This window comes from Sulfurimonas sp., from assembly GCF_034005705.1.
Lineage (GTDB): Bacteria > Campylobacterota > Campylobacteria > Campylobacterales > Sulfurimonadaceae > Sulfurimonas.
In genome coordinates, this window is the sequence record NZ_JAVEUF010000002.1 from 111,734 (window position 1) to 169,404 (window position 57,671).

A 57,671-nucleotide genomic window follows, 5' to 3' on the forward strand; every position below is an offset into this window, starting at 1 on the left:
TGGGTGGTTTTGGGTGATTGGTCGGCTGGATTATTTCAAAATAGTATTGATTGTTTTAGTGGTTAAATCTAAAAAATTTGCTATTTCAGTTTTAGTATAACCGTATTCAAAAGCTTTTTTAATATTTTCATTTCTGTTAATATCACGATCTTGTTCAAAAAAAGTTTCTAATCTTTTTTTTAAAACTTTTAATTTACCCTCTTTTGTTGTTATAAGATTTGGGGATTTATAGACTATATCTATAGCTTCTATATCCATGTCACTACTTATATAATCAGCATACTCATTATAGGTCATCTCAAATATCATAGAATCATTTAGAAGCTCAAAATAGTTATGTTTATATTTCCATTGAAAAAAAGATTGGTATTTGTATAATGCTACATCTTCTACCATGTTTGCTTTTATGGGGTTTATTTCTATATACTTTGCTACTATCCAAAAGTGTGCATCATCAAACAGAGGATATGATTTATACCTGCCCTGCCATAGATGACCTGAACGGGTATACTTTTTGTTGAAATATTTTGAGTATTTATCATTTATAAACTGCATAGCTTTTGAAAGATTTGTTTGTTTAGTCTCAAGTAGAATATGGTAGTGATTTGTCATGAGACAGTATGTGTGAATAATAAGATCATAATCTTTAGAGGCTTTAAGTAATAAATCTAAAAAAAACTCATAATCTTCTGGTTCAAGATATATAGCTCTTCTTTCTACTCCACGATTAATAATATGATAATGTCCTGCTTCTTGATATCGTTCTTTTCTTGCCATTTGATATTGTATTAAAATTTAACTTAAATTAAGTTTTTGCACTAAATAGTGCCTGACACCTTTTTTACTAACTTAAATTAAGTTTTTACACTAAATAGTGCCTGACACCTTTTTTCAGTGGATGGGTAGAATGGTAGCAAAAAGAGAGAAAGAAGAAGAAAGGAAAAATTAAGTTTTTGCATAAAAGAGTGCCTGACACCCTTTTTTTTTGGTAAGCTTGAGTAATAAATCTAAAAAAAACTCATAATCTTTGGGTTCAAGGTATATAGACCTTCTTTCTACTCCACGATTAATAATATGATAACATCCAGCTTCTTGGTATCGTTCTTTTCTTGGCATTTGATATTGTATTAAAATTTAACTTAAATTAAGTTTTTGCACTAAATAGTGCCTGACACCTTTTTCCAGAAAAGTTTCAAAATGGTGGCTGACACCCTTTTTTTAGATAGAGATTAACGAAAAAAGCCCCACTCCGAAGAGTGAGGCTGAAAGCTTTTGGGCTTTTGAGAAACGCTTGTCCTTTGTGGGGATTATGCCAATTCTAATGTATCGCTTGTTGCATTGAAAGATGCTGTTGAAAGGTCATAAGTACCAGTCAACATAATAACAAAGTCAGTACCATCTACAAATGAGTTAGCACTATCTCCGCCAACATCAGCAGTAACGAATGTGTTACCATTGTATTGGAACCAACCAACTGCACCATTAGCAAGTGTAGTCATAGCTTGATCTAAGTATGCTTGAGTAGACTCTGTAGCACCTTGAGCAAGTGTAATTTGAGTTGCATTAAAAGCAGTTAGGTTAGTTGTTGCACCAGCGTTACCATCAACACCAGCAAGATTTATAATATCACCACTAGCAGCATCTTGAATTACAGCGTAGTTACTTTTATTTGAAGATGCGCCATTGATATCAAATGTATCAGTACCAGCACCACCATTAAGTTTAACTAAGTCCATATTGTCTGCAACAACTAGTGTATCATTACCAGCACCACCATTGATAGTAACACCATTAGTATTAGCAGTAATTACGTCCGCAGCAGAACCACCAGTAACAGTCATGTTCGCAGCAGTAGTAGTATACGTTAATATACCAGTCATAGTGCTAGCATCAACTGTTGTAAGGTTGCTTGTAGCTACATTTGTTGCAGTAGTAAGAGTTAAATCTCCAGCACCGGTTACGTTTACAGTTGAATAACTGCTTGTAGTTGTAGCAGAATCAGTTACAGTTAAACTAAATACAGCATTTGTATCATCAACACCGTCTCCTATAGCAGCACCAAACTCATCTAAAGCACCAGTAACATCAACGAAAGTATCATCTACAGAGATGTTGATAGTTTCTACACCATTTTGGTTAACAGCAGCAGCAGCAGCTGATACAGCTACAATTCCTGCAGCAACACCAGCAGCAGTTAATGAATCATCAAGAACAATGTTAAATACATCTGCAGTTGTAGATGTTGAGTCTGCCATGAAAACATCCATACCTACACCAGCAGTAGTTAATTCTAATGTACCATTGTTTGCCATATTTGAAAGACCTGCAGCAGCAGCTGTACTATTTGCACTGATTACATATGAAATTCCATCAATGTTAGCTAAATCAACAGTCTCAGCACCAGCTGCAGAGTGAGTTAATGAAACCTTCTCGAAACCATCAATTTTAGCATTGAATGCAGTTGAAGCTGAAAGAGCAACATTGTCTGCACTAGCAATAGTTAAAGCAAGTGTATCAGTACCTTCGCCACCTTGTAAAGCAGTTGTTGTAGCAATATTTGCAGCTGCAGTCAGAGCAAGCATAGTTAATGTATCATTACCAGCACCCATATCAACATCATCACCAACTAGAACGCCATCGATTGCAATAGTTAATGCGTCATTACCAGTACCACCAGTAAATTTAACATCGTTCGTTGCACCTAGAACTACAGTTACACCACCAGTGTTACCTGAAGCGTCAATAGTTTGAAGCGTTGTAGCATTAGCGATAGCACCTGTTAGGTTAACTGCAGCTGAACCATTTACATCGATTAAAGTTGCTGCTGTATATGCAGAAGCACCTGATAATGCAGCTTCAGCATTGATTGTTACAGTAGTAGCTGCAGCAGCAGCGATAGCACCAGTTGAAGCTGTACCTGAAGTGTTAACAGTTAGGTTTGTAATTGAAGCACCACCAGCATCAAGATTCACAGCCGCATCAACATCATCAAGGTTAAGAGTCATTGCGCCAGTAGAAGTAGTAGTTACTGCCATAGTACCTGTAGCACCTGAATTTTTAAGTGTTAAGTTAGTCAATGCATTAGCGTTAATTGTTGAAGCAGCATATCCATCTACTGTAATATCAGTAATTGAAGCATTTCCACCATCAGCAATAGTAACAGCACCATTCGCAACACCTGCTCTACCAGTTATAGCAGCAACAGCAGCTACACCAGTCACACCAGCAGCAACAGTTGGATTAGTACCAGTACCACCAACAGTTAACGCAGCAGTATTACCAGCTTGAGTTGTAGCAGTATAAGTTACTGTAGCACCAACTGCATCACCTGATGAATAATCTAGAGTAGTATTTGATCCAGTATAAATACCGTTTGCAGTTGGGCCATTTGCAGATTGAAGATCATCAAATGTAGTTGTATCTGTTAAATTACTAAATGCAGCAGCAACTTCTTCAGCAGTTAAGTTCTTAGCAGCAGTAAAAGTTAAACCATTTACAACAGCAGTTTGACCAGCAGTTAAAGCAGAAAAAGTAACAATTTGTGTTTGATTAACACCAGTCGTTGCAGCACCTGCAGCTACAGCAGCTACTTGATCATCTTGAGTTACAGTTACAGAAGTTGTTGCGCTTGTACCAGTAACGCTTACAGCACCTTGAGTTACAATATTGGCACCAACAGCAGCAGTAGCTATGTTATTGATAGCAGTTACATCTTGATTAACAGTAATTGTTGTACCACCAGTTACAGCGATAGTATCTAATGTACCACCAGCAGCTACACCTGCAACAACATTACCATTACCAGAAGCTTGAACAGTTACAGTACCAGCATTTGCAGTTGCAGTACCTAAAGCGATACCACCATCCTCTGCTAATTAGTTAGTAGTAGTTACAGATACAGCTCCAGCAGCACCATTAACACTAATTGCACCCTCAGCTGTACCATTTACACCAGCGTGTGTTACTGATACATCTTTACCGTTAGTAGTAGCTAAAGTACCAGCACCTAAAACTGCACCAGAAACATTAATATCTGTAGTTGCAGCTGCAGTAGCAGCAACAGCACCACCAGATTGAGTAACATTTAGAGTTTCAACACCAGTCCAGTTAGTTGTATTAGCAGTAACAGCTGCAGCACCTTGGATAATTACAGTTTCAACATTTGATACATTTGAACCAGCTACATTAATAGCATTGTTTTGGTCAAGAATTTTAAGTGTATCCGCACCAGCACCACCATCGATACTATCTAGCGCACCAAATGATTGAATGTTAGCACCGTTAAGTTGTAAATCTTCACCAATGATTATGTCATTGCCAGCTGTACCAGTTATAGTGTCAACATTTGTAGTTAACATGAAAGTTTGACCAGCATTAACATCTGAAGCAGCAACAGCATCAGCAACTGCCGTATCAACCGTTGCAAGTGCTGCAGTTAAAGTAGCAGAATCATCAGTAACAGTAGCCAGCCATGCTTTTGCTTCTGCTGCAGCGTCTGCACCTGAATAACCAATAATCTCATCCGTTGTGTCCATAGCATCCGTGAAAGCTTGCGCCGCAGTTGCCTTGTTGCCAAGTGCTAAAACATCTTCGTTTTGAGCACCAACCATGATAGCCCATGCAACATTACCTACCGAGAAAGTTCCATCGTTAAGCTTAGCAGTCCAGTATAAAAGACCGTCAACTTCTGCATCTCTACCGAAAAGGTTGTTGTAAAGGCTGTTAACGATGAACTCGTTTGATTTGCCTGCATAATTATCCGCATACTCTGCTGAAGCTGAGAAAGCATTAATAACTGCCTCCGAACTATTTGCAAGTGTAACCTGATTTGTCCAGTAAGCTAGACCAGATACATCAGCAGCTCTGCCGAAGTACGCTATATACATTTTTTGAATATCCGTGTTTGTAGCCATTTAAGACTCCCTATTGTATTGATTTTTTAATATCCTTGCAAGATATCATACTAAAAGCTTTTAGTGCTAATCTTCTGCACTTCTGAATTGTAGCATATGTTTAGATTATATGTCAATATTTTTAACTTTTACGTCAGAAAAATGTTATTATCAAAGCGTGCGTTTGTTAAAATGTTACACTTAGTTTAAAAAATCGGAATAAATAAATATGATAAATAAAATAAAATCCTATATGGTGCATAGAATAATGCTATATCTTAGCTCGCACGGCAGAATTAAAGCTTTTGTAAAGAGAGTTATTTACAGCAGTGAGGCATTGCAGAAGATAGCTTTTAAAGCTGTTCATGCAGATAGTCACAAATCTCACAAAAATGAGCTTTGCAACAGAAGAGCTCAGAGAACTTATGAAGCGTTAAAAGAAGGAATCGCTCATTGAAGGCGGTTATTGATACGCAAGGTATTTGCGGGCTTAATAGAGAGAGAGGTATCGGGAGGTTTGGCAGAGCTCTTTTAGAGGCGATGTTAGAGAAGTTCGATGCGGAAGATAAAGCTGTTTTACTTGCACATGATGGGTTGGCTCATGCAGATTTTAGAGCAGATACGAAAAGTGTGTTTTTGCCTCTTCATACACAATATAGAGCTCAAAGCAGCAGGTTTAAATACAGGACTGCGGAAAAAATAGTTAAAAACGCCGTAGACGCTATGGATGCGGACCTCTTTTTGGTCATCAGTTTGTTTGAGGGGTTTGCGGATGATTGCGTTTGCGTGTTTAGCGAGAATAGTATCAATGCCGTTGTTTTATATGACCTTATACCGCTTGTGATGCAGGATGTTTATCTTAATAACACTGTGATGAGAGAGTGGTACTTTGAAAAGCTTGAGGTTTTAAAAAAAGCGGATTTGATACTTTGTATATCTGAATATACTAAAGAGGATGCTATAAGAGAGCTTGGGATAGATGCTAAAAAGATAGTTACTATCGGGTGTGATGTCGATGCCTTCTTTGTTAAAAGAGATATTTGCAAAGAGAGTGAGCTTGCGCTGAAGAGTAAGTATGGGATAAAAGAGGGGTTTATACTATATACGGGCGGAATGGATAAAAGAAAAAATATAGAGGGGCTTATAGATGCTTACTCGCTTTTAGAGAAAAAGAGTAAAGAGAGATATCAACTTGTCATAGTTTGCTCTATAAGTGAGGAGCAAAAGAGAGAGATAGAGCAGTATGTACAAAGATTGGGCATAGAGAATGATAGAGTAGTTATGAGCGGGCATGTTAGTGACGATGAACTTGCACAGTTGTACAGCCTTTGCGATTTGTTTGTGTTTGCCTCTTTGTATGAGGGGTTTGGTATGCCGATACTTGAAGCTATGCGATGCGGCGCACCTGTCATAGGTTCTAACAACAGCAGCATACGAGAGATAATAGAGATAAGCGATGCAATGTTCGACCCAAGAGAGCCTTTGGAAATGAGCAAAAAAATTGAAGAAGCTTTGTATGATGAAAAGCTTAGAGCGAAGCTGATAGAAAATTCAGCTCTACAGGGTCAAAAGTACAGTATAAAAAAGAGTGCGGCAAAGTGTATAGAAGCATGCAGAGAGGCTGTTGCTACGCGTAAAAAAAATGCAAAGAGCGTAAAAAAAAGTATGGGGGTAAGAGAGAAGCTTGCGTATGTCTCACCTTTGCCTCCTGAGAAAACTGGAATAGCGGACTATAGTGCAGAGCTGCTGTTTGAGATGGTGAAGCACTATGATGTAACAGTTATAACAAATCAGAGTGATTTTGAAACGCAGCGGCTTCCTGAGGGGCTTGAGATACAAAACAGTGCGTGGTTTTTGAAAAACAGCAAGAGTTTTTCAAAGGTAGTTTATCACTTTGGCAATTCGCATTTTCATGCATATATGTTTGCTCTGCTTGAGAGATGCCCCGGAGTTGTTGTGTCGCATGACTTTTTTATGAGTGGGGCTTTAGGGTGGATGGACAGGTTTGGCGGTGTGCATGGAGCGTACCCCGCTTCACTCTACTACTCTCATGGATACAGTGCATTGCTAAAGCAGAAAACAGATGCGAAAGAGTGCGGCTGGAAATATCCATGCAATAAGGAGATACTTGATATGAGTGTTGGCGTGATAGTTCATTCGGAGTATCAAAAAAGATTGGCGGATGATTTTTACGGGGCGGGGTATTCTCGCGCATGGAAAACAATACCTCTTCTACGAAAACTAAGAGGAAACAGCGACAAAGAGTCGGCACGGAAAAACCTCGGTATAGAGAGCGATGCGTTTGTTATCTGCTCGTTTGGGTTTATGGGCGTACATAAGCTCAATGAAAAAGCATTGGATGCATTTTTAAAATCGAGTTTGGCGACTAAGCCGCACTGCAAACTGATATTTGTCGGGGCTGAGAGTGGGGATGCATACTGCGCGAATATCATAAAGAGTATAGAGCGTAACAAAATAGGGGATAGAGTCTCTATAACTGGGTTTGTGGATAATACCGTTTATGAAGAGTATCTGGCTGCTATGGATATAGCCGTGCAACTTCGTACTAAATCAAGAGGCGAAACCTCTGCCGCAGTTCTTGATGTAATGGCAAGTAAAAAAGCCGTGGTTATCAATGCTCACGGAACTATGGATGATTATGCTGAAGATGTGTGTGTTAAGCTTAAAGATACGTTTGATGAGGATGAGTTGAGCCGTGCGCTGGAGAGGCTGTATGAGGATAAAACATATAGAGATGCAACGGCACTGCGTGGGTATGAATATATGGAGCGATACCATACTCCTGCGCTTGTGGGTAAAATGTATAAAGAGGCGATAGAGGAAATATATGAAAATAGCCGCTCACCGAAGTATAGCAAACTGATGGATGAAGTTGTGCAACTTGGCAGAGAGTATAAAGCAGAGGATGAGAATCTTAAAGAGTGTGCCGTGGCTATCGCCAAAAACTTTTGTCCGCAACAGCAAACTCAGATATTTTTGGATGTGTCTGAACTTGTAAAACAAGATGTCAAGACGGGAATACAGAGGGTGGTTCGCTCACTGACGAGTGAGCTTATCAAAAATGAGTCTAATCGCTATAGAGTAGAGCCTGTTTACTATCAAAACGGGACGTATGTGTATGCACGAGCGTTTACGAGCACTTTGCTTGGAGTGGCGCGCACACAAGAGGATGATTGTGAGATAGAGTATGCTAAGGGGGATCTGTTTGTCGGGCTTGATTTATCTTTGCAAGAGAGCGTGTGGGCAAAAGATAGGCTTTTGAAGATGCGCTTGGCAGGAGTTGCGATAAACTTTGTGGTGTATGATATATTGCCAGTACTGCATAGAGAGTGGTGGCCTGAGGGAGCATTTGGACTTTTTAGCGGTTGGCTTAAAAATATTATAGAGATTTCAGATAGATTGGTGTGCATCTCAAAATCTACCAAAAAAGATGTACAGAGGTATATAGAGCAAAACAGTGTCGGCAATACTATACCGATAGTGGATTATTTTCATTTGGGAGCAGATGTTGAGAACAGCATCGGCAGCAGCGGAATAACAAAAGAGCAAAAAAGAGTGTTAAGTTCTTTGGATTTTGAAGATACATTTTTGATGGTTGGGACGATTGAACCGAGAAAAGGACATGCGGAGGTTCTCGAAGCATTTGAGATGCTGTGGGAAAATGGCGAGAATACAAAACTCATCATCATAGGAAAACAGGGCTGGATGGTTGAGAAATTTATAGATAGTATGAAGTCGAGTAAAGAACTTCATAAAAAGCTTTTTTGGTTTAATGATGCAAGTGATGAGTTTTTGGAAGAACTTTATGGGCGATGCAGTGTTCTTGTGCTGGCTTCTTACGGAGAGGGATTTGGACTGCCTATAATAGAGGCTGCAAAGCATAATATGCCGATTTTGGCAAGAGATATAGAAGTGTTTCGAGAAGTGGCGCAAGAGGGCGCAAGCTATTTTAAGGGCGACAATGCAAAGGAACTCTGCGATACTATACAAGAGTGGCGCTTGAAACGTAGAGAGGGAGAGGTGATTTCTCCCTACGGGATAAAGTATTTGAGCTGGGAGCAAAGCGCTAAGTGGCTGGAGCGGTTGGTGCTTGAGTGATGTTATCTAAACAGCTGAAACAGCTTGCGAAGCCAAGCGGTGTATCTCCATGATTTACTGTTTAGGAGAGCTTCAAATTTGGCATTGAGTTCTTGAAGTTTGGCGTTATGTTCTTGAAGTTTAGCGTTATGTTCTTGAAGTTTAGCGTTATGTTCTTGAAGTTTGGCGTCTTGCTTAGTATCATAGTTTTGTGCCAGCAGGTTTAGCGTTGTTCCGTACTCTTTTGAAAATGGTTCTTTAAAAAGTTCTTGCAAAACAGCAGAGCTCTTTTTTTGGGCAATCACTGCATAATTTGGGCTTACTCCACCTAAAACATCAATCAAAGTGACTTTGCTTGGCGTTTCAATCAATGATTGTGAACCGTGAAGACGCAAAATCTTATATGTTTCAAAACCGCAAAACATTACCAAAAACTCTAAAAGCATTGGCGGTATTGGTCTTGAATGCGTCGGGTCTATGTAAAAATCAACTGTTGAGACTATAATATTTTCCGGATTTGGAGTTTCAAGAATGAGCAAGCCACCATCTTTGAGCACTCTTGTGGATGCAAGTACAAGCTCTTTTAACTGAGAAAAGCTAATATGCTCTATGAGATGAAAAGCGGATAGAACAGAAACTGAGTTGTCAGGTAAATTATTTAGCGTGGTAATTGCATCTGCACATTCAACATCAAAGGAGTGTTTTTTGCACTCTGCGAGCATATTTTCATCTAAGTCAATTCCTTTGGCTTTGAAACCGTGGTTTGTAACTAGTTCCAGCCATTCGCCTCGCCCACATCCTAAATCTACAGATAAAGGATCTTCATGTATTTCTTTGAGGGGAGTGATAAATGGAAGATATATTTCTAGCCTTTTACCGATAGAGTCTCTTGAGCCTCTATGTAAATCTTCAAAACTTTTGTAAAAGTTATCGTTCATTATACGCCTTTGTATTTGGTTATATTTTTGTATGTATTTGTCTAAAGTCAATGGTTGGCTCAAGTCTGCAAAGTCCAACAAAAGCCTCTCCTTCTACTCCAGCTACTTCAAAATCGCACGCATAATCCAGCCAATGAGAGCAGTTTGAGAGATGTGTGTCTTGCGAGTGAAGAGCTGCCGTTATGCTGTATTTACCTACTCCTATATTTAAAGGCATATGAAAACTGCAGATGTAACTGCTATCTTTGTGAAAATCAATAGTTTTTTTGTGATGGAATGTATTTGTCCCAAAGATGTCTTGACCAAATCTGTCTCTTATTGCTATGCCTACCGTCATGTTAGGGAGATCTTTTTGTGAGACTATCTTTACATCAACGATAATTTTTTCACCTGAAGAGATAATATTTGATTTTGATTTTTCGCCTTTTATGGTTACTTCCATTATCTCAACATCAAATGTGCCAAAAGAGCTATTTTGTGCCTCTTTTATAGTTATGGTTTCTTCTTTATCATTTAGTTTTGAGATAAGAAAGTTATAGGTGTTGATAACTGCTTCGGGGCTGCCCTCTTCCACCATCGTTCCGTGGTTAAGTAAAATAACTCTATCACAAAGGAGTTTTAAAGAGTTTAAGTCGTGAGATACATAGATTATGGACATATTTTGCTCTTTCTTTGCCCTTAATGCCGCTGTACATTTCGCAGCAAAGTGAGCATCGCCTACTGAGAGTGCTTCATCGACTATGAGAATTTGCGGTTCGGAGTAGATGGCGATGGAAAATGCCAGACGCATTTTCATACCGGATGAGTAGGTTTTTATGCTCTCTTGTATGTAGTCGCCAAGTTCACTAAAAGCGATAATCTCTTTTGCCTTTTCTTCGCACTCTTTAGGTGTCATACCGATAAGCGTGCCGTTTAAAAATATGTTTTCATAGCCGCTTAGCTCATCGTTAAAACCGGTGCCGAGCTCAAGAAGTGCCGTCACTCTACCGTGCCTTATAACCTCTCCGCTTGTAGGGTTTGTGACTCCTGCTATGATTTTGAGTATAGTTGATTTACCTGCACCGTTTACTCCGATGATGCCGAGCGTTTCACCCTCGTAAAGGTCAAATGAGATAGAGTTGTTTGAGATAAACTCTTTATGGTAGGGTTTGTTTAAAAAAATCTCTTTTAGTCTGTCGATGTTGTTTTTGTACATCTTATAGATTTTTGTAATATTTTTAACTTCTAAGATTTTTTTCATAAATGGTTGCTTTTTTTAAAATTTTATAATTATACTATAGTTTTAGACGAGGTTAAAACCTCAAGATGGAAGCAAGGATTTATCCTTGCCTATGATGAACGAGGTTGAAACCTCGTTTCCGAAAGCAAGAGCACTGACGAGGTTAAAACCTCAAGATGGAAGCAAGGATTTATCCTTGCCTATGATGAACGAGGTTAAAACCTCGTTTCCAAAAGCAAGAGCACTGACGAAGTTAAAACCTCAAGATGGAAGCAAGGATTTATCCTTGCCTATGATGAACGAGGTTAAAACCTCGTTTCCAAAAGCAAGAGCATTGACGAGGTTAAAACCTCGTCTCCGAAAACAAGAGCTTAGAAATGGAAGCGATGCTTTAGCTTCGCTCATATATGGAGTAAAATCTATCTTCATTCAGTCCTGCTTTTTGTGCATTGTTTTGAATATAGTTATATACTTTTGTAAAATGTTCTTCATCTCTAATAACTTTATCATAATAGCCACTTGCCCAAAACTTACCTGATTTTTTTAGTAAAACATTTATATCTTTTGCGCTTTTTGCTTTTAACACTTTTATGGTTTTAGCCATAGGCTGCATCTGCTTAAAGAGTATATGTACATGATTTGGCATAACTACAAAAGAGATAATTTCATATAAAACGTTGTTTTGCATCTTTATAAAATCAAACATATATTCTAGAACAATATCGTTTAAATATGCTCCGTTTTGCGAATTGTCTAAATACTCATCTACTTTATACTGTTTATGAGAATTTTTTAAATCATTGTTATCTAAAAGTTTGAATACATAAGCATCTACGCTATCGTTTGTCCTAAATGTAAGAAACTGATAGTATCCAAACGCATCTATATGAGGAAGTTTTATATGTTTTTGCATGGTGCATTTTGACTTATTTTTGTTAAATTGTTTCTTAGACGAGGTTATATCCTTGCCTTTGATGGTAATGGACGAGGTTAAAACCTCGTTTCCAAGGGCAAGAGCATTAACGAGGATAAATCCTCGTTTCCGAAAGAAAAGAAAGAGCATTGAGGGGGTTAAAACCTCAAGATGGAAGCAATGATTTATCCTTGCCTATGATGAACGAGGTTAAAACCTCGTTTCCAATAGAGATTCTATGACTTTTAAGTGTTCTTGTGCGGCTTTATCCCACGAAAAAAGTGCGGCTTGAGCTTTACTTTTTTGCGACAACTCTTCTCTTAGCTTTTCATCTTTTGCAATAGCTAAAATTTTGTTTTTTATATCTATTGAGTCTGTCGGTTCTACATAGAATGCTGCGTCGCCGCAAACTTCCGGAAGAGATGCAACATCTGAGACTATTACAGGAGTGCCGCATGCCATAGCTTCAAGTGGCGGAAGTCCAAATCCTTCGTATAGCGAGGGATAGATAAAAACCGCAGCAAGATTGTAGATGTGGGCAAGCTCGCTATCGGAGACAAACCCAAGGTAGCGGATGAAATCTCTATTTTTTTCTATCTCTTGCATAATTTCTTGATTTTCCCATCCTTTAAAACCAACTAAAATAAGAGGCAGTTCTCCTTTTTCATCATTAGCGAGCAGATTGTAAGCCTTTAGCAGAGTAAGAAGATTTTTACGCGGTTCAATAGAACCTACAAAAAGTAAAAATTTTTTTGGCAAAGAAAATTTAGCTTTTGTCTCTTGAAGTTCATTTTGCGGATACAGCTTATAGAGTCCGTGGTTAACTCCGTGATAAATTACGCTGATTTTATCTTGGGGCATCTGCATATAGTCAATAATCTCTTGCTTTGTAAAGTTTGAACCCGTGATGATATGGTCTGCTTTTTTTACCAAATCAAAGTTCTCATTAAAGTACTCTATACGTTCTTTTGGATGCCACTGTGGTTGAAGTTTGAAAGAGAAGTCATGAACCGTACAGATAAGCTTTTTTGTTTTTATATTTAGATTTGGAATGAAGCTTGGCTGAAAATAGAGATCATATGTTGTTTGATAAAATCTAGCCATATAAGTATAAATATATCTGCTTATTTTTTTAAAAAAAGGAAATTTTTTTATAAACAATTGCAGTTTTTTGGCTTTTTGCTCTGCAGTGCTCTGGTTGTTTGAGAGTCCGTAAAGCTCTTTTGAGTGGTATCCGTAGTTGAAAAAAATCTCATACTTGTCCGTAGATAACTTTTGTAGGCGACTGGAAACCTCGTAAGTGTATCGCCCTATTCCCGTTAGTGGCGAGAGCAAAGAGACTGCGTCTATGAGGATTTTTTTCATTTAAATAATATCCTTGACAGTACCTATCATTTTTTTGTAAAGATAAGCGGCAAAAAGAAGCGTTATAGATGTCATAAGCATTATAGTTAGAAGCGCATCGTATGTGGGTGCTCTTGAGTAGAGAAAGATATCTTGATAGATGTGCACAAAATGGTAAAAAGGGTTATATGTCAAAAGAGCGGGATATTTGTCTGCAATCATCTCTTTCATATAGATAATAGGTGTCATCCAGAACCATAGCTGCACGACGATGGGAACCGCCTCTTTAAAATCTCTAAAAAACGGGGTAAAGAGCGAGATAATCACGCCAAGTGCAAAAGCAAAAATCGTTTGTAAAAACAAAATGGGAATAAGATAGAGAAAAGTAAAGGTTATGGGATGATTTACAAGCAGCAAAAAGATGAGTGCCAAAGAATATGAGAGCATTAAAATGCCAAACTCGGTGATGATAATGCTTAGTTGATAGACAAAAGCGGGAACATTTATCTTTTTAATAAGATTTGCTTTTTCTAAAAAAGAGCCATTTAGCCGCATAATAATGGTGCTAAAAGATGTCCACGCTAAAAGCCCTGGAACAAGGTAGATGCTATAAGAGTAGCTGTTATCTACTATGTCAAGCTTCATCTTCATAAAATCAGAGAAGATAACCGTGTAGATAAGTATGGTAATAATAGGAGAGAGAATATACCAAATCTGCCCAAGACCGGTACCGACATATCGTTCTTTAAAATCTCTCTTTGCAAAACTAAAAGCAAGTAAAATAGCGTGCTTCAACTACTCTTCTCTTTTATAATCATCTTGAACTCTGATAATATCATCTTCGCCCAAATAGTCGCCGATCTGAGTCTCTATGACAACAAGCAGAAGCTTTCCGCGATTTTCAAGGCGATGCAGTTCACCCATAGGGATATAGATGGACTCGTTTGCTCTTAAGGGAATCTCTTTTTCGCCGAGCGTTACTACGGCTGTTCCACTAACAACAGTCCAGTGTTCGCTTCTGTGAAAGTGCTTTTGAAGAGAGAGCCTGCCTCCCGGCTTTACCTCTATACGTTTTATTTTGTATTTTGGATTGTCTTCAAGAATAGTGTATGTTCCCCAAGGACGGTGAGCCGTTAGGTGAATGTTATGCAGTTCGCTGTCGCCTCTTATCTTTTGGACTATGTTTTTTACTTTTTGGGATGAACCTTTTTTTGAGATAAGCAGCGCATCGCCCGTGTCAACTATGATTAAATCTTCTATATCGACTGTTGCTATCTTTCTCTCATTTCCGTAAATAAGGTTGTTTTTGCTGTCTATCTGAACATATTTTTCATTTACGGTATTGCCGTTTTCATCTTTTGGCAGCTCTTCATAAAGGGCATCAAAACTTCCGACATCCGACCAATCTATGTCCGACGGCACCACCTTGACCTTTGATGACTTTTCCATAACTGCATAGTCGATGGAGTCTTCCGGAATGTTTAACATACTTGCTTTATCTATTCTTATAACTCTTTTTAACGAGGTTAAAACCTCGTTTCCGTAGGAGCCTTGATTTGGAAGCGAAGATTTATCTTCGCCTGTCTGCAAGTTTGAAACCTTGTTTCCGTAGGAGCCTTGATTTGGAAGCGAAGATTTATCTTCGCCTCTCTGCAAGGTTGAAAGCTCGTCTCCTAAAGCTTTTTTGCATGCATCATAAATCTGCGGCGAATATTTTTGAAGTTCATCTAGAAAAACACCCGCTTTAAAACAGAACATTCCGCTGTTCCAGTAGTAGTTTCCTGCTTTTAAATAAGCTGTGGCTGTAGCAAAATCAGGTTTTTCATGAAAAGCTTTTACGTCTTCGCCCTCTGCTTCTATGTACCCAAATCCTGTTTCGGCAAAAGTAGGTTTTATGCCAAAAGTAACCAGATAATCAAGACGTGCCAACTCTTTTGCTGTTTGTAAATTTTTTTGATACTGCGCTTCGTTTTTTACAAGATGATCCGATGGCGTAACCAAAACAATCTCATCTTTATCAATGCCAAAACATGCAAGAGCGATTGCAGGAGCCGTATTTCTGCCGACAGGCTCAAGAAGATATTTTGTTTCATTGTTTTTGGTTTTGTTTATCTCTTCTAGTTGATCCAGTGCCAAGAAATATTGTTCGGAGTTTGAGACTATAAACTGGCTGTTGCAAGCCACTGCATTTCTTTGAAGTGTTAATTGAAATAGTGATTTGTTGTTAAAAAGTTTTACAAACTGTTTTGGCATAAGAGTCCTGCTTATGGGCCAAAGTCTTGTACCGCTGCCGCCGCATAAGATAATATTAGTCATCATTTATCTCCCTTATAGTATGCGGATTTTAGCACTCTGATGCTTACTTACCCATTAAAACTTTACTTAGCACCGACTTTGAGCAGCACTACCTTTAATGTTTTAAGAAATATGACAAAATCCATCCACAAAGACCAGTTTTGTATATACCAAACATCCAAATCAACTCTCTTTTTAAAAGTCAGTTTATTTCTTCCGCTCACTTGCCATAAACCTGTAAGTCCAGGGTTAACCTTAAGGATGACCTCTTTGTTCTCTTCGCCTATATCATTAAGCTCCTCGGGCATATACGGCCTTGGACCAATGAGATTCATATCGCCTTTTAGTATGTTGTAAAATTGTGGTAGTTCATCAAGCGATGTTTTTCTTAAAAATTTACCGACTTTTGTGATGCGCGGGTCGTTTTTATATTTATGGTATTTATTGAAATACTCTACTTCATCTGGTTTTTTTAGAAGGTACTCCTCAAGCATCTCTTGCGAGTTCTCATGCATTGTGCGATACTTGTAACACTCAAAAAGTTTAGAATCTTTGCCTAATCTTTGCTGTTTAAAAAATACCCTGCCTTTTGAGTCTCTTTTGATAAGCCATGAAATAAAAATGTGTAAAAGCAGTATAAATAGAAGTAAAAAAATTGTGATAGCTTTTTCAAAAAAGTATTTTATAAATATATTTTTATAGCTTAAAAGCCTATTTTCAATGTGAATTGCCGAAAATCTGATGTTTGAGAAATCAACTATAGTCGTATGCGAAAAATCTAAATAATCTAAATAGGGAATGAGAAAAATATCTTTTGTATTGTGAGAAAACTCTCTCATGCTCTCCTTAAGTTTATCTATATCAAACCCTCTTGAAGAGATTATGACTATATCATATATATCATCATTGACGCTGTATCCGAAGTACCAATTTTTATCTATTTCATTGCATATAATTTTATAATTCTCTTCATCTCCCACTACTTTTACGCTAAGTTTAAAAAAATCAAACGAAAAAAGGATTTTTTTAACAACTCTCTTAAAAACCAACGTAACAAAAATAGCTATTAGAAAAAAGTTTAGTATAAAAGATGGCGGATACTCGTCAAAGACTTTAGCAAGAGATATAACCGTGAAAATAACAAAGAAAGAGAAAAAGAACCCTTTGAGAACTCTTTTGGCATCACCCCAAAAATCATACCTTAGCAGATATATTTTTTGCACGGCAAACGTTAAAATTATGAAAATAAAAATCCACAAATAGCTAGAGATATCTACAGACTTACCTTCTATATACTCCACGATTTTAAAAGAGAGATAGAGCGCTAAAAAGTCTGCCGCAATAAGCAAAAAAGTAAGCAGATAAAAAGAGGGATTAAATTTAAAACTGTTCATAAGTTTCATTATACTTCAAAACTATTTATAAACTCTTTTATCTCGTCTTTAAATCTTTTTGTGTTGTATGCTTGAACATTCTGTGAAATTGATGCCAAATCAAAAGTTTGGTTTTCAAATCTTTTAACAGCTTCCACAATATCCTTTTTTGTCTGTTTTAGAAAATGCACTCCGCTCTTGCCGTCAATTACAGTCTCGGCCGTACCGCCAACACCCAAAGCTATAACAGGAGTTCCGCACGCCATCGCTTCTATTGGAACTATGCCAAAATCCTCAACTGCCGCATAAACAAACGCTTTTGCTCTTTGCATATACTCTATCAATGCCTTTTTTTCTTGATATCCAAGTACCAAAATATTTGCTTTTGCAATTTTCTTAATAGTTTCATACTCTTCTCCGCTGCCTATAACGATAAGCTTTTTTTCGGGCATTTCGTTAAATGCTTCGACTATAAGTTTAGTTTTTTTATAAGGAACAAGCCTTGAAGCGCTTAAGTAAAAATCCTCTTTACTAGGCTCGAATGTAAAATTTTGTGTATCTACAGGCGGATAGATAACGACTGAATCTCTGTTGTAAGTTCTTTTAATTCTTTCTTGCACAAAAATCGAGTCCGCTATAAAGTTATCAACCCTGTCTAATGTTTTTATATCCCATTTTCTAATATATCTCAATGTAGTTTGTACAAAAAGCTTTTTTGGCTGCTTTAAATTTGCAGTGTACTCATCATACAAATCCCAAGCGTAGCGGATAGGCGTGTAGCAATAAGAGATATGCAGCTGGTTTTTATGCTTTTTTACCCCTTTTGCAACCGCCCATGATGATGAGATGATTAAATCATAGGCACTTAAATCAAAGCTCTCTATTGCCAGAGGAAAAAGAAAAAAGTAACTTCTAAAATGTTTTTTTGCAAGGGGAAGTTTTTGAATAAATGATGTTGTGGCATACTTCCCACTAAGCACTGCTTCTCTATCTTTGTCGTCTAAAAAATCTACCAAAGAAAAAATATCGGCATTTGGGTACATCTCTATTAAAGCTTTTAAAACCTTTTCCGCCCCCGCGTTTGTTACAAGCCAGTCATGAACTATCGCTACTTTTTTCTCTTTAGGCTTCAAGCATCTCTCGCAACGTCTCTTTAAACTCTTTTTGTTCTACTTCGCCGATTAATTTAAAAAGTTTTTTAGTTGAGCCCGTCAAACTTTTTATCTCGCCTTCTCTTACAAATGCAGGATTCACTTTCACCTCTATCTTATAACCTGACATCTCTTGCATCATCTCTATAACATCCAAAAGTTTTATACCTCTGTTTGACGCTATATTTACAACTTCGGATGCTACAGAGGACTCGAGCAGTTTTTTATAAATTTCGCACACATAAGAGACATCATTAAACTCTCTGCTTACGTCTATGTTGCCCAGTTCGATAGTTTGCTTCATCTGTTTAAAATGTTTTATGATTTTTGGGATTAAGAAGTGCTCTTGCTGGTTTATGCCCGTGTAGTTAAAGGGTCTTACGATGATGATGTTTAGCTTTTCAAAATAGTTTTTTGCCAAGCACTCCATTGCGTATTTGCTGGCTCCGTAATGGTTTGTAGGCTGCGGACAGAGCGATTCGTCAAGAACTTCCAAACCTTGATTGCCATACACCGTGGCACTGCTTGCCAATATAACTTTTGCAGGATTTAACCCAAGCTCAAGGAGGCTATCAAGTATATTTGCGGTGCCTATCGTATTTACTCTATAAAACTCTTCGCTAGTATCAAATGCTGCAAAAGAGATACCGGAGAGATGTATAATAAAATCCGGTTTTACGTTCTTTAGCACAATCAGCAAATCACTTTTTTTAGTAATGTCGCATTGATATTTTTTATCTCCGCTTAAAAAAAGAGATGTTCCATAAACGTCATATCCTGCATTTTGCAGATATGACGAGAGATGAGTACCGCTAAAGCTGTCTATGCCCGTGATTAGAACTTTTTTCATAAGTTAGAAGCTAAACCCTATCTCATTTCTTCTCAAATCTTCTTTTACCATCATCGCACATAGCTCTTCAAGCGTGCATTTCGGTTCCCATCCAAGCTCATCTTTTGCTTTTTGAGGGTTGCCGATAAGAAGCTCAACTTCTGCAGGTCTGTAAAATTTAGGATTTACTCTCACGAGCGTTTTGCCGCTTGCTTTGTCAACGGCGATTTCGTTTTCATCCTTACCGCTAAACTCTAACTCGATGCCTGCCGCTTTAAATGCCATGGTTACAAAATCTCGCACCGTCTCTGTTCTGTTTGTAGCGAGTACATAAGTGTCGGGCTTTGGAGCTTGAAGCATCAAGTACATGCCCTCTACATAATCTTTTGCAAATCCCCAGTCTCTTTTTGCGTCCATATTGCCAAGTTCTAAAACATCAAGCTTGCCGAGTTTGATTTTTGCTACACTGTCGGTTATCTTACGGGTAACAAACTCTCTTCCTCTTAGAGGCGACTCATGGTTGAAGAGTATGCCGCTGCATGCAAACATGTCATAAGACTCTCTGTAGTTTACCACCATCCAGTGCGCATAGAGTTTTGCAACGCCGTAAGGGCTTCTAGGATAAAACGGCGTAGACTCTTTTTGAGGAATCTCTTGAACAAGTCCAAACATCTCTGATGTGCTTGCCTGATAAAACTTTATCTTTGGATTTACTATCCTTATAGCTTCAAGAAGATGCACACAACCAAGCCCTGTTATATGAGCAGTTGCAAGAGGCTGTTCAAAAGAGACGCCTACAAAACTCTGCGCTGCGAGGTTATATATCTCATCGGGTTGTATTTCCATAATCATTCTTATGCTGTTTGCCTGATCAGTTAAATCATACTCTACCAAATGAAGGTTTGGATGCTTTTCTATGCCAAGCTCCTCTATACGCCAAAAATTTACCGAAGAAGTTCTTCTGTATGTTGCGTAAACCTCATACCCCTTCTTCAGAAGCAGTTCTGCCAAATATGCACCGTCTTGCCCTGTTACGCCCGTTACTATCGCCTTTTTCATCTCTACCCTTATTCTACTAACTTATCTAAAAGATTTAACTCTTTAAAATTGTTTGTTACCATTAATAAACCAATATAGGAGTCTACCAAAGAGTATAAATTTTCTACGTATTTGTATTTTACCTCATTGAGCTTATTTTTTGCATCGTTTACGTCAATAATGCTTTTTAATCCATGCTTATATCCAAGTTCGATAGATTCAAGATAGAGTTCCGCAGAGGAGAGTGCGTCTTTGTACATGGTTACGGACTCAGAAGAGGCTTCAAAGATAGCTAAATACTCATCATAAAAGACCTGCACCTCTTTTTTGGCATTTTCTAAATCCTCATTCGCCGCTTTTTTCATAAGTCTTGATGAATCCACCTTTGATGAAACATAGCCACCACCGTAAATGGGAATATTGAGACTAACCATTGCATATTTCACCGTATTATAAGGCGCATCTACGGTCGGTGTATCAGTATCATACTTATTGTATGCCGCGTCAAAAGTCAGCTTTGGCAAATGTCCACTTTTTGCATTTTGCACCTCTGCATCACTCACTTCAAGCGCAGCTTGCGCCTGCTTGACACTTAGGCTCTTCTGCAAGTCTTGTTCACCGATGACCTGCTCTCTCATCTGTTTAATCGTTCCTAAGAGAATTTTATCCGACTCTATCTTGGGTAATTCGTATGCAACATTTCCGATATAGTTCTTAAATTTAAGATCATACACTTTTAAAAGCTTCTTCTCTTTGTCGAGTTCTATTACGGCAGAGTTATACTCAACGCGCATTTGAAGCACATCCATCTTGTTGGATAAATCCATTGCAAACTTTTTACTTAACTCTTCAAGTTTGCTTCTGTTGTACTCAAGATAGGACTCTAAAAGTTTTATCTTATTGTGCGATTTTAAGATATCAAGATATGTTTTAAAAAGCTCTTGTGCCAGAGCCTCTTTTTCATACTCAACTTTTACATCGGAGTATTTGCTTCGTGACTCCTGCATATCTATTCTTGAGAAAACTTCCGGATTGTAAATGGATTGTCTTGCCGTAAGAGAGTATGTTATAAGACCTTGCCTTGTCATATTTTTTGTAGGGTTTGCCTCATACTCTGTTTTTTTGTATGTTGCGCTTAAGTTAATTTGCGGGTAGAGCTGCGACTCTTCTTCATTGATTTTCTCTTTCTCCGCTTCTGCTACATACAAAGATGAACGAATATTGTTTGCATTCTCAAGAGCAAGACCGTACGCTTTTGAAAAATTTAACACCTCGGCACCCAGAGTGCCACATAAAACAACGCTAAGAGAAAATAAAAGGGCGCGCTTATTACTCTTCATTGAATCCCCTAGCAATCATATCTGTGAGAGGTTTCACCAAATAACTAAGCACAGTTCTCTCTGATGTTTTTATCATGACCTCTGCTGGCATTCCTGAGATCAGGTCAAAACCATAATCCACAAGCTGCATCTGTCCATTTTTTGTCACCTCAATTTTAGCTTCATAATAAGAGGCGCCACTCTTCTCGTCTAAAAAACTATCAGCCGATACGTGAACAACTCTTCCCTCAACAACATGTGACTGTTGAACATTGAATGCTGAAAATCTAATATCCGCCATCAGTCCAATTTTAACTTTGTCTATATCTGGAGTCTGAACTTGAGCAACCACAACAAGCTGCGAGTTTTGTGGCACTATCTGCAAAATATCTTTTCCTGGAGCGACAACTCCCCCAACGGTATGCAGGTTTAAACCAACAACTGTTCCATTGATAGGTGCGACAATATTTGTTCTTAGGAGCGTATCTTCAACAGAGGTTATTTTTGATTTCAAATCAAAGAGTGCCGATTTTGCCGCTACAAGTTCATTGAGCGTCTCTTTTCTAAACTCTTTTTCTCTTAGAAGTTGCTGGTTTTTCGTCTCGTTAATCGCTTCTTTGAGTTTTGCTATCTCAGAGGCAGTTTGAGAGATATCTCCCTCAATACTGTTTTGTTCTCTGCTTAGCTCTCTGATCTTGAGCTTATCGACAAGCTGTTGCTTAAAGAGCTCTTCCCACTCCAAAATCTCCTCTTTGATAGATGCAAGTCTGCTCTGTTTTGCCTGCATAAGAGAGTTAAGTCCATCTATTTGACTCTCAAGCTGCACAATTCTGTTTTGAGAAATGATCTTTTCATCTTCTATACTCTTTTTTGTCTCATAAAAGATGCTGTTTTGCTCTTTTTTCATGCCTTCATTTTTTAGCTCGTCTGGATAGATGACATGCTTAAGTTCATCTCTTTGAGCTACAAGTCTTGCATAAAGTGCTAAAGCATCATCATATTGTGTTTTGTAGATATCCAGTTGACTCTTTATATGTACATCTCTAAGTTTTAAAAGCAAATCCCCTTCTCTAACCTCATCACCATCTTTAACCTCAATGCGCTCGATAACGCCACCCTCTAAATGTTGCAGTGTCTTTTTCTCTAAGTCCGCGGAGACTGTGCCTATGGCAACTGAAGATTCTGCAAGCGGCGCGTACGCTGCCCATCCTCCAAATACTGCAAATAGTAAAAAAATTATTGCCAAACCAAAACCGATAACTTTAGAAGCATCTGTTGAGGGCATTTTTACCTCTTGTTGTTGGCTCATGCTTTTTTCTCCTCTTCGGGTTTGCTTAGTGATATTTTAGGCGCGCTTTGTGTCGCTTGGCTCTTTGGTGCAGGAGCGTTTGGAGCTGTTTGTGCCTGCTGTGCTTGCGCTTGCTGTGCATTTTTAGAAAGTTGTGCTAAAACTTCATTTGTATTTCCATAAAGTTCAAGCGCACCCTGCTTGATAACTGCTATCTTGTTTGTTACCTGAAGAATACTTGGCCTATGTGTAATGATTACCACTGTAGAGCCTATCTGCTTTAAGTAGTTGATAGCATGTACGAGTCCAACTTCTCCGACATCATCAAGATTTGAGTTAGGCTCATCCAAGACCACTAAAACAGGATTGTTGTAAATCGCTCTTGCAAGTCCGACTCTTTGTCTCTGCCCGCCCGATAGCGTTGCTCCACCTGCGCCGATTTTTGTGTCATAGCCATCTGGAAGCCTAAGTATCATCTCATGAACACCCGCTCTTTGTGCCGCATCTACAACTTTTTGAGAATCCAGCTCGCCAAATCTTGCGATATTTTGAGAGATACTCCCCTCAAAGAGTTCAATATCTTGCGGTAAGTAACCTATGTAGCGTCCCAAATCAAGTTTGTCCCACTGATAAATATCAGCTTTATCGAGTCTTGATTTACCCGCCGCCAAAGGCCAAAGACCCAAAATTACTCTGGCAAGTGATGATTTACCAGCCGCACTCGGTCCGATAATACCCACTACGTCGCCTTTTTGAATCAGCATGGATATGCCTCTAAGTGATGGCTGCTGCGCACCCGGAGGAACGACAACTGCACCTTCTAGTAAAATCTCTCCCTTTGGAGCAGGAAGCTGCATGTACTCTTTATCTTTTGGAAACTCCTCAAGAAGCCCATCTAGTTTTTGATAAGACGCTCTAGCGCCGCTAAAACCTTTCCAGCTATTGATAATAAGATCCAAAGGCGCCAGAGCTCTACCCATGATGATAGAGCCTGCAATCATCATTCCGGGTGTTACCTCCATGATAATCGCCAAATAAGCACCTATACCAAGAATGAGTGATTGAAATAGCATTCTTAAGCTTTTTGAAATATTCGAAAAAACTCCCGCACTGTTACTTGCATCATTTTGTGCATTTAAAAAACCGAAATAGCGCTCTTCCCAAATCTTGCGGATACTCTCTTTCATACCCATAGCATGTACAATCTCTGCATTTCTTAGATTTGAGTCGACAAAGGCGCTTGATGAGCGGCTAAGTGTATTTGCTTCGGCAAGCTTTTGTTTTGTCGAGTACTCATTTATAATCGTAAGAGCAACCAAAACAATCGCCGCAAATATGGCAAAATATCCAAATATAGGGTGAAACATAAACAATACAGCTATATAGATGATTATCCAAGGCGCATCAAAAAATGCAAAAAGCCCATTTCCAGTCATAAACTGTCTTACCTGCGTGAGGTCATTTAGCGGCATGGACGAAGCTTTTCCCGGATACTTTTGCGCAAGTTCAAACACAGAGTCAAAAACCCTCTGACTTAAAAGACTATCAAGCTTATTTCCAACTTTTACAAGCACGCGAGATCTCACAATCTCCAAGAGTGCCATGGTAATAAACAAGAAAACAACGATAAGTGTCAACATGATAAGTGTGTCTTCACTTCTACTTGCTAAAACTCTGTCATAGAGTTGAAGCATATAAAGAGGCGGAACAAGCATAAGCAAGTTTATAAACAAACTGAAAAAACCTACTATTATAAATGCTTTTTTAGACTTGAGTATCGCTTCTTTAAGCTCAGATACTTTTTTGTTTTGTGTTCTTGATGGTTTATTTGCCATTAGATTCCTTTTGTCACTTATTATTTTTTTAACTCTGTCTTTTTTGTGCTATCTCAAAGAGTGCCTGGATGTTGCTCAGAGATTTAAGATGCGCATCTATCATGCTCATGATTCCCTTTCTTACCCAATCAGCCAATATGTCATCACTCAAAGCATTAAGTTTTTCTCTGTTAACTACTTGGAAGCCATTTACCAAAACTTTTTTCTCTTCACCTTCTCCTACAGATATCTCTCTTGCTTCAAGAATTCCGCTTTGTGCAATTAATTTTGCCACATTTTGAGTGACATTCATTTGTGTGTCATAAGAGGTTAAAAAATCAATAGCATGCTGAATTGTTTCTGATTTTTCGCCATCTTTTTTAAAGAGTTGTTTACCTTTTGATTTTGAAAAAAGAGATGAATCTTCATCTATAAGAATAACTTTTTGGTTAGGATTTTCTTTTGTACTTGCCAAAGAAAAAGGGTATTTTCTCAAATATGAAGGGACATAAGAAGTTATCCATTTTCCATCTTCATTTATTGCCAAATTCTCGGAACCCAAAGAGACAATTACTGTAAGCTCTGGCTTGTCTCCCGCTGTAAAGACAACTGGAAACGCTGCGCCAACTTGCGCTACTTCATTTGCTAAAAGAGGGATGTGCGCCACGGATTTTGCAAAACTAAGACTCTCTAGAGGATTTATCTTTAACTCTTTATGTTTTTCTTTATCTAAAATCACTAAATTCTTATACATTTTTTTTCCTTTTTCTTTTTCTTCTTTTTTAGGTCGTCCTCTCTCTTTTGTACGCAAAGAAACTCCCATAACTTGTTCAAGATTTTTTACAAAATCTTCACTGCCCGTCACACTCTGTTTTTCTAAACATCTTTTTATGAAACTCTCTTTAGCACTATCCGTATGAGAATTGAATATTTTGCTATATTTTTGTACTCTTTGCTCATCTGTAAATCCGAGTTTTTTGTACAAGTCATGATAAGAGAGTATCTCATCTTTTTTGCCGTAGAGATTTTTATGGATGCTGCAAAAGAGATGCTCTTTTGGTGCAATTTTCTCTATATAAACCATCACACCAAAAAGATATCTCTCGCTCTCAACAAGAGAAGATTTATATCTTCCCTCCCAAATAGTTCCGACACGACTGTATTTCTTGTTAAAGTAGCCGACATATTTTCTACCCAGACTCTGCATAAACTTCGACAAAGCATCCTCACTTAAAGGAGTAGCCAAAAATTCAAAAAAGTGCGGCATCAAAACGTAAGAATGAACAGCAAGAGCGCTTTTTGCTACAGACTCTTTAAGAATCTCCATAAACGTTTCGTAGTCCGATTTATCTCTAAAGATAGCAAGCTTATCCAAACTCTTCAGTATCACATGCTGCGGAGAATCTTTAACAAAAACCCTAACTTTTCGTGCCAAATCAGTTCCTTCACTTACTTTCAAAAATGAATTGTAGGCAAATAAAACTTAAGAGGTGATTAAATAACTCCGACACCATTTATTTATTTTTAAATAGGTGCCATAGTCATTAAGATGGAGTGATTCTATCAAAAATTATAAGATATTCCCCATCTTATGTAAGGTATAGCCGACTTCATTACTTGAAATACTTGCGTGAGCATAAAGCCGTCTAAATCGGCTTTAGCTGTCATATTTTTAGAACTTAATGTTAAAATAGTATGTTTTGAGTTTATATTAAAAGAGAAGTTTACCTCCAGCAAAAGCTCTTCACTAGTTCTTAAGAGTTCTAAATTTACATTGTCCGTTTTTGACGTACCTTTGTCTTTACTCTCTTGTTCGGGGAGTGTCTTAAAATCGGATACGCCGTAATGTTTTTCTATAAACTCTTGTGCAGTAGAAATTAGATTTATGATAAAACTTCTTGTTATCATGAAATCAACTCTGTTTTGAATATCTTGATAGTTTATGACAAGTCTCAATCTATCTTCAAGCTCATCATAAATCGGTGTAAATGTTTTTGCTGCAATTTCTCTTTTCATGGCGCGAATTGTACATAAAATCAGTTTTACTAAAGGTTAATGAGATAAAATTGCACTCTATTTTTCGCCGACATAGCTCAGTTGGCTAGAGCAGCTGATTTGTAATCAGCAGGCCCGGGGTTCAAATCCTCGTGTCGGCACCACCTTTATGCTTTTCAAATTTCGATTATATTACTACTTTAGATATAAAATCTCTTTATCATGAGCAATACATACTTAACTCTACTCCGCCATCCAAACCAGAATATTCCCAACAGCCAGACCGCCGAAAGTTCCGACAAGATACCCCATTACCGCCATAAGCACGCCTACGCCTACAAGTGCTTTGTTGTAGGTTGCCGCTAGTATTGAAGCCGAAGCTACGCCGCCTATGTTTGAGAGTGAGGCTATGGCAATGCTAAAGAGATCAAGCTTGAATATTTTTGCTCCCACTACCATGATGATGGCATGAATGAGCAATATACAAAAACCTGCAAAGACCAGAACGCCCACGCCGCTAAAGTTCTCAAAGACTGCTTTTGAGCCTATAAGCGCTATAAGCATATAGAGCATCGAGGTTGCAACTTCACTTGAGCCGTTTAGCTCTTTTAGCCTTGTGAAAGAGCCTAGAACACCAAGCAGAGTTGCAAGCACAACAGTAGTTGTCGTATAGTTCAGAATTACAAACCCGCTTGAGGCGATAAAATTTACAGCGAACGCGACGACGATAGATAAAAGTATCAAAAGCCAGTATCTCTTTGCTCCGATGGTGCATGCACACCCTATTTCACTCAGCTTTGCCATCTGTTCATGCGACGCGGTAAATGTGTTAAATCTATATGCAAAAGGGGTCAAAAATAGCAGAAACATTATCCAGATTGTGTAGTTCACGCTGTCTACTATTAGCGCGTAACCAAATGCCTCTTGTGAGACGCCAAGAGCCGAACCAACCGCTACCATATTTGCCACTCCGCCCATCCAGCTCCCGCTCAGTGCTCCAAAAGCCGACGCCGTCTCTGCGTTAAAATCAAAAACAAAAGAGATAAATATAAAACCAAAAGAGAGTGACAAGAGCGCCAACAAGTATGCTGCAAGAAGCGGTTTTCCTAGTTTAAAAAAGTCTCTTATATCCACCTGCAGAAGCATCAAAAAAAGCATAGCGGGAAGAAGGTTCTGTTTTGTGTTGCTATATACCGCATCTATCGCTTCATTTTTATCAAACACTCCAAGGGAAGCAAGCGACATACTAAAGAGGTATATCAGAACGAAAGATGGGACAAATCTAAAAAATTTTGAAGCGCTCTTTTGCTCAACAAGCGCGATAACTGCGGCTAGAAGTGCCAGAGAAAAGAGATATACAAGAGGCGAACTAATCATCCATACCCTTGCAAGGTGCGCCTTTAAAACCCTCTATGTTTTCTCTTAGCTCATCCATAAAACGCACGGATGGGTCATCTTTAAATGTTCTGTAGCCGTCATCCACTTCAAGCCATAGCGGCGTATCTTCAAAGCATCTATACTCATAGTGCCCTATGACGTACTCTATGGTCTCAAAGCGTTTTTTGAGCTCTTTTACAAGAAAGATATTTGCCTCCAGCTGCTCTTTTGTAAGGTTGTCAGCAGAGTTTGCTCCGCCTACGTTCTCTATGCCGATGGAGTTGTAGTTCAGCCCTATGACATGACGCGCCATAAAATCAAGCGGTATAAGCTGATGAATAGTCCCGTCACGCTCGACCATAAAGTGAGCCGAGACATTGAGCGCTCCGCCGCTTGTAATGTCGGGTCTGTCAGTCGGAAGAGTTTCGGATATAAAACGCGAAAGCGAATCTGCGAAATCATCTATCGCCGTATGGTGGATGACTACGATCTTTGGGGTAATCTTTATATCTTTTACCTCCAAATTGTAGTGCTCTTTTATATACTCTTTGCTAAGTTCTACTCTTGTCTTGCCAAATGCGATAGGTGTCTCTTTTATCTGCATCGCCGCAAGAGATATGGAAATAAATAAAATAAATAAGAAAATGCGTCTCATAGATATACCTCAAAAAAATTAACTCTATTATAGCTTTTATATACTTTTAATGGATATAGATATAAGATAGTACTATGATTAAAAAAGAGATTGTAAAACGAAATCTATTGGCAGAACCTTTAAGCCTCAATGCTATGAAGTTGGCTCGCGGCATCTATAACACATATCTTGCTATGGATGAAGATCTCTCTTTGGAGATAAAACTTCAAAATATTTTCAAACTCCTAAATCTCCAGCCTTGCAAAGATTCCATAAATGAGATTCAAGATCTTCTCGAAGAGATAAACGAACCTTTAGCCGTTAGAAACTTTGAGTTTGAGGGCGAGAGTATCCAGCTTAAATTTGTGCAGTTTTGCACCTACGAGATCGGCGAAGAGACCATAAAAATAGAGCTTAGCCCCGAGTATCTGCATGCTCAAAGCGAATATATGTTAGACTCTTTTCTTTTTTAAAAAACAAAATAAAAGGTAGAGATTTGGCAAAAAAATATATTATTTTGGATACGGAGACAACGGGAACGGGTGAGCTAGACAGAGTGATCCAACTAGGCTACATGGTTTTAGGCGATAAAAAGGTAGAGGTTCAAAACGAGTTTTTCTCAACTGACGTTCCTATAAATTACGCCGCTATGGAAGTTCACGGCATCACTCCCGATATGCTCGAAGGAAAAAGCCCGTGCAAAGAAAGCGCTTCATATAAAAGACTTCAAGAACTAAACACAGATGAAAACTATCTAATTATCCACAACGCAAAATTTGACATAGATATGCTTGCAAAAGAGGGTTTTAAAACCCAGATGAAAGTTATCGACACGCTAAGAGTCGCAAAACATATATTTCCGGATGAAGAGGCGCACAGACTTCAATACTTCCGTTACAAAATGGGTCTCTACTTAGATGAGCAAAAAGAGGCGGATGAACTTGGCATAACCATAAAGGCTCATGACGCAATTGGCGACGTACTTGTACTAAAACTCTTTTTAAGCAAACTCAAAGAGGCTGTTTTAGCGCAGTTTCCGACAGAAAATCCGGTAGAGAAGATGGTTGATCTGACCCTTACCCCAATTCTTATAAAATCATTTAACTTCGGTAAGTACAGAGGTAAAACTCTGGCAGAGGTTGCCGCAAGTGACGCTGCTTATCTTAGATGGATGCTAAGCGGCATGGATAATCTTGATGACGATATGCGCTACTCTATTAATACTGCCCTAGGAGTTTAGAGCAGGCTAAAAAGCACAAAAAGCACGAACGCGATCGAAGCGCTAACGAGTGCATATGGCATCTGGGTTCGCACGTGCTCTATCACTTCACAATCACTTGCCATCGAAGATATGATCGTCGTATCCGAGATTGGCGAGCAGTGATCCCCAAAAATCCCTCCCGAGATAACCGCACCTATGCATAGAGCGATATTTGCATCCATTGCAACTGCCATAGGAACTGCAACGGGTATCATTATGCTAAATGTACCCCAGCTTGTTCCGGTTGAGAATGAGATAACGGAACTTATAAGGAATATCACTCCCGCCAAAAGGTATATGCTTAGATTTTCACTTGCTAAAGATGCCAGATAGTGTCCTGTTTTAAGGCTTGTCGTGACATCTCCTATAGCAAATGCAAAAAGCAGTATCAGGGCAATGGGTGTTAGTTTCTTTGCCCCCAAAACTGCACTTTTGCCCCATGTTGAAAAGTTCATATTTCCTGTACCCACAAAGTAAAAGAGAGTAAAGATAAGCGTAGTGAGCATTGTGTAAAATATAGAGCTAGAACCGCTCCCTTTTAAAATATCTCCATTACCCGTAAGATAGAGAAAAACAAATACCAGAACAACCATCAGTATAATAGGCAGAAGCATATAATACATACTCGCACCGCCGCTTTGCACACTGTCTGTCTCTTTTGGTATATGCTTGGCTTTTTTCATATCTCCAAGATCTATATTGAACCAAATTGCTGCAAAGGTAACCACAAGAGCGGCCATCGAGTAGAAGTTATATAAAATAGAGTCGATAAGAAGGGAGACGGCGTCTCCCTCTATGATGCCTAAAGATATCTGCGTAGCGATAAGCCCAAGAAGGAGCGCTCCCCAGCCGTTTAGAACGATAAGGGAGCTTATGGGCGCTGATGTCGAGTCGCAAACAAAAGCAAGTTTTGCGCTTGGTATCTTGTACTTGTCGCAAAGCGGTTTTCCCACAGCTCCCGAAATAAGGGCAGTAATGGATGATTCCACAAAGATAATAACGCCTACAACATAGCTAAGCACGAGCGCAGAACGCCCAGATTTGACTATCTTTGTCTTGTGCAGCATATAGTCCACAAAACCATCGATCCCGCCCGATTTTTCGATCAAAGCCATAATGCTTCCGACTAAGATCGCAAAAGCCAGAGTTTTAAGTATCCAAGGCTCACTTAAGAGTGAGCCAAAAAGAGAAAGCAGACTCTTTAAAGAAGTTAAAAATGAGAAGTCGTTTAAAACAAAGACACCGAGCAGCACTCCCCCAAAAAGAGAGAGCATCACATTTCGTGTATATAGTGCCAGTGCTATGGCAAGAAGCGAAGGAAAGAGGGATAACGCTGAGAGTTCTATGTTAGACCTATCAAAACTCTATAGAGAGCAGGATCAAACCCGGTCTTCCGAATATCTCTTTATAAGGGTCGCACTCTTTTTGCTTAACCTCTTTAAAGCCGAGTTTTTTGTAATATAAAAGAGTCTCCAAAGAGCCGATCTCAACTATGGTCTGAGCTATACGATAACCTTTGAGTCTTGCGGTTAGAAGACTTTTGTGCATAAGCGCTTTTAAGATCCCCACATCCATAAAGCCCTCTAGCTCCTCCATATAGTCAAAAATAAGCGTTCTTGTATTTATAGGAAATGAGCAGATCTCCATAAGCCCAAGATACTCGCTCTCTTCACCGTCAACGCCTATTTCGCTAAGAGCCTCTAAAAAGACCTCTCTTGTCGCGATCCTAGGTTCATAACTGCAAAGAGAACCTACGCTTTTGCCGTCTATCTCAGCGATCAAAAAGTTAGAGTAGTGACAGCTAGATTTTGCATTTGTATTTGTAAATTTTTCTAGGTAATTTAAGACATCTTTATCATTTTTAGTTTTAAAAATCAGATCGTATATACCGATTTTTTTGTCAGCTCTAGTGCTCTGCAATATCATCTGTGCTAAGAACGGCGCATCGTCACTGGTAGCTTTTCTTATATTTATACTCATAAAATTTTTTCCGTTTCTAAAAAATTAACCCGTCTCATATTTTAGTAATAGTAACATACTTTATGGTAAAAAGTTTCTTAATTATAATAATTTGTCAAATCTTTGTATTTGCGGGCGAACAAATGGTTTTAGTGGTCGGTGAGGAGTACAATTCTACCAAAGCGGAGCTCTACACTTTTGAAGATGGAGCAAAGGTTTTTGAACCCATAATAGTCAATGTTGGAAAGAGCGGATTTGGCTTTGGACTCGGCGAGGTAGAGCTTTTTCAAAAAAATGGAGAGCCGACTAAATATGAAGGAGATCAAAAGGCGCCCATTGGCATATTCAAACTGGATGCAATCTTTGGTTATAAGAAGGGTATGAAATTCAAGATGCCGTATATTCACGCAAAAAAAGGAGTTATCTGCGTTGATGATTCAGATTCTGAGTTTTATAACAAAATAATCAAAGAGCCAAAGATAAAACCAAAAAGCTTTGAAGAGATGCGAAGAGACGACGGACAGTACGAACTTGGAATTGTCGTGGGACACAACAAAGAGCAGATTAAAAAAAGAGGCTCCTGCATCTTTATGCACGTTCAAAAAGCGCAGAATGCGCCGACGGCAGGATGTACCTCAATGACTCTTGAAGAGATCAAGAAGATAGCCTCTTGGCTTGATGAGAGTAAAAATCCTATACTGATACAGGTAACAAGGGCTCAGCTGGAGGAAGTATTAAAGCTCTATGGGAGCCTTAAATTTTAATCTTCCTCTTTTGTCATGTAGTCTTTTGCCTTTATCCCCATCAAAGAGAGACCTGTGCGGAGTGAGAGCCCTACTACCATCAAGAGCTTTAGAAGTTTTGCCTCATCCTCTGTTCCTATGATCCTGCAATCATAATAGAACTTATGCAGTGATGCAGCGAGTGACTTCAGATACTCTGGGAGTTTTTGAACCTGTCTTGAGCTAAAAGCATCTTCGATCACCTCAGGAAGAAGCAGCGCATCAAAGAGAAGAACATCTGCATTTTCACCCAAATTTTTCAGGCTTGCCGCCATGATCTCATCTTCGCTAAAATCGCTTTTTGAGATAATGGTCTTTATTCTTGCGTGAGCGTATTGGATATAAAAAATAGGATTTGAACTGTCCTGCTTTTTAAACTCCGAGAGGTCAAATTCCAAAGCGGTATCGCTCTTTTTTGAAGCAAAGATGAACCTCAGAGCATCCGCACCTATCTCTTCGACAATATCGCTCATAAGTATTACGTTACCGGCACGTTTGCTCATCTTGTAAGGTTCGCCGTCTTTTAAAAGACTTACCATCTGAGAGAGCCCTACCTCAAGCTTAGAGCTCTCATACCCTAAAAACTCGACCGCAGCTTTTACTCTGGCGATATAACCGTGATGGTCGGCTCCCCAGATATTTATGTAGTGATCATAACCGCGTTCAAACTTTTGGTTATGATAGACTATATCGCCTGCAAGATATGTAGGACGGCCGTCTTCGCGAACAACGACTCTGTCAGCATCGTCGCCTTTTTGCGAAGATGCAATAAAGAGTTTGCCATCTTTTTCATAGATGCCCTCACCCATCTTTGCCATAACTCTGTCCCAATCGTCATAAAGTGATGATTCATAAACAAATGTGTCAAAGAAGATGTTAGTGTCTGCAAGATCGTTTTTGATGATCTCCATAACACCGTCTTTTGCCCAAAGTGCGAGCTCTTTTTGACGTGACTCGTCGCTTAATATCTCTATGCCGAACTTCTCTACGGCTTTTTTTGCCAAAGGAGCAAGATAGTCGCCTCTGTAGTAACTCTCCGGATACTCAACACTCTCTTTAAGTATGTTCTCACGTCCGTAAAGCTGGATGGAGAGACCAAGCAGATCTATCTGATTTCCCGCATCATTTACATAGTACTCAGCCGTTATATCATAGCCCAGATGACGTGCTAGTCTGTAAAGAGTATCTCCGTAAACCGCACCCCTTGCATGACCTATATGAAGAGGTCCTGTAGGGTTCGCGCTTACAAACTCCAGAAGGATCTTCTCATTTTTTTCATCTTTTGCAAACTCGCTTGGATTCTCAAGCGCCCAAGCGGCATATTCGCTTAGAAAATTCTCACTAAGACGAAAGTTGAGATACCCCTTTACGGACTCAACACTGCTGAAAAAATCGCTCTCATCAAATGAGGAAGCTAAATCCTCGGCAATTTTCATAGGAGAGAGCTTGAGCTCTTTTGCCATGGCAAAAGCAATAGGGGTGGCAAAGTGACCGAAAGATCGGTCACGCGGCTTCTCTAAAACAACTTCACGACCAAACTTTTCGCGCAAAAGCGCCGATACTCGTTGTTTCAAAAGTTACGCTTGTGTAGTGGTTTTTGGAGCCTCTTTTGAAGTGCTCTCTTCGCTAGACTCTACTTTTTTAGGAGCATCTGTTGATGCGGTTTTTATCTCTTCCTCATCATCATTTTTCATCTCAGCTTTAAAGTTCTTTATTCCTTTTCCAAGACCTTTTGCCAACTCAGGTATCTTTTTTGCACCAAACAGTAATACAACGATCGCCAAGATTATTAACAGTTCTTGTCCGCCAGGCATTCCCATATCTATTCCTTTTATAAATTTAAGTCCGAAATTATAACTAAATTAGCTGTAACTTCTCTTATCATAACTATATTATCAGCTTATTGTTATATATCTTCCCATTTTCTTGCAAAGTCGTTTATCTCGTTTGCAGGGATTTTCACCCTTGCCGCATTTGCTATTGTTTTTAGAGTCGCTGCTGCCTCTGAAAAGTCATCATTGACAATAAGAAAATCATACTCGCTGATCCTCTGTATCTCCCTTTTTGCCATATCGATGCGACGGTCTATCACCTCTTGAGAGTCCGTAGAGCGAGCCTCTAAACGTTTTTTTAACTCTGAGAGCGTAGGAGGGGAGATAAAGACGGAAGTCGTTATGTCCCCGAGTCTGTTTATGATGGTCGCATTACCCTGAACATCTATATCAAATATAACGAGTTTGCCGTCTTTTAATGCCTCTTTTACGGGCTTTATTGAGGTTCCGTAGTAGTTGCCGTGTACAAAAGCATACTCTAAAAAAAGCTCCTCTTCTATATCTTTTTTAAACTCTGCCTCATCCACAAAGTGATAGTGAACACCGTCGATCTCGCCCTCTCTAATCGGACGTGTAGTGGTAGAGATAGAGAAGTAACACTCACCGATATCGCCTATAACCTCGTTTAACAAAGAGCTTTTGCCCGCCCCGCTTGGACCTGAAAGAACTAAAATTGCACCTGATCTGTGGTTCACTACTTGTCACCCAAAGTAATATTGATGCTTATCTTCATACCTTTTAATGATGCAGCCACATCCTCGTTTGAGAGCGCTTTTAGAAGTTTTTTCAACGCTTCTACACCATCATTAGAACTCTTTTCAGACTCCTCTTTATCGCCGCACACTTCTTCATCTTCTGCATCGTCTATATCGTCGATATCCTCTTCATAATCATCAGACTCATCATAATCGTCTGCTTCAATCTCTTCATCAACCTCTTCGCCTATCGCCAATTTAAGGTCTCTGCTTGTCAATGAATCTATGTCAAGCAATATGTCTTCGTCTATTTCACTCTCAAGATCTTCTGTAGTGAGCTCCTGAACCGCTTCATGTATTTGCGACTCTATATCCTCTTGGTCAAAATCACTCTCCTGCAGATCATCTCCAAGCTCTAACTCATCCTCTTTCAGCTCATCTTCAAGCTCAAGTTCCTCATCTTTTGCCTCTGTCTCTTCTTGAGTTTCCTCTTCTTCATCGACATCTTCAAAATCAAGGTTCTCATCTTCGAGGTCAAGCTCGCCGTCTTCATCTTCTTCGAGTTCTATGTCATCATCAGCAACCAGCTCTTGGGTCTCTTCATCAAAGCCCATATCCTCTTCTTGCGAGTCTATATCATCCTGCATCTCAAGATCATCTTCAAGCTTTAACTCATCTTGAGCTTCCAGTTCATCTTCAAGCTCCAGCTCATCTTTAAACTCGTCATCTTCTGCCTCGGTCTCTTCTAAAAGGTTTTGAACCTCTTGAAGCTCCTCTTTATCCAGCACTCCGCTCTTCTCACTCTCTTCTTCATCCAGCTCCAGATCATCCAGATCGCTGCCCTCTTCTTCATCTAAAGAGTCTATATCGTCCTCTAGTTCAAGCTCTTCATCTTCAAACCCATCATCTTCGAGCTCATCTTCAAGTTCATCAAGTTCACCTTCAAGCTCCTCGTCCCCGGCATCATCAAAATCTTCCAGATCATCAAGCTCTTTTGCAGCGCTCTCATCTTCAATTTCGGTATCAGAGAGCTCATCGGACTCATCCTCGTCAAGACCGTCGAGATCTTCCAGCTCGTCCAGATCACCGAAATCATCCATATCATTATCAAAAGCGAAATCATCTTCAGCCTCTACTGTTTCGCTTTTTTGAACTCTATCTTCGCTACTAGTTACACTCATTCCTTTTGCCAATGAGACAAGAGTCTCTACAAGGTCGGTAGGCAAAAAAGGCTTATGAATTGTTGAGTTGAATCCTTCTACTGCCTTAGCATCTTTCGCACAGATATAAAGAGATTTGCTAAACTTCACTTTCGATTTCAACTCATCGAACAGCTCCCCGCTATATACTCCGTCATCAACGATCACAAGGTCGTAAGATGTAGAGTCAATATCCTCTAATTTCTCTACTTTATCGAGTTCATCTGAAGTTTTTTGTACGCTTAGTGTTACTAATTTATTGACTACAGGATTATTGTTTATAAGTAAGATTTTCATTACGGTTTCCCTTTAAGAGGCTCTTTTGACATTATTGTATCGAAAAAAACTAAAAAAACGTCTCTAAAAAGTTAAAAGCTTCGAGCATCTCCCCTTTTAAAATAAGCATGGTGGCAGTAAGAGTGGCTATCAAAACAACAAAGGAGACCATGATCTTTATAGGAAAACCGATAACCAAAAGATTGAACTGCGGCATGGTCTTCATCAGCATCCCAAAAATCACATCCGCCAGCCATGAGAGTGCAATAATAGGAAATGCGATCATAAATCCGACCATGAACATGTTTGATGTCGCCATGATTATATATCTAAATAGATTTTCGCTCATCAAGAAGCCGCCAAGAGGTATCTTCTCCAAAGAGCTGTCTATAAAAAGCAGCATCCAGTGATGCATATCTATGGCAAAAAGTATCATAAGGGCTATGAGTGATAAGAACTGCGAGATGATCGGCATTGAAACGCCCGTTTGCGGATCTATGGCACTTGCCATTGAAAAACCCATCATAAAAGAGATCTGTCCTCCTGCAAACGTTATTGCATTAAAGGCTATCTGCAAAACGACACCTATCGCAAGTCCAAAAAGGAGCTCGCCGAGAATCGCTACAACTATGCTTGGCATCGTTATTGGTATCTCCAGCGGAGGCATAGAGGGGTAGAAGACTATTGTGAAAAAAAATGCCAGTGCCGCTTTTACGTTCATTGGAATGCTGTTGTGAGAAAATATAGGCACCGCCATAAAAAGAGCACCGAATCTGAAAAACAGAAGAATAAAGCCGACTATGTAGGTATCGCTGAAGATTTGCGGCCAGCTCATTGTCAACTCCTTTTAAAGATCAGCTTACTTTTACCAGCTTTTTATCTATAAGCTTATAGATATTATTACATCTATGGGCAAGTTCCTCATCATGAGTCACCATCACCATACCTGCTTTATGCTGCTCTATATACTCAAAAAATATATCCATTACCTCGTTTGCCGTGACCTTATCCAAATTTCCTGTCGGTTCGTCCACAAAGAGTATGCGTGGCTGTTTTGTCAACACTCTGGCAATCGAGACCCTCTGCTGCTGACCACCTGAGAGCTCTGTCACTTTTTGATGTATCACTTTATCTATTTTCAATCTTTTTAGAAGATTTTCATCAATATCCTGTTTTGAGAGTATCGCTGCGATCTCGAGATTTTCCAAAGAGCTAAAACCCTTAAATAGATAGTGCGATTGAAAGACAAGCCCAAGCTCATCTCTTTTTATTCGTGAGAGTCTCTTTTTACTCATGCCAGAGACATCCTCTCCAAAGAGAGAGACATCTCCGCTATCGGGTTTTAATAGCGTTGAGAGTATATGAAGCAATGTCGATTTTCCGCTTCCGCTGATACCTATGATGGCAACAGACTCTCCCTCATTTACATGAAGCGATATATCCGAGAAAAGTTCATAATCAAAACTGTGCGATAAATTTTTTGCAGATAGTAAATTCATGGGAGGATTATAGCTAATTAATAGACTTCTTGCAAAACCCGTAACACTCTCAGAGAGATCAAAAGTGGTGAGATTGTACTAAACAAATTTTTATGCCTAGCCAAAGCTAAGGATAAAACATTTTTTTGTGCAAGATTACTACTTTTCATCTCTCCCTATGGGCACTTAAAAGAGAGCTTTACTCTACGTTAGATAACCTCCAGAGTAGCTACGGCTACGCTGAAGAACATCTGCCTTGATTAAAACTATCTTTTATAGTGCTGAGAGAATTAGGAGTTTTGCAAGAAGTCTAGTCACAAAATATCTTTTTGCACCCTTTTCTTGAACGCATCTCCAATCTTTTTTCATAGACCCTCTCTACGATCTTTTTCATCATGTACGCAAGGTATCCGCTGAAGCCAAAACCGAATATTTTAGCAGCTGCATAGCCTCTGCCCAAAGCTATTAATATTCCTCGGGACTTGATTTTGTGTGCTATTAGCGGTTTTTTCTCTATTAGATTGTTTATGTTTTTGGCGCATATATCTGCCATCTGCTCTGCGGTATCTGCTGTCGGTGCGACGATTTTTCCATCGTTGTATATGCTCGTGCAGTCGCCTATGGCAAAAACATTATCGTGACTTTGTGTCTGAAGATAGCCGTTTGTGACAATATATCCCATCTCGTTTTTATCGATAGAGAGCTCATGTACAAGTCCGTTTGGCTCAATACCGCCTGCAAATATCATAAAATCCATAGGAAGCTCTTCACCGCCGCTTAGCTTTGCTCTCTCTTTTGTTATCTCAACGACTTTTCTCTCATTTTTTATCACTACGTCAAGCTTTTTTAATCTCTGATCACTCTTTTTTATCAACTCCTCATCAAGCCCCTGCAAAATATGCTTGCCGGAATTTACGAGCACAATGTTTAGTTTTCTGCATATAAAGTTGTTCTTGCGATAGAACTCTTTTGAAAACGACGCCATCTGAGCCGCTATCTCTACACCGCTTAGACCGCCGCCTGCTACTATTATATTGATAGGCTTACAGCTTGTTCCGCTCTCTTCTACCCTTTTAAATAGCGACATCTCGAATTTTTGCTTAAAATACATAGCGCGGTGGAGAGCTTTTACACCGTACGCGTATTCGCGAAGTCCGGCAACATCTGCTCTAAACTTGGTACGCGCACCGACTGAGATTACAAGGTAATCGTATCCGTATCTCTGAACAGAAGTTATAACTTTTTGATTTTTAAAGTCAATGTTCTTTACCTCCTGTTTTATGAAGGTCACATTGCCCTCAAAGCCGCTGCAAAAGGTAAAAAGATCGACCGTTACCTGAGCAAAATCATTCTCGTTTGCTATGAGGTCATATACGTCTGTCTGTGCGAAGTGGTAGGGGTTCTTATCTAAAAGCAGTATCTCGTTTTGCGGATTTTTTGCAAGCCTCTCAACGGTGCGAAGCCCGCCGTAACCGCCGCCTATTACAATGATCTTATTTTTATTCAAAACTTACCCTTATCGGTTTATTTGAAAAAATTATATCATCTTTGGTCTGTTTAGCTAAATTATGTTGAAAATTTTGATTGTAGTTATATGCGGGAGAGAGTTAAGGAGTGATCCTTAACCCATTTGAGCAGCGACTTCTGCAGCGAAGTCGTCAACTTTTTTCTCAATACCTTCGCCGACTTCAAAACGAACAAAGTCAACTATCTCAGCTGTTCCGCCAAGATCTTTTGCTGCTTTTTCAACAGCTTGAGCAACAGTCAGTTTGTCATCTAAAACATAAGTCTGATCAAGAAGTGCCTGCTCCTTGTCTAAAGTAGTGTTGTCATCTATAAAACGAGCAAGTTGTCCAGGAACGATCTTGTCCCAGATCTGCTCAGGTTTTCCCTGCTCTTTAAGAGCCGCTTTGATATCAGCTTCAGCTTTTGCCAAAACCTCATCGCTAAGTTGCATCATAGAGATAAACTGAGGAATGTTCTTTAGAGGCTTTTTCAAACGCGCCAACTCCTCATTCTCTTTTTTAAGAGCTTCGATTCTTCCCTTTGTTTCACTCTCAACAAACTCCGCATCAAAGTCTTTATATGAAAGTGTTGTAGGCTTCATAGCTGATGCGTGCATTGCAATATTTTTAAGAGTAGGCACTAGCCCCTCTGCAGTTTTCTTGCTGTCACACTTTGCTAAAACGATAACCGCAATACGATTGTTAGAGTGGATGTAACCATTAAGAGCAACAGTTTCGTCATCAGCTTTTAGCGTAGCAAAACGGCGGATATCTATCTTCTCACCGATCTTTGCAACGCTCTCAGCGAAGTAAGAACCAAAAGATGTTGCTTTTAAGCTCTCTACATCTGCAGGAGAAGTAGAGTATATCTCTTCAGTTGTTTTAAGAACCAGGTTCTTAAAGCCTTCGTTTTGAGCAACAAAGTCTGTCTCAGAGTTGATCTCAACGATAGTAGCTTGAGAGAAGTCATCAGCAAGTTTGAAACCTACAAGACCTTCAGCAGCGACTCTGTCAGCTTTTTTAGCTGATTGAGCGATACCTCTCTCTTTTAACCACTCTGTTGCTTTTTGCATATCTCCGTCAGACTCAACTAGAGCTTTTTTACAATCCATCATAGGTGCGTCAGTTGCTTGGCGCAACTCTTTTACCATTGCTGCTGTAATATCTGCCATAATTATACTTCCTCTGTCGTAGTTTCTTCTTCAAATGCGTCGATATCTTCTACAGATGCGCTCTCATCAGCTTCAACTTCTTCATCTGAAGCTTCAACTTTTCCACCGTCTCTAAGAGCTTTACCCTCATTGATAGCTTCAGTCATCTCACGACAGAAAAGCTGAATAGAGCGGATAGCATCATCGTTACCAGGGATCGGGTAAGTGATAAGATCAGGATCACAGTTAGTATCAAGTGGAGCAACAACAGGAATACCTAAACAACGAGCCTCTAGAACAGCGATATGCTCTTTAACAGCGTCAACTATGAAAAGCATGTCAGGAAGTTTTTTCATATTGCGGATACCGCCGAAGTATACTTCTAGCTTCTCTTTTTGACGAGTAAGCATAAGTGCTTCTTTCTTAGTTAAAAGATCCATTTGACCGTTCTCTTGCATCTCGCTAATAACGTCAAGTTTACGGATAGACTTTTGAATAGTAGGGAAGTTTGTAAGCATTCCACCCAACCATCTGTTATCAACGTAAGGCATACCACAAGCGATAGCTGCATCTCTTACAGATTGGCGTGCTTGTTTTTTAGTTCCAACGAAAAGAACAGTTTTACCCTCAGCCGCCGCATCAACAACGATCTGGTACGTGTTACGGAAGTAACGAAGAGTTTTTTGTAGATCTATAATATAGATGTTTTTACGAACACCGAAAATATATTTTTTCATTTTCGGGTTCCAACGACGTGTCTGGTGTCCGAAGTGTACACCACACTCCAATAGGTCTTTCATAGTTACCATTCAAGGTCCTTTAAGGGCGTTTTTCAGCCAGAATTTGCGTCAGTTAACTTTGGTAATATCGGGTAATACCCACCTAAAAAGGGGGTTACACTGACTTTTGATACATACCTGTTGAATATTTCTTCAACTATTAAAGTGAAAGAAAATCCGCGAATTGTACTAAAAATATGTTTAATATAAGCTTTTTTATATTTAGGATAACTGCATTTGAGATACTGCTTTGTAACACCCTCTCTATCTATTAGATTTTTTTATATAAAATTATCACAATTTAAAAATTTTTTTATATATTCTGGGTATAGTACTAGTGAGAATATCAACAAAAAAGCATTATTTACTGCTTTTAAATAAGGGATGAATATGAAGAAGCCACTACTGCTTTCATTAGCTGCTGCTGCGCTGATTGTAACAAATCTAAGTGCCGAATCTACTATGTACGAACGCTTTGAAGCAATGGAGCGTGAGATGAACAAGTTAAAGCAAGAGATTGCTGAACTTAAAGCTCAAAAAGAGTCTCTCCAAGAGGAAGAAGAGAGCGAATCAGAAGCTGTCGCTTCAGATGATGCAGCAGAAGATACAGAAGTTGTAGCTTCTGCCGAAGAAGCAGAGGAGGAGGAGTCGGATGAGGATGATGAGTATATTCCGACTACAGAAGACAGACTCTTTGACATCGAGGAGAGCATCGCTGAGCTAAACAGAAACACATCTGGCTCACACCTGAAGTTCCAAGTTGACTATAGATTTGCTATAGAAAATATGAACTATGAGATGGCTGATGGAGACAAAAGAGAAAATGACGCCTTTATGACAAACAGACTCTGGATAGACATGGGCTACAAAGCTACGAACAACCTAAGCTTTATTGGTCAACTTGCATATAATAAAGCTTTTGGTCAACGCTCAGGAGCAAGCGACCCAGCGAGTGCTTCACTTGAAGGTTTTGACTGGATCGCAAACGAAAGTGCCTATGATGATAAAATAAGAGTGCGCAGCGCATACTTCTTATGGCAAGACCAAGAGTTTTTTGGTATGGACATTCCATGGACCTTTAGCATCGGTCGTCGTCCATCAACTAACGGTGCACTTGTAAATCTTAGAGACGACGATCATGCAAATTCGCCTGTAGGTCACGGTATAAACGTAGAATTTGACGGACTTAGTTCTCAGTTTACGCTAAACAAAGAGTGGGGAACTTCTATAAAATTCTGTCTTGGACGCGGGATGAGCGAGGCGGCACCTAAATTTTCTTCAGACGGTACTCCTTATGCTGACATGAATGAAGGCGCAAACTCTGATATAGATCTCGCAGGATTTATCTTTACTCCGTATGAAGATAGACAGTACAAAGTATCGAGCATGTACTACTACGCAAGTAATCTTATTGATGTAAAAGATCCTGATGCAAATCCATTGACTATAGATTATAGAGATGGCTTTGATACTGTTGGCGGTCTGCATAGCGGGGTTATTTATGCTATGACTAAGGGCATAGGCAATGGATGGAGCGACTTTTTGGACTACACTACAGTTTTTGCGAGTTTTGCAGTTTCAAAAACTGATCCAAAAGAGGGTCAAAGCATGCTTGGTTCAACAGAGAGCGAAACGGGTACATCTTTTTGGATTGGAACACAGTTCCCTTCGCTTATCTCTGACTATGGAAAGTGGGGTGTAGAGTATAACCATGGAAGTAAATACTGGAGAAGTGTAACGTATGGTGAAGATACAAACATAGGTTCAAAAGTTGCAGCTCGCGGTGACGCTTATGAGGTATACTTTACAGAGTACCTTGTTGAAGATATTCTATCGCTTCAACTTCGTTATACATATATAGATTATGAGTACAGTGGAAGCAACGGTTTCTTTGGAAGTACAACTGGTACTCCTGTAACAATAGATGAGGCTGTTGCTTATGGAATGGGTGATCAAGTTGTAGATAATGCTCAAGACATCCGTCTCTACATTCGCTATAAATATTAATAGCTTTATGTAAAAAATTGTTTTGAGCGGTTCGAGTGCTTAAAATTTCACACGATGTGAAATTTAGCACTCGTCCTCGCAAATAATTTTAAGGATGAAATTATGAGAATGAGCGAAAAACAGTTTTTAAGAAACTAAAGATTGTAGTTCTTCTAACTTCTCTTTAACGATTCTTGCGTGATCTTTTACTTTAACATTTTTCCAAATAGCTTTTACGACACCTTTTGGATCTATGATTAGAGTTGAGCGTACGATCCCCATATACTCTTTGCCGTAATTTTTCTTCATCTGCCACACGCCGTATGCTTGTAGCATCTCTTTTGCCTCGTCGCTCAAAAGAGTAATACTAAGATCTTTTTTCTCAATAAAGTTTCTATGTTTTGCCGTAGAGTCTGCACTAACACCGAGTATGACCGCATTTAAAGAGCTAAAATCGGGTGCTGCCTCGCTAAAGTCGCACGCCTCTGTCGTACACCCCGGAGTGTTGTCTTTTGGGTAGAAGTAGAGAACTATCCACTTCCCCTTGAGATCTCTTAAACATATCTCCACATCATCCTGATTTGGCAGACAAAACTCCGGTGCAACACTTTCTAATTCAACCATTTTATTCCTTTGTAATATTAACTAAAACTTATCTTTTGTTCTTCCGTTTATCATCGTAGAGATCAGACCATGCTCTTCTCTTATATCTGCAACAACAACTCCCGCTATGTGAAGAGGTATAAATATCAAAAAGTAGTTATACACTAACTCGTGAAGCTCTTTTATGCTTTTAACGGTTGCATCTGCCAAAGCCAATTCCTCTTTAAGATACATTGCAAAACCGCTGATAGTCATAAAAATGATTACCGCATACAAAATATAGTATGAAACTTTAACACCTTTTTTATGAAGATCCAAAGAGGCAAAATCCTCTTTTTGGCTCTTGTCAAAAAAGAACAGAGCGATCCTGTAAACTACCAAGAATGCAAGAGCGTAACCAAGTATAATATGCCACTCCCACATAGGAGCACGAATGGCTTTTGCTATCGCTACCGCATCCTCTTTAAATATCTCAACTCCCATATCGGAGAGTTTTGTCATTATAATCTCAGAGTTAGTCCTCCAACTTAAAAATCCTTTTCTAAGCAGAACGGTTCCCACCAAACCTAAAATAACTATGGCATTTAACCAGTGCCAGACTCTAAAAATTGCCGTGTACTTCATCTTAAGCTCCTTAGTAAACAAACATTAAAAAATAGACCCATATCCCGGTTACGGAAGTAAGTACCACTCCCGCAAATGTTATAAGACCCATTTTTCTGTGAACACCTAATTGTAACAGTTTTTTGGCTCTAAAGATAGCTATCGCCCATAATACGACCGTGATGACCGCAATAATGATATGGGCAATGAGGACCATAAGAGCGTAGCTGTATGAGACTCCGCTCTCCTGCATAAAGGCTGCAAAACCGCCGCCTACCCTCACACCGTACTCAAAGTATGTAAGGATTATGACGGAAAAGGCAAATATTATGATCTGAAGATATGAATGGAGAGCGTAATGCTTATTTCTCGCAAACGAGATAGCCAGAGTCACAAGAAACGGCAAAAGCGCAACTATAAGTGTTACCAAATCCATAAAGAGCGGCGCGCGCGTTCCAAAAAAACCTGCTTCAAACATATATCCTAAATTGTTATCCATCTTTTAAATCCTCTTTGTTTTTTGATAATAAATATACCACGAAGCTAATAAAACCAAGGTCATAAGAACTCCGATCGTTATCTGTTTTAAATAACTCTCGATAAGCTCTTGATTTTCTCCTATAAAGTAGCCGAGCATTACAAGGATCAAAGCCCAGATCCCGGCTCCCAAAGCCGTATAAGTAGAAAATACCGCCAGATTCATACGAGCCAGACCCGCAGGGATGGAGATAAGCTGTCGTATTCCCGGAACCAATCTTCCTATAAATGTAGAGATATGCCCGTGCTTTTGAAAATATGTGTCCATTTTCAAAAGAGCATCTTCGCTGATAAAAAAGTATTTTCCATACTTTTTGAGGATCTTTCTTCCCAAAAAGAGTGCCAAAAAGTAGTTTATAAAAGCACCCGCCATCGAACCGCCAAGAGCACTCAACATTATCATCCCCATGTTCATATCGCCTTTTGACGCCAAATAACCGGCAGGGATAAGGACTATCTCGCTTGGAAAAGGGATGAACGAGCTCTCTATGGTCATAAGCAGAAATATCCCAAGGTAGCCCCAGTCAAAAATCAGATCTACAAGATCGGCTGCCAGCTCTCTAATCATTTGACTTCCTGTGCGCATCTAGTATCATCATCTTTGCCACGTCCCTGCTTGAGTGCTCCATCAGAGCACTACTTTTTTTACTAAGATCTTCATCCAGAAGCCCCATCAGTTTCTCCCTAAGACCCTCACCCTCTCTCTCGCACCACCCCATCTCGTTTTGAACGATAAAGCGTGCATTGTGGTATTGATGATCGGACGCGGCATGAGGAAAAGGGATAAAGAGCGCAGGCAGTCCGTTAGCGCAGAGTTCCCATAAAGTACTCGCACCTGAGCGGCTGACCGCCAGATCCGCCTTTGACATCAAAGATGGCATCTCTTTTGTAAAAGCGTAAAGTTCGGCTTCTATGCCCAGCTCTTCATATTCTGCTTTTACTCTCTCATAATCCCTCTCACCGGCTTGATGGATGATCTTGATTCCTCTGCTTTGAAGCTCGCCTGCTACACTAAGCGCCAAGTCGTTTATGGCTTTTGCACCTTGTGAGCCGCCTAAAAAGATAACTGTTTTTATCTTCTCTCTCACTCTTGAACTTTTAAAGAACTCATCTTTTACGGGATAGCCTTTTACAGAGGAGTTCTCATCGTAAGCGGAGATAAATCTTGCGGCAAACGGTTTTAGAAGCGAGTTCAGTCTTCCCTCTACCGCATTTTGTTCATGTATAAAAAGTGGGATCCCTCTGCTTATGGCTGCGAAAGAGGCTGGAGCCGCCGAAAAACCGCCTACGCTGTAGACTGCTCCTATTTTATGGCGTTTTAAAATGGCTCTTGAAGCAAAAAATGCCTTTAGTACCAGCCAGAGCGCTTTTACTTTTTTAAGCCCCTTTTGATTTACGACGCCAGTCGTCTCTAAAAAATAGACATGGCTAAAAGTGCTGTGATCTTCAAAATATTTTCTGTCCTGCCCGCTCGTTGAGCCTATAAAGATCGCTTCATGTCCCTCGTTTGCCGCAGCTTGCACAAGAGCCTCGGCGATCATAAGATGCCCGCCTGTTCCGCCGCCTGTTATACAAAACTTCATCTGTTTTCCAATATTGTCATCTTATTTCATCTTCGCTTTTTTGGATGCCATAAGTACCATTCCCACACCGATGGAAGCCGCCAAGATGGATGAGCCTCCGTAGCTCAAAAACGGAACGGATATCCCTTTGATCGGCGTTATTCCGCTGATGCCATACGCATTTACCAAAAATGCGAATGATAGAAGCAGCCCTACTCCAAGACTAAAGAGGTAAACTCTTTGATCTTTTGTACGGTTAGCGATCTTAAAAATTCTCTGCAGCATCCACATAAATATAATAACTACCGCCAAAACCCCGAAAAATCCAAACTCTTCGGCAAGTCCAGCAAGAACAAAGTCGGTGTGAACCTCACTTAAAAAACCGAGCTTAAACGTGCCGTTTGCAACCCCGACTCCAAAGAGTCCACCGTTATGTATGGCATTTAAAGAGTGCCCTATCTGGTACGGTTCAACCTCTGTGGGAACTCTAAGCTGAGCGGCAATGGCGTCGGGGAAAAGCTCCAGCACGCTGTTTTGTGCAAGCGCCCACCAAGATTTTATACGCAGTATCCTGTGTTCGGCACTTACGATAAAAAATATAAAGAACATAAGTGTCCCGATCAAAAGAGTTAAGAAAAATCTAAAACTGCTTCCAGCAAACATAAGCATAAACAGAAGCGTGAGCCCGATAACCACGACCTGACCAAGGTCATTTTGAACAAAAGCTATAATGAACATAGCACCCACAAAGACAATGCCGTAGGGAGCAAACCTTATATACTCCTCTTTTACGCCCATGCCGTCGTGATACCCGAGCTTTCTGGAGAAGCTCCACGCCAAAAAGTAGATAAACCCTATTTTAAAGAACTCAACGGGAGCAAGAGAGAAGCCAAAGACCTTTATCCATCTCTTTGCCCCTCCGACCGCCGAGACAAGAAAGTCAGGCAAAAAAGGCATAGCTATCATCAAAACGGTCGAGCCGATAAATAATGTAAAACCTATAGGGGTGAGCAGTTTATCCGGGTCTCCTTGCGCCAAAAGCCAGATCACCAGTATGCTAAATATGCCAAACGCTGCCTGACGAATGGCAAAGTGAAACTCATTTACGCCAAAAAGTATGGTCGTATATGCCGAGAGCGTGTATGTGAGGATTATGCTTATGCCGATAAGTATAGAGACGAGGGTAAAGAGCTTTGTGTCTGCCATTAAAGATTACTTTATTTTGTTGATTTTCAGAACAAACTCAACTTCTGCTTTAGATATATGAAGCTCTTTTGAAATGGTCTCCAGAGTTACTCCCTGCTTATACAAAGAGATTATCTTCTCATCATCGTTTCCGTGAATAGAAGCGGGAATGGATATCTGCTTAACGCCGCTCTCCAACGAAGATAGACGTGAATTTATATGCTCATCTATGGTACTGATGCTCTCTTCTAATCTTTTTAGGCTAAGAGAGATAGGTTTTACCATATCGTAAACAGTTCTCTCTACCTCTTGGTATATCTCATCGTCACTCATACGGCTTGTGTTTTTTTTGATGCCCGCCTGAGTATCGCTGAGCTGTTTTTTAAGATAGAATATCTCTCTGTTTAGCTCCTCGGCAACCGTTGCTACTGAGCGGATGTTTTTGTTGTACTCCGAATCTTTTGTAAAAACATAGTAGATAAGGTACAAGATCATAGCTGCCATCGCAACTACCAAGTACTCTACGTTTATAGCCTCAAGATTCATTCTCTGCCCTCTTTTGCTTCACGGATAAGGACTCTCTCTCTTGCGGTCAGATATGCGCTCCACTCTCTCTCGTCACGTTCATGCATCTTTGTTATCTTTGCCAAAGAGCCATCAAGCGCAGTAAAAAATATGCCTACGTCTCTCTTTGGATGAACAGGCATGGCAACTCTGCCGTAGTACTCCACGCCCTCTTTTAGAATATCTTGGGAGAGTTTAAAGTGCTCAAACCCTATGGAATCAATGTCAACTTCATGGCTCAAAGATACCCTTTTTGGCTCCTCGTTCTTTAAAAACTTCTCTAAGTTGTCCACTTTTCTATAAAGTTCGACCATAAGGTTGAGTAAAACAGGATCGGTATCGCTGGTATCGCCCTTTGCACGTGCGAGTTTTAGCCACTGGTTTATCGGGTCTTCATCGCTCTCGCTTAGCTGCTGATACTCTCTTAAGTAAGCCTCTTCATCGCCCTGGACCTCACTAAACGCTATGTCAATAGGTGCTTTTACTAATCTTACGCTCATAATAAAACCTTGTCAAATATGATCAAAAAGAAAAACACTACACCTAAGTAGCCGTTGACGGTAAAAAAGGCGCGGTCTATTTTTGTAAAATCTTTTCTCACAAGATAGTGTTCGTAGCCGAGCATCACTGCACTTAGCACTACGGCAAGGTATGCGAAAAAGTCAAGCTCCGCGACCCAGACAAAAAGCGCCCAAAAAATTATGGTCAGAATATGAAAGAGCGATGAGAGCAGAAGGGTAGCTTCAGAACCGTACATCGAAGGGATGGAGTGAAGACCTTTTTCTTTGTCAAACTCCATATCCTGCAAAGAGTAAAGAAGGTCAAAGCCCGCAACCCAAAAGATAACACCAAGACTCAGCATAACCGACCACGGAGTTATCTCGGCACTTACCGCCACGACTCCTGCTATAGGAGCAAGCCCGAGTGAAAGACCCAGCACGATATGCGCCAAAGACGAGAATCTCTTAAAGTAGGAGTAGCTGCCCAAAACCCCAAGGATAGGAAAACTAAGGGCAAATGCCAGCGGATTTATCATATATGCCACCGCAACAAAGACAAGAGCGTTTACGACGGTAAAGATCATAATGCTTGAAGCGTCAAGCCTTCCGTCAACATTCGGTCTTGAAGCTGTTCTAGGATTTAGCGCATCTATGTCTCTGTCTGCATATCTGTTAAGACCCATCGCAAAGTTTCTTGCACTCACTGCGGCAAATACGCCTAAGATAAGCAGCCAAAACCCGAACCAGCCGTCCGCTGCGACTATCATTGCTATAAAAATAAAAGGGAGTGAAAAGATAGAGTGTTCAAACATGACAAGTTCGTTAAAATCTCTGAGTTTGCTTATATATCGCTTCAAATTGAACCTTGGCACTTTTTTGTTTTATTTTACCCAAAGTTGATTTAAAATTGCTATAATCCTGAGATGATTCAGCTCGCAATTATAGGTCCTACGGCATCAGGAAAAAGTGATTTGGCGATAAATATCGCAAAAAAAATCGATGCCTATATCCTCTCGATCGATTCTCTAAGCATCTACAAAGAGATAGACATCGTCTCTGCAAAACCGTCAAAAAAAGAGCTTCAAGAAGTTAAACACTTCGGCATTGACCTTCTAAATCCTGATGAGTACTTCAGCGTTGAAATTTTTATAAACCTCTACAAAGAGGTGGCATCTCTTTGCAAAAAAGAGAAAAAAAACCTCATCATCGTAGGTGGAACATCCTTTTACCTAAAATCACTTATAAGCGGGCTCTCCGAGATTCCAAAGATAACCAAAGAGGCGGCTGAGCGTGCAGAGGCAAGAGTGCGCGACCTAAGTAGCTGTTACGACTTTTTGTATGAGCTAGATGAGAAGTATATGAAAAATATCTCGCCATCGGACAGATACAGGGTAGAAAAAGCGCTCCTTATCTATGAGGCTTCAGGAGTTGCTCCAAGCCAGTGGTTTGAGGCAAATCCTCCAAAACCGATAATAGAAAATCTCCCTATTTACAACATTGATGTTAGCAGAGAAGTTTTAAGAGAGAGGATCAAAAAACGCACTCTAAAGATGGTCGAGTCGGGCTTAATAGATGAAGTCTGCCGCCTAGAACAACGCTACACAAGGCTTCCTAACTCGATGGGCTCCATAGGCATTGTCGAGGTTTTGGAGTATCTTGACGGTAAAGTGACGTTTGAGCAGATGGTAGAGAATATCTCGACACACACAGCACAGCTTGCAAAAAGACAGCAGACATTTAACCGCACACAGTTTGAAAATATAATAAGCGCGCCGCTTGAGGATCTTGAAGAGATCATCTTATCTTATATCTAAAAAACTCTCTATCTCCTGCGCTATCTCGTCAACTGCCTCTGTCGCTTTTTTGTAGAGCACTTTTGAGAAGTAGGCGTCATTTATGGCAATGCTTGGCTCATAGTTGTTTAAAATAGATCTAGTAGCAAACTGTGCCATCATGTTTACGCCGATAACATTGCCGCTTGTGCCGATGACGATCAACAGCTCGCAATCCTGAATATGCCTGCTCAGCTCCTCATACATTGGCGCAGCTTCGCCGAAAAAGACAATGTTTGGTCTTAGCTTTGAGCCGCATGAGGGGCATATTCCGCCGTTAAACTCTTTTTGGCTTGCATACCCTACATCAAAAATTTTCTCGCAATACGGGTCTTGACATCTAAGCTCTCTTAAAAAACCGTGAAGATGAATAACCTCATCGGAATCTAATCCCGCTTTTTCAAAAAGGTTATCCACATTTTGCGTAATTACCGCTATCTCTTTGCCGTATCTCTTTTTTAGAGCAGCTATTACCTTGTGAGCATAATTCGGCTCTTTGCTTTCTAACTCTGCTCTTCTTTTGTCGTAAAACTCTATGGTCAGCTCTTCGTGCTTTTGCATACTGTCATAATTACAGACAACATTCACATCGTACTCATCCCATAGCCCGCCGCTGTCCCTAAATGTACTTATGCCAGACTCAGCGCTTATACCAGCACCGCTTAAAATCAAAACTTTTGCCATCTGCTTCTCCCAAAACAAAGAACTACCGTATCGCTTTTGCACTCTTTGCCAGCTCTGCCCATGCGGACTCAGGCGCTGCATCTATAGCTTCTTGGTATGCTTTTTGCGACTCATCATCTCTCCAGAGCTTCTCAAGCACGCTACCTAGAAGATACTTCTGTCTTGCTCTTTGCGTGGCATCGAGTTCTAAAGCGTCAAGCGAACTTATCACCTCAAGTGCTCTGTTGTAGTCCTCTTTTTCTATATAAGCTCCATAGAGGGCAAACTCAACGAACGGGCTTTGCGCGTATGAGTCTGAGCTCTTCTGTATAGCCATTATCTTCTCGCCGTACTCTATGACCAAGTTGTTGTCTTTTATATCACTTCCAACTGCCATTACCGCGACATATCTCTCAATATCCCTGTAGTCATCTCTGTAGACTTTTGTAAGAGCTACGATCGACTCTATCATCTTCTGCTGATCTTCTAGCCTGTGATAGGTGTCAAAAAGAGTTCTGTATACATCTTTGTACTGTGACTCTTTATCATCTTTTATAAGCGCTATTAGCTCTTTTGAGGCTTCAATAACATTGGAGTAGTTTCCTGTCGCAAAATCGACCTTTATGTATCTGGATAGCCACTTTTTTCTATGTTCAATATCTTTTGATTTTAGGTTTTTATCCGCCATCTTTTTAGCAAGTTCAAAATCAGCACCCTTCATAGCGCACTCATAGACTCCGTCATCCCACTCGTCGGAGAGCTCGATCTTATACTGTGATGAGATAAGAAGCACGCTGTTGCACTCTTTAAGCTCAAGGGCACGTTTCATCGTTCCTATTGCAGCTTGAGTTATTATCTCCTGCACATCAGGATACTCCTGCTGATTCAGATTTAACAGCTCCCGCTCCATGCCCAGTGCCTCTGCGAACATTTCTTCGGCTATTAAAAGCTTTGCCTTCTCATATATGGCTTTATTTCCGATACTGTCGTCTTGATACTCATCCATAAGCTTGTCATAGGTCTCAAGTTTTACCGAAGCGTTCTCATCGCTTACATCAAAGAAGAGTGAATCTTTTGCGATCTGAACCTCTTCGGCATACATGCCGCCTCCAAAACGCTCTAGATATTTGTTCAGCGCACTTAGAGCCTCTTGCTTCTTGTCTGTCTTGCTCAGCCAGATCCCGATATTTCTGGATAGCTCCTCATAAACATCCTCGGTAGGCTCAATATTTTCAAAAAGAGCCTTTGCGATTCCTGCCGCTTGTACAAGCTCTGCATTGTCCGCAAGGTCATACATCATATCCATAGATTTATAGATGTTTGTCTGTGCGAAGTACTCAGGTTTTGCTTTTATGATCTTCTCTATCTGAGCGGCCGCCCCTTTTGCATTTGAGTTAGCCATATGATTTTGCGCCAATTTAAATGCCGCCTCCGCAGCTACATCTATGTCATCGCTCTGTGAGAGCACTTTTTCGTAAAGGGTTCTCGCCCTTGTAGAACTGCCGTCATTCTCAAGCGACTCTGCCAGATATATATAGCCCCAGTAAGAGTAAGGTGAATCTGCATGTTCGTTAAAGAGTCTGTCAAAAAAGTAATCCGCATCACTACTCATGCCAAGCTTTGAGTATGCTCTGGCTATGAGAGAGAGGACCTCTGCTACATTTTCATCAGAAGAGTACTCCCTTAAAAACTCTTTTGCCGCCTCAACCACCTTTTCATTCTCTTGGAGCTTTGAGAAGACCCTGATCTTATAAAAAAGCAGCTCGGCTCTAAATAGCGAGTTTGGATACTCTCTCATAATATCATTTATCAACTCAAGCGTAAACTCGTAGTTCTTCTCTTCGTATAGCTTTTTTATCTTTAGATACTCGGTTACGTCTCCGACCTTTTTTATATGAACAGGATTGCCTTTCATATCCAAAGAGCCGACATAAGGGAGCATATCCTCCGGGTACGTAAAAGGGAAGTTTATCGCCGCTTCGGAGTACTCATGCTTTTGCAAAAGAGGCATCTCATCCGGATAACCGACTATCATCCAGTGGTTTGAGAGCTTTATATCCGCACTAAAGATCGTCTCCTCTTTTTTAAGGTCAAAGACCATGGGAAAGAGCTTCATCTTGTGAAACGGCTTTATCACTAAAAAGAAGGTCTCTTTTTTTGTCTCTGTGTCTATCTCAAAAAAACTGTTTTGGAGTTTTTGTATCTTCTGTGAAGGTGATTTTGAAAATGCGCACACTATTTTTGAGACCGCTTCAAAATCATCCAAAACCTCTTGGCATAGAAATTTTTCGCTGTCTCTTATGTGGAAAGTGGAGTATGGCTGATGATTCTCTTTTGCACCTTGAAGAGATATTTCAAGGGCAAAAACATTAAAAGCAAAAAGAGCAAGAAGTACTATTTTTAACAAATGAAATACTCCTTTAATGTATCTTAGTAGCCGCTGTTATATACAAACACCGTAATAAAGTCTAAAAGCCAATTTACGGCTATAAAAGCAAATATAGTTCCTATGGCAGCAAAACCGATGATAGTCTTGAGCGGAAGTGTAGCATTTGCACTATAAACGTGACCGCCGTCTTCAACGATAGGGTCCTTCATAAACATATAAACAATGAGTTTTAGGTAGTAGTAACCCGCTATCGCCGAGTTTAGAGCCATAATAAGCGCCAATATAGTATATCCGCCTGTAACTGCCGAACTTATCATATACATTTTACCCCAAAACAGAGCAAACGGAGGAAGACCAGCCAAACTCAACATAAACAGAGCCATAATTGTCGCAGCGACAGGTGCTGTCTTTATCATACCCGCGAACTTGTTGTAGCTATGGTCTGACTGCTGATGCGCAGGAAGATTTTTCTGTCTGCTTATCCATAGCATAGAGAACGAACCGAGGTTTGTAAAGCTAAAGAGAATCCAGTAGAGGAAAAGCGCACTGTTTGACTGAGTCGTACCGATCAATATCGCCGCCATAACAAAACCTGCATGCGAGATAGAGCTGTACGCAAGCATTCTCTTAACATCCGTCTGAACAAGCGCCCATACGTTAGCCATGGTCATAGTCACTACAACACCCATATAGAGGATGACCTCAAGCCAGACCACGCCGCTGTGGATCAGGAACTCAAAGAGTCTCATAGCAACAACAAAAGCCGCTATCTTAGGAACGATCGACATATAACCAGCAAGTGCAGCAGATGAGCCCTCATAAACGTCAGGCGTCCATGTGTGAAACGGAACCATCGAGAGTTTGAAGCCGAAAGATGCAAGCAGGAATACAACGCCTACAAGAACAAAGCCTATATCTTCATAGTTGTTAGCAGTCAAAACTGCCGCGATCTGGTTGATCTCAACAGAGCCTGTAAGGGCGTAAAATATCATAGAACCGAAACTGAAAAATCCAGCTGCAAGCGCACCCATAGTAAAGTACTTAACAGCTGCTTCAAACGATTTGTCGCGGTTGTGCATAGCAATAAGCGTATAGAGTGCCAAAGAAGCAGTCTCCAACCCTACAAATATAAGTATAAGATTGTCAGTTGCAACCATGAACTGGAAGCCAGCTATCATAAACAAGAAGAGCGCGAAGAACTCAGGGTAGCTGAACTCATGGAATCTCTTATGCGTAAGTGCCAACGGTATGAAGAGCATAGAAGCACCGACAATTATAAACTGCGATAAAATAGCCAGACCGTCTATGAGCATAACGTCAAAGACACCCATGACCGTACCGTTTTTCTCAAATATTCCCGCAGAGTCTAAGAGTGCAACAAAATCGACACCAAGTACAAGAAGGCTCAGCATTACATAAAGAGACTTGTGTTGATCACTTTTAAACAGATCAATAACTATGATTAAGAGTGCGCCAACGATTGGGATCAGCATTGGCACAAGAGTCATTAGATTTAGCGACTCAATAGAAACATTTACAGGTGATAACATTAGTGTGCCTCCTTAGCTGAAGTTCTTTTGATGATAAGGTCCAAATTAGGGATTCTCTCTTTTGCTTCATCTGAAATCGCTTTTTCGTGCATCAATTGAACAACGCCTTCAACGCTTGTGTTTATAGTTCCCAAAACAGGTTTAGGATATATACCAAGCCAGATAGTGATGATCACAAGCGGAACAAGAGCGACAAGTTCTCTTTTGTTAACATCAGGAAGATTTCTGTTCTCCTCTTTTGTAACTTCGCCGAAGAACATCTTCTTGTAAGCCGCAAGCATATAGATAGCGCCGACTATGATCGCCGTACCGGCTAGAAGCGTTAAGATGTGTGACTGCTTATAAAAACCAAGCAAGCTTAAGAACTCACCTACGAAGTTGATAGTGAGCGGAAGACCGACCGAAGCCATAAGCATTATTCCAAATATTGTTGCAAAACGAGGCATTACAGAAGCCAAGCCTCCAAACTCGCTCATAAGTTTTGTATGTCTTCTGTCGTAGATAACGCCTACAAGCAAGAAGAGCGCACCAGATACGACACCGTGTGCTATCATCAAGAAGATAGAACCTGAGATACCCTCAACATTTAATGCGAACGTACCAAGAATAATAACACCCATATGTGATACGGAAGAGTAAGCAACAACCTGCTTAACATCTTTTTGCGCATACGCTACCATCGCCGTATAGATGATCATAATGATCGCCAAGATAGCTATCGGGTACATAAAGTAGACCGATGCATCCGGAAAGAGCGGAAGTGAAAAACGGATGAACGCATATGTTCCCATTTTTAGCAAAATTGCCGCAAGTATTACCGAACCGATAGTCGGTGCTTGACCGTGAGCGTACGGTAACCAGGTATGGAACGGGAACATAGGAACTTTGATAGCAAAACCAATAAAGAACGCAACAAAGAGCCATATCTGGAAAGATTCAGGCAGGATCAGACGGTACCACTCTAAGATCGAGAAGCTCCACTGACCTGTTGCCTGATAGTAGAAGTACGCCATAAAAAGCATACCCACGAGCATAACAAGTGAACCGGCAAAAGTATATAAGAAGAACTTTACGGATGCGTAGATTCTAAGAGGTCCGCCCCATGCACCGATGATGTATAGCATCGGCACGAGTGATAATTCCCAAAATACATAAAATACGATAGCATCAAGAGCAACGAAAACACCGACCATTGTCATCTGCAAGAACAGAAGCGTGATGATCATGTTTTTTACATCTTTTGTCTCGCCAAGAGATGCGATACCTATCAGAGTAAAGAACGCCGCTAAAATTATTATAAAGAGCGAAATTCCGTCAACCCCTACTATGTAGTTGATACCGAATGTCGGAACAAGCGCGATAGTCTCCATAAACTGCATACCAGATGCATTTGAGTCAAATGCAAACCATAGCCAGAGTGCAAGAGAAAACTCGATAGCGGCAACGGCAACACCGTAAGAACGCATACTCTCCTTGTTGACTACAAATCCAAGCATCGCTGCGAGTGCCGGGAAGAAAATTAAAATCGATAAGATATGATCCAACATCTATTAAACTCCTAAACCTGAGAGAATTGTCTTTATTTCTCCAGAATATCTAACTGCAAGCCCAAAGACCACAGCCAATGACAGAAGAACAACCGTTCCTGCTACCATCCACTTAAGCATAGTCGATAGATTACCGCTTTGCATAACTCTTGTTTTGTCACCTGTCTGATAGAATATATTTGCTATACCGTCAACAGTTCCATCTACGATCTTCTGATCGATCTTCGTCCAGAAAAGCTCTGAGAGCTCTCTATACGCTTTTACAATATAGTTCTCGTAGAAGTAAGGAATATAGTACTGATTAATAAGCAGTTTATATCCGAAACTGTTCTCCATTTTAGATGTCCCATCAGGCACTTTGATATCTTTGCTTGTATACTTTTTGTAAGCATAAGCGATCGCCGCGATTACAAAAAGCTGTGTCCCGATTGTCATTATCCAATACGTCGTAGCCGAGTGTACATGATACTCTGTTGCAGGAAGCAGCTCTGTGACCATATTGAAGTATCCCATCTTAAACGCGCCTGCAATGACTGCAAGAAGAAGAAGCGGGCTCATCGCGATAAGCATAAATCTGTAAGCTTCGTGCGGATGAATTCCGAAATGCTTATATCTGTCTTCACCGTGAAAGATCAGTGCCACAAGTCTAAATGAGTAGAATGCAGTAAGACCTGCAGTAAGCAGCAATACGGAATAGATGATAAAGTGATGTTCAA

At 40.0% G+C, this 57,671-nt stretch carries 52 protein-coding genes and 1 tRNA gene (1 of these 53 cut by a window edge); 8 read left to right on the forward strand and 45 right to left on the reverse strand.

Annotation, left to right across the window (positions count from 1 at the left end; translation table 11 throughout):
- Window positions 1-30 precede the first annotated feature (30 nt).
- The 3 genes from RBR61_RS02085 to RBR61_RS02095 all read right to left on the reverse strand — a co-directional run bounded on the left by RBR61_RS02085 (window position 31) and on the right by RBR61_RS02095 (window position 4,913).
- Window positions 31-777, reverse strand: a complete 747-nt coding sequence (locus RBR61_RS02085) for a transposase (RefSeq protein WP_320341851.1) — start codon at window positions 775-777, stop codon at window positions 31-33.
- A 530-nt stretch (window positions 778-1,307) separates the two neighbouring features.
- The gene (locus RBR61_RS02090; protein WP_320341852.1) at window positions 1,308-3,221 is read right to left on the reverse strand and encodes a hypothetical protein; all 1,914 of its coding nucleotides are present in this window, start codon (window positions 3,219-3,221) and stop codon (window positions 1,308-1,310) included.
- Window positions 3,222-3,875: 654 nt separating this feature from the next.
- Window positions 3,876-4,913 carry a DUF4214 domain-containing protein gene (locus RBR61_RS02095; protein ID WP_320341853.1) on the reverse strand — a complete coding sequence of 346 codons (1,038 nt, stop codon included), beginning with the start codon at window positions 4,911-4,913 and terminating at the stop codon, window positions 3,876-3,878.
- Window positions 4,914-5,145: 232 nt separating this feature from the next.
- On the opposite strand from RBR61_RS02095, the gene RBR61_RS02100 reads away from it, so the two are divergent.
- Both RBR61_RS02100 and RBR61_RS02105 read left to right on the forward strand, forming a co-directional pair.
- Window positions 5,146-5,349: a hypothetical protein gene (locus tag RBR61_RS02100; protein ID WP_320341854.1), complete on the forward strand. Its 204-nt coding sequence runs from the start codon at window positions 5,146-5,148 to the stop codon at window positions 5,347-5,349.
- A complete protein-coding gene (locus tag RBR61_RS02105; RefSeq protein WP_320341855.1) occupies window positions 5,346-9,011 on the forward strand; it encodes a glycosyltransferase in 3,666 nt (1,221 codons plus the stop codon). Before RBR61_RS02100 ends, RBR61_RS02105 begins: the two co-directional genes overlap by 4 nt.
- 2 nt (window positions 9,012-9,013) lie before the next feature.
- Here the strand turns inward: RBR61_RS02105 and RBR61_RS02110 are convergent, their stop codons facing one another.
- The 15 genes from RBR61_RS02110 to RBR61_RS02180 form a co-directional block, all read right to left on the reverse strand.
- Window positions 9,014-9,928 (reverse strand): class I SAM-dependent methyltransferase, encoded by a 915-nt coding sequence (locus tag RBR61_RS02110; protein WP_320341856.1) that lies wholly within the window; start codon window positions 9,926-9,928, stop codon window positions 9,014-9,016.
- Between the two features lie 19 nt (window positions 9,929-9,947).
- Window positions 9,948-11,168: an ABC transporter ATP-binding protein gene (locus RBR61_RS02115; RefSeq protein ID WP_320341857.1), complete on the reverse strand. Its 1,221-nt coding sequence runs from the start codon at window positions 11,166-11,168 to the stop codon at window positions 9,948-9,950.
- Between the two features lie 370 nt (window positions 11,169-11,538).
- Window positions 11,539-12,060, reverse strand: coding sequence for a transposase (locus RBR61_RS02120; protein WP_320341858.1), 522 nt, complete (start codon window positions 12,058-12,060; stop codon window positions 11,539-11,541).
- A gap of 210 nt (window positions 12,061-12,270) precedes the next feature.
- Window positions 12,271-13,425 (reverse strand): glycosyltransferase family 1 protein, encoded by a 1,155-nt coding sequence (locus RBR61_RS02125; RefSeq protein WP_320341859.1) that lies wholly within the window; start codon window positions 13,423-13,425, stop codon window positions 12,271-12,273.
- The gene (locus tag RBR61_RS02130; protein ID WP_320341860.1) at window positions 13,426-14,199 is read right to left on the reverse strand and encodes an ABC transporter permease; all 774 of its coding nucleotides are present in this window, start codon (window positions 14,197-14,199) and stop codon (window positions 13,426-13,428) included.
- Window positions 14,200-15,720 (reverse strand): sugar phosphate nucleotidyltransferase, encoded by a 1,521-nt coding sequence (locus RBR61_RS02135; RefSeq protein ID WP_320341953.1) that lies wholly within the window; start codon window positions 15,718-15,720, stop codon window positions 14,200-14,202. It abuts the gene before it with no gap.
- Window positions 15,721-15,782: 62 nt separating this feature from the next.
- A complete protein-coding gene (locus RBR61_RS02140; protein ID WP_320341861.1) occupies window positions 15,783-17,093 on the reverse strand; it encodes a sugar transferase in 1,311 nt (436 codons plus the stop codon).
- A gap of 8 nt (window positions 17,094-17,101) precedes the next feature.
- Complete coding sequence (locus RBR61_RS02145; RefSeq protein WP_320341862.1) at window positions 17,102-18,205, reverse strand: glycosyltransferase; 1,104 nt, start codon at window positions 18,203-18,205, stop codon at window positions 17,102-17,104.
- The gene (locus RBR61_RS02150; protein ID WP_320341863.1) at window positions 18,195-19,073 is read right to left on the reverse strand and encodes a GDP-mannose 4,6-dehydratase; all 879 of its coding nucleotides are present in this window, start codon (window positions 19,071-19,073) and stop codon (window positions 18,195-18,197) included. Before RBR61_RS02150 ends, RBR61_RS02145 begins: the two co-directional genes overlap by 11 nt.
- A 3-nt stretch (window positions 19,074-19,076) precedes the next feature.
- A complete protein-coding gene (gene gmd / locus RBR61_RS02155; RefSeq protein WP_320341864.1) occupies window positions 19,077-20,111 on the reverse strand; it encodes a GDP-mannose 4,6-dehydratase in 1,035 nt (344 codons plus the stop codon).
- 8 nt (window positions 20,112-20,119) lie between these two features.
- Entirely contained in the window at window positions 20,120-21,430 is a 1,311-nt protein-coding gene (locus RBR61_RS02160; RefSeq protein WP_320341865.1) for a TolC family protein, read from the reverse strand.
- On the reverse strand, window positions 21,420-22,718 hold the full coding sequence (locus RBR61_RS02165; protein WP_320341866.1) for an HlyD family type I secretion periplasmic adaptor subunit: 1,299 nt from the start codon (window positions 22,716-22,718) through the stop codon (window positions 21,420-21,422). Before RBR61_RS02165 ends, RBR61_RS02160 begins: the two co-directional genes overlap by 11 nt.
- Window positions 22,715-24,532 carry a type I secretion system permease/ATPase gene (locus RBR61_RS02170; RefSeq protein ID WP_320341867.1) on the reverse strand — a complete coding sequence of 606 codons (1,818 nt, stop codon included), beginning with the start codon at window positions 24,530-24,532 and terminating at the stop codon, window positions 22,715-22,717. Before RBR61_RS02170 ends, RBR61_RS02165 begins: the two co-directional genes overlap by 4 nt.
- A 28-nt stretch (window positions 24,533-24,560) precedes the next feature.
- Window positions 24,561-25,946, reverse strand: coding sequence for a SapC family protein (locus RBR61_RS02175; RefSeq protein WP_320341868.1), 1,386 nt, complete (start codon window positions 25,944-25,946; stop codon window positions 24,561-24,563).
- A 128-nt stretch (window positions 25,947-26,074) separates the two neighbouring features.
- Window positions 26,075-26,527 carry a hypothetical protein gene (locus RBR61_RS02180; protein ID WP_320341869.1) on the reverse strand — a complete coding sequence of 151 codons (453 nt, stop codon included), beginning with the start codon at window positions 26,525-26,527 and terminating at the stop codon, window positions 26,075-26,077.
- Between the two features lie 66 nt (window positions 26,528-26,593).
- On the opposite strand from RBR61_RS02180, the gene RBR61_RS02185 reads away from it, so the two are divergent.
- Window positions 26,594-26,670 (forward strand) — tRNA-Thr (locus RBR61_RS02185).
- Window positions 26,671-26,749: 79 nt separating this feature from the next.
- Here RBR61_RS02185 and RBR61_RS02190 read toward each other — a convergent pair.
- Both RBR61_RS02190 and RBR61_RS02195 read right to left on the reverse strand, forming a co-directional pair.
- Window positions 26,750-27,883, reverse strand: coding sequence for a DUF819 family protein (locus tag RBR61_RS02190; RefSeq protein ID WP_320341870.1), 1,134 nt, complete (start codon window positions 27,881-27,883; stop codon window positions 26,750-26,752).
- Complete coding sequence (locus RBR61_RS02195) at window positions 27,876-28,538, reverse strand: peptidoglycan recognition family protein (protein WP_320341871.1); 663 nt, start codon at window positions 28,536-28,538, stop codon at window positions 27,876-27,878. Before RBR61_RS02195 ends, RBR61_RS02190 begins: the two co-directional genes overlap by 8 nt.
- A gap of 74 nt (window positions 28,539-28,612) precedes the next feature.
- On the opposite strand from RBR61_RS02195, the gene RBR61_RS02200 reads away from it, so the two are divergent.
- Together RBR61_RS02200 and RBR61_RS02205 are read left to right on the forward strand one after the other, a co-directional pair.
- On the forward strand, window positions 28,613-28,990 hold the full coding sequence (locus RBR61_RS02200; protein ID WP_320341872.1) for a hypothetical protein: 378 nt from the start codon (window positions 28,613-28,615) through the stop codon (window positions 28,988-28,990).
- 23 nt (window positions 28,991-29,013) lie between these two features.
- Window positions 29,014-29,757 carry a 3'-5' exonuclease gene (locus tag RBR61_RS02205; protein ID WP_320341873.1) on the forward strand — a complete coding sequence of 248 codons (744 nt, stop codon included), beginning with the start codon at window positions 29,014-29,016 and terminating at the stop codon, window positions 29,755-29,757.
- On the opposite strand, the gene RBR61_RS02210 is transcribed toward RBR61_RS02205, so the two are convergent.
- Both RBR61_RS02210 and RBR61_RS02215 read right to left on the reverse strand, forming a co-directional pair.
- Window positions 29,754-31,052 (reverse strand): Na+/H+ antiporter NhaC family protein, encoded by a 1,299-nt coding sequence (locus tag RBR61_RS02210; protein ID WP_320341954.1) that lies wholly within the window; start codon window positions 31,050-31,052, stop codon window positions 29,754-29,756. The genes RBR61_RS02205 and RBR61_RS02210 overlap by 4 nt on opposite strands.
- Before the next feature lie 82 nt (window positions 31,053-31,134).
- The gene (locus RBR61_RS02215) at window positions 31,135-31,758 is read right to left on the reverse strand and encodes an acyl-CoA acyltransferase (RefSeq protein WP_320341874.1); all 624 of its coding nucleotides are present in this window, start codon (window positions 31,756-31,758) and stop codon (window positions 31,135-31,137) included.
- A gap of 122 nt (window positions 31,759-31,880) precedes the next feature.
- Between RBR61_RS02215 and RBR61_RS02220 the strand changes: the two genes are divergently transcribed.
- The gene (locus RBR61_RS02220) at window positions 31,881-32,501 is read left to right on the forward strand and encodes a L,D-transpeptidase family protein (protein ID WP_320341875.1); all 621 of its coding nucleotides are present in this window, start codon (window positions 31,881-31,883) and stop codon (window positions 32,499-32,501) included.
- Here RBR61_RS02220 and argS read toward each other — a convergent pair.
- From argS to rpsB, 9 genes are all read right to left on the reverse strand, one after another.
- The gene (gene argS, locus RBR61_RS02225; protein ID WP_320341876.1) at window positions 32,498-34,093 is read right to left on the reverse strand and encodes an arginine--tRNA ligase; all 1,596 of its coding nucleotides are present in this window, start codon (window positions 34,091-34,093) and stop codon (window positions 32,498-32,500) included. The genes RBR61_RS02220 and argS overlap by 4 nt on opposite strands.
- Before the next feature lie 3 nt (window positions 34,094-34,096).
- On the reverse strand, window positions 34,097-34,339 hold the full coding sequence (locus tag RBR61_RS02230; protein ID WP_137015040.1) for a twin-arginine translocase TatA/TatE family subunit: 243 nt from the start codon (window positions 34,337-34,339) through the stop codon (window positions 34,097-34,099).
- A gap of 86 nt (window positions 34,340-34,425) precedes the next feature.
- On the reverse strand, window positions 34,426-35,046 hold the full coding sequence (gene gmk / locus RBR61_RS02235; RefSeq protein ID WP_320341877.1) for a guanylate kinase: 621 nt from the start codon (window positions 35,044-35,046) through the stop codon (window positions 34,426-34,428).
- The gene (locus RBR61_RS02240) at window positions 35,046-36,542 is read right to left on the reverse strand and encodes a DNA topoisomerase IV (protein WP_320341878.1); all 1,497 of its coding nucleotides are present in this window, start codon (window positions 36,540-36,542) and stop codon (window positions 35,046-35,048) included. Before RBR61_RS02240 ends, gmk begins: the two co-directional genes overlap by 1 nt.
- Window positions 36,543-36,591: 49 nt before the next feature.
- On the reverse strand, window positions 36,592-37,356 hold the full coding sequence (gene fliR / locus RBR61_RS02245; protein WP_320341879.1) for a flagellar biosynthetic protein FliR: 765 nt from the start codon (window positions 37,354-37,356) through the stop codon (window positions 36,592-36,594).
- A 19-nt stretch (window positions 37,357-37,375) separates the two neighbouring features.
- Complete coding sequence (locus tag RBR61_RS02250) at window positions 37,376-38,020, reverse strand: ABC transporter ATP-binding protein (protein ID WP_320341880.1); 645 nt, start codon at window positions 38,018-38,020, stop codon at window positions 37,376-37,378.
- A gap of 289 nt (window positions 38,021-38,309) precedes the next feature.
- Window positions 38,310-39,506, reverse strand: a complete 1,197-nt coding sequence (locus RBR61_RS02255; RefSeq protein ID WP_320341881.1) for an FAD-dependent oxidoreductase — start codon at window positions 39,504-39,506, stop codon at window positions 38,310-38,312.
- A 114-nt stretch (window positions 39,507-39,620) separates the two neighbouring features.
- Window positions 39,621-40,676, reverse strand: coding sequence for a translation elongation factor Ts (gene tsf, locus RBR61_RS02260; protein WP_320341882.1), 1,056 nt, complete (start codon window positions 40,674-40,676; stop codon window positions 39,621-39,623).
- A gap of 2 nt (window positions 40,677-40,678) precedes the next feature.
- Window positions 40,679-41,464 carry a 30S ribosomal protein S2 gene (gene rpsB / locus RBR61_RS02265; protein WP_320341883.1) on the reverse strand — a complete coding sequence of 262 codons (786 nt, stop codon included), beginning with the start codon at window positions 41,462-41,464 and terminating at the stop codon, window positions 40,679-40,681.
- Window positions 41,465-41,824: 360 nt separating this feature from the next.
- Here rpsB and RBR61_RS02270 point away from each other — a divergent pair, with 360 nt between their 5' ends.
- Window positions 41,825-43,441 (forward strand): DUF3373 family protein, encoded by a 1,617-nt coding sequence (locus RBR61_RS02270; RefSeq protein WP_320341884.1) that lies wholly within the window; start codon window positions 41,825-41,827, stop codon window positions 43,439-43,441.
- A 126-nt stretch (window positions 43,442-43,567) separates the two neighbouring features.
- Here RBR61_RS02270 and bcp read toward each other — a convergent pair whose 3' ends face one another.
- From bcp to mqnP, 9 genes are read right to left on the reverse strand one after another with little or no spacing between them, the layout of a single operon-like run.
- A complete protein-coding gene (bcp, locus tag RBR61_RS02275) occupies window positions 43,568-44,044 on the reverse strand; it encodes a thioredoxin-dependent thiol peroxidase (protein WP_320341885.1) in 477 nt (158 codons plus the stop codon).
- A 21-nt stretch (window positions 44,045-44,065) separates the two neighbouring features.
- Window positions 44,066-44,647 (reverse strand): cytochrome b/b6 domain-containing protein, encoded by a 582-nt coding sequence (locus tag RBR61_RS02280; protein WP_320341886.1) that lies wholly within the window; start codon window positions 44,645-44,647, stop codon window positions 44,066-44,068.
- A 10-nt stretch (window positions 44,648-44,657) separates the two neighbouring features.
- Window positions 44,658-45,125, reverse strand: a complete 468-nt coding sequence (locus RBR61_RS02285; RefSeq protein ID WP_320341887.1) for a DUF420 domain-containing protein — start codon at window positions 45,123-45,125, stop codon at window positions 44,658-44,660.
- Between the two features lie 3 nt (window positions 45,126-45,128).
- Window positions 45,129-45,731, reverse strand: coding sequence for a DedA family protein (locus RBR61_RS02290; protein WP_320341888.1), 603 nt, complete (start codon window positions 45,729-45,731; stop codon window positions 45,129-45,131).
- Window positions 45,724-46,746 carry an undecaprenyldiphospho-muramoylpentapeptide beta-N-acetylglucosaminyltransferase gene (murG, locus tag RBR61_RS02295; protein ID WP_320341889.1) on the reverse strand — a complete coding sequence of 341 codons (1,023 nt, stop codon included), beginning with the start codon at window positions 46,744-46,746 and terminating at the stop codon, window positions 45,724-45,726. Before murG ends, RBR61_RS02290 begins: the two co-directional genes overlap by 8 nt.
- A 21-nt stretch (window positions 46,747-46,767) precedes the next feature.
- Window positions 46,768-47,931, reverse strand: coding sequence for an FtsW/RodA/SpoVE family cell cycle protein (locus RBR61_RS02300; RefSeq protein WP_320341890.1), 1,164 nt, complete (start codon window positions 47,929-47,931; stop codon window positions 46,768-46,770).
- 6 nt (window positions 47,932-47,937) lie between these two features.
- On the reverse strand, window positions 47,938-48,456 hold the full coding sequence (locus RBR61_RS02305) for a hypothetical protein (RefSeq protein WP_320341891.1): 519 nt from the start codon (window positions 48,454-48,456) through the stop codon (window positions 47,938-47,940).
- Window positions 48,453-48,974, reverse strand: coding sequence for a hypothetical protein (locus RBR61_RS02310; protein ID WP_320341892.1), 522 nt, complete (start codon window positions 48,972-48,974; stop codon window positions 48,453-48,455). Before RBR61_RS02310 ends, RBR61_RS02305 begins: the two co-directional genes overlap by 4 nt.
- A complete protein-coding gene (gene mqnP / locus RBR61_RS02315; protein ID WP_320341893.1) occupies window positions 48,971-49,831 on the reverse strand; it encodes a menaquinone biosynthesis prenyltransferase MqnP in 861 nt (286 codons plus the stop codon). The genes RBR61_RS02310 and mqnP overlap by 4 nt, the downstream gene beginning before the upstream one ends.
- 66 nt (window positions 49,832-49,897) lie before the next feature.
- Between mqnP and miaA the strand changes: the two genes are divergently transcribed.
- On the forward strand, window positions 49,898-50,788 hold the full coding sequence (miaA, locus tag RBR61_RS02320) for a tRNA (adenosine(37)-N6)-dimethylallyltransferase MiaA (RefSeq protein ID WP_320341894.1): 891 nt from the start codon (window positions 49,898-49,900) through the stop codon (window positions 50,786-50,788).
- Here miaA and RBR61_RS02325 read toward each other — a convergent pair.
- The 5 genes in view from RBR61_RS02325 to nuoL are tightly spaced (at most 23 nt apart) and all read right to left on the reverse strand, a layout consistent with a single transcriptional unit that may run on beyond the window.
- Complete coding sequence (locus tag RBR61_RS02325) at window positions 50,774-51,490, reverse strand: Sir2 family NAD-dependent protein deacetylase (protein ID WP_320341895.1); 717 nt, start codon at window positions 51,488-51,490, stop codon at window positions 50,774-50,776. The genes miaA and RBR61_RS02325 overlap by 15 nt on opposite strands.
- Window positions 51,491-51,512: 22 nt before the next feature.
- Entirely contained in the window at window positions 51,513-53,876 is a 2,364-nt protein-coding gene (locus RBR61_RS02330) for a flagellar protein (protein ID WP_320341896.1), read from the reverse strand.
- A gap of 23 nt (window positions 53,877-53,899) precedes the next feature.
- The gene (gene nuoN / locus RBR61_RS02335) at window positions 53,900-55,408 is read right to left on the reverse strand and encodes an NADH-quinone oxidoreductase subunit NuoN (RefSeq protein ID WP_320341897.1); all 1,509 of its coding nucleotides are present in this window, start codon (window positions 55,406-55,408) and stop codon (window positions 53,900-53,902) included.
- Complete coding sequence (locus tag RBR61_RS02340; RefSeq protein WP_320341898.1) at window positions 55,408-56,955, reverse strand: NADH-quinone oxidoreductase subunit M; 1,548 nt, start codon at window positions 56,953-56,955, stop codon at window positions 55,408-55,410. The genes nuoN and RBR61_RS02340 overlap by 1 nt, the downstream gene beginning before the upstream one ends.
- 3 nt (window positions 56,956-56,958) lie before the next feature.
- Window positions 56,959-57,671: the final stretch of an NADH-quinone oxidoreductase subunit L gene (gene nuoL / locus RBR61_RS02345; RefSeq protein WP_320341899.1), read on the reverse strand. 1,210 nt of this gene lie beyond the right edge of the window; only the last 713 of its 1,923 coding nucleotides appear in the window; its start codon lies beyond the right edge, outside the window; it ends in the stop codon at window positions 56,959-56,961.

What these genes read in the sequence shown, in the direction of transcription:
- RBR61_RS02095 (WP_320341853.1), bottom strand. Translation starts at nt 4,913, where the DNA reads ATGGCTACAAACACGGATATTCAAAAAATGTATATAGCGTACTTCGGC.
- RBR61_RS02160 (WP_320341865.1), bottom strand. Translation starts at nt 21,430, where the DNA reads ATGAAGAGTAATAAGCGCGCCCTTTTATTTTCTCTTAGCGTTGTTTTA.
- RBR61_RS02120 (WP_320341858.1), bottom strand. Translation starts at nt 12,060, where the DNA reads ATGCAAAAACATATAAAACTTCCTCATATAGATGCGTTTGGATACTAT.
- RBR61_RS02285 (WP_320341887.1), bottom strand. Translation starts at nt 45,125, where the DNA reads ATGGATAACAATTTAGGATATATGTTTGAAGCAGGTTTTTTTGGAACG.
- RBR61_RS02220 (WP_320341875.1), top strand. Translation starts at nt 31,881, where the DNA reads ATGGTTTTAGTGGTCGGTGAGGAGTACAATTCTACCAAAGCGGAGCTC.
- RBR61_RS02135 (WP_320341953.1), bottom strand. Translation starts at nt 15,720, where the DNA reads ATGACTAATATTATCTTATGCGGCGGCAGCGGTACAAGACTTTGGCCC.
- RBR61_RS02115 (WP_320341857.1), bottom strand. Translation starts at nt 11,168, where the DNA reads ATGAAAAAAATCTTAGAAGTTAAAAATATTACAAAAATCTATAAGATG.
- fliR (WP_320341879.1), bottom strand. Translation starts at nt 37,356, where the DNA reads ATGAGCTGGCCGCAAATCTTCAGCGATACCTACATAGTCGGCTTTATT.
- miaA (WP_320341894.1), top strand. Translation starts at nt 49,898, where the DNA reads ATGATTCAGCTCGCAATTATAGGTCCTACGGCATCAGGAAAAAGTGAT.
- RBR61_RS02300 (WP_320341890.1), bottom strand. Translation starts at nt 47,931, where the DNA reads ATGGCAGACACAAAGCTCTTTACCCTCGTCTCTATACTTATCGGCATA.
- RBR61_RS02340 (WP_320341898.1), bottom strand. Translation starts at nt 56,955, where the DNA reads ATGTTGGATCATATCTTATCGATTTTAATTTTCTTCCCGGCACTCGCA.
- gmd (WP_320341864.1), bottom strand. Translation starts at nt 20,111, where the DNA reads ATGAAAAAGGCGATAGTAACGGGCGTAACAGGGCAAGACGGTGCATAT.
- RBR61_RS02230 (WP_137015040.1), bottom strand. Translation starts at nt 34,339, where the DNA reads ATGGGAATGCCTGGCGGACAAGAACTGTTAATAATCTTGGCGATCGTT.
- RBR61_RS02110 (WP_320341856.1), bottom strand. Translation starts at nt 9,928, where the DNA reads ATGAACGATAACTTTTACAAAAGTTTTGAAGATTTACATAGAGGCTCA.
- murG (WP_320341889.1), bottom strand. Translation starts at nt 46,746, where the DNA reads ATGAAGTTTTGTATAACAGGCGGCGGAACAGGCGGGCATCTTATGATC.
- RBR61_RS02195 (WP_320341871.1), bottom strand. Translation starts at nt 28,538, where the DNA reads ATGAGACGCATTTTCTTATTTATTTTATTTATTTCCATATCTCTTGCG.
- RBR61_RS02170 (WP_320341867.1), bottom strand. Translation starts at nt 24,532, where the DNA reads ATGGCAAATAAACCATCAAGAACACAAAACAAAAAAGTATCTGAGCTT.
- RBR61_RS02240 (WP_320341878.1), bottom strand. Translation starts at nt 36,542, where the DNA reads ATGAAAATCTTACTTATAAACAATAATCCTGTAGTCAATAAATTAGTA.
- RBR61_RS02140 (WP_320341861.1), bottom strand. Translation starts at nt 17,093, where the DNA reads ATGAACAGTTTTAAATTTAATCCCTCTTTTTATCTGCTTACTTTTTTG.
- RBR61_RS02310 (WP_320341892.1), bottom strand. Translation starts at nt 48,974, where the DNA reads ATGAGCGTAAGATTAGTAAAAGCACCTATTGACATAGCGTTTAGTGAG.
- RBR61_RS02125 (WP_320341859.1), bottom strand. Translation starts at nt 13,425, where the DNA reads ATGAAAAAAATCCTCATAGACGCAGTCTCTTTGCTCTCGCCACTAACG.
- RBR61_RS02085 (WP_320341851.1), bottom strand. Translation starts at nt 777, where the DNA reads ATGGCAAGAAAAGAACGATATCAAGAAGCAGGACATTATCATATTATT.
- RBR61_RS02305 (WP_320341891.1), bottom strand. Translation starts at nt 48,456, where the DNA reads ATGAATCTTGAGGCTATAAACGTAGAGTACTTGGTAGTTGCGATGGCA.
- RBR61_RS02270 (WP_320341884.1), top strand. Translation starts at nt 41,825, where the DNA reads ATGAAGAAGCCACTACTGCTTTCATTAGCTGCTGCTGCGCTGATTGTA.
- RBR61_RS02150 (WP_320341863.1), bottom strand. Translation starts at nt 19,073, where the DNA reads ATGAAAAAAGTTCTAATCACGGGCATAGACAGCTTTAGCGGTACTCAT.
- RBR61_RS02210 (WP_320341954.1), bottom strand. Translation starts at nt 31,052, where the DNA reads ATGCTCTCTCTTTTTGGGGGAGTGCTGCTCGGTGTCTTTGTTTTAAAC.
- RBR61_RS02100 (WP_320341854.1), top strand. Translation starts at nt 5,146, where the DNA reads ATGGTGCATAGAATAATGCTATATCTTAGCTCGCACGGCAGAATTAAA.
- RBR61_RS02180 (WP_320341869.1), bottom strand. Translation starts at nt 26,527, where the DNA reads ATGAAAAGAGAAATTGCAGCAAAAACATTTACACCGATTTATGATGAG.
- RBR61_RS02165 (WP_320341866.1), bottom strand. Translation starts at nt 22,718, where the DNA reads ATGAGCCAACAACAAGAGGTAAAAATGCCCTCAACAGATGCTTCTAAA.
- RBR61_RS02250 (WP_320341880.1), bottom strand. Translation starts at nt 38,020, where the DNA reads ATGAATTTACTATCTGCAAAAAATTTATCGCACAGTTTTGATTATGAA.
- rpsB (WP_320341883.1), bottom strand. Translation starts at nt 41,464, where the DNA reads ATGGTAACTATGAAAGACCTATTGGAGTGTGGTGTACACTTCGGACAC.
- tsf (WP_320341882.1), bottom strand. Translation starts at nt 40,676, where the DNA reads ATGGCAGATATTACAGCAGCAATGGTAAAAGAGTTGCGCCAAGCAACT.
- RBR61_RS02280 (WP_320341886.1), bottom strand. Translation starts at nt 44,647, where the DNA reads ATGAAGTACACGGCAATTTTTAGAGTCTGGCACTGGTTAAATGCCATA.
- RBR61_RS02190 (WP_320341870.1), bottom strand. Translation starts at nt 27,883, where the DNA reads ATGATTAGTTCGCCTCTTGTATATCTCTTTTCTCTGGCACTTCTAGCC.
- RBR61_RS02215 (WP_320341874.1), bottom strand. Translation starts at nt 31,758, where the DNA reads ATGAGTATAAATATAAGAAAAGCTACCAGTGACGATGCGCCGTTCTTA.
- RBR61_RS02200 (WP_320341872.1), top strand. Translation starts at nt 28,613, where the DNA reads ATGATTAAAAAAGAGATTGTAAAACGAAATCTATTGGCAGAACCTTTA.
- nuoN (WP_320341897.1), bottom strand. Translation starts at nt 55,408, where the DNA reads ATGTTATCACCTGTAAATGTTTCTATTGAGTCGCTAAATCTAATGACT.
- bcp (WP_320341885.1), bottom strand. Translation starts at nt 44,044, where the DNA reads ATGGTTGAATTAGAAAGTGTTGCACCGGAGTTTTGTCTGCCAAATCAG.
- RBR61_RS02290 (WP_320341888.1), bottom strand. Translation starts at nt 45,731, where the DNA reads ATGATTAGAGAGCTGGCAGCCGATCTTGTAGATCTGATTTTTGACTGG.
- RBR61_RS02325 (WP_320341895.1), bottom strand. Translation starts at nt 51,490, where the DNA reads ATGGCAAAAGTTTTGATTTTAAGCGGTGCTGGTATAAGCGCTGAGTCT.